Annotated in this window: 46 protein-coding genes, 18 tRNA genes and 3 rRNA genes (1 of these 67 running past the window's edge); 4 read left to right on the top strand and 63 right to left on the bottom strand. The window is 41.5% G+C overall.

The genetic code is table 11. The features are described from left to right. From ACWPVZ_RS00335 to ACWPVZ_RS00310, 6 genes are all read right to left on the bottom strand, one after another. Nucleotides 1–754: the 5' portion of a competence/damage-inducible protein A gene (locus ACWPVZ_RS00335; protein WP_414341416.1), read on the bottom strand. It extends 512 nt beyond the left edge of the window; only the first 754 of its 1266 coding nucleotides appear in the window; it begins with the start codon at nucleotides 752–754; its stop codon lies beyond the left edge, outside the window. Between the two features lie 96 nt (nucleotides 755–850). Then, entirely contained in the window at nucleotides 851–1405 is a 555-nt protein-coding gene (locus ACWPVZ_RS00330) for a DNA-3-methyladenine glycosylase I (protein WP_454380467.1), read from the bottom strand. 8 nt (nucleotides 1406–1413) lie between these two features. After that, nucleotides 1414–2004 carry a Holliday junction branch migration protein RuvA gene (ruvA, locus tag ACWPVZ_RS00325; RefSeq protein ID WP_037599413.1) on the bottom strand — a complete coding sequence of 197 codons (591 nt, stop codon included), beginning with the start codon at nucleotides 2002–2004 and terminating at the stop codon, nucleotides 1414–1416. A 157-nt stretch (nucleotides 2005–2161) separates the two neighbouring features. Then, nucleotides 2162–2383 (bottom strand): hypothetical protein, encoded by a 222-nt coding sequence (locus tag ACWPVZ_RS00320; RefSeq protein ID WP_037597288.1) that lies wholly within the window; start codon nucleotides 2381–2383, stop codon nucleotides 2162–2164. A 130-nt stretch (nucleotides 2384–2513) separates the two neighbouring features. Then, nucleotides 2514–4451, bottom strand: coding sequence for a DNA mismatch repair endonuclease MutL (gene mutL / locus ACWPVZ_RS00315; protein ID WP_454380464.1), 1938 nt, complete (start codon nucleotides 4449–4451; stop codon nucleotides 2514–2516). Nucleotides 4452–4502: 51 nt separating this feature from the next. Beyond that, on the bottom strand, nucleotides 4503–4808 hold the full coding sequence (locus ACWPVZ_RS00310; RefSeq protein ID WP_037603797.1) for a hypothetical protein: 306 nt from the start codon (nucleotides 4806–4808) through the stop codon (nucleotides 4503–4505). A 178-nt stretch (nucleotides 4809–4986) separates the two neighbouring features. Between ACWPVZ_RS00310 and ACWPVZ_RS00305 the strand changes: the two genes are divergently transcribed. Continuing rightward, entirely contained in the window at nucleotides 4987–5424 is a 438-nt protein-coding gene (locus tag ACWPVZ_RS00305) for a LytTR family DNA-binding domain-containing protein (protein ID WP_013989911.1), read from the top strand. Then, on the top strand, nucleotides 5421–5876 hold the full coding sequence (locus ACWPVZ_RS00300) for a DUF3021 domain-containing protein (RefSeq protein WP_060972120.1): 456 nt from the start codon (nucleotides 5421–5423) through the stop codon (nucleotides 5874–5876). Before ACWPVZ_RS00305 ends, ACWPVZ_RS00300 begins: the two co-directional genes overlap by 4 nt. Nucleotides 5877–5909: 33 nt before the next feature. Here the strand turns inward: ACWPVZ_RS00300 and mutS are convergent, their stop codons facing one another. From mutS to argR, 3 genes are read right to left on the bottom strand one after another with little or no spacing between them, the layout of a single operon-like run. Beyond that, nucleotides 5910–8441 carry a DNA mismatch repair protein MutS gene (mutS, locus tag ACWPVZ_RS00295; RefSeq protein WP_414341418.1) on the bottom strand — a complete coding sequence of 844 codons (2532 nt, stop codon included), beginning with the start codon at nucleotides 8439–8441 and terminating at the stop codon, nucleotides 5910–5912. A 19-nt stretch (nucleotides 8442–8460) separates the two neighbouring features. Continuing rightward, nucleotides 8461–8820 (bottom strand): YlbF family regulator, encoded by a 360-nt coding sequence (locus ACWPVZ_RS00290; RefSeq protein WP_195414023.1) that lies wholly within the window; start codon nucleotides 8818–8820, stop codon nucleotides 8461–8463. Next, nucleotides 8820–9248, bottom strand: coding sequence for an arginine repressor (argR, locus tag ACWPVZ_RS00285; protein WP_171963598.1), 429 nt, complete (start codon nucleotides 9246–9248; stop codon nucleotides 8820–8822). Before argR ends, ACWPVZ_RS00290 begins: the two co-directional genes overlap by 1 nt. 154 nt (nucleotides 9249–9402) lie before the next feature. Here argR and argS point away from each other — a divergent pair, with 154 nt between their 5' ends. Then, nucleotides 9403–11094 (top strand): arginine--tRNA ligase, encoded by a 1692-nt coding sequence (gene argS, locus ACWPVZ_RS00280; RefSeq protein WP_414341409.1) that lies wholly within the window; start codon nucleotides 9403–9405, stop codon nucleotides 11092–11094. A gap of 875 nt (nucleotides 11095–11969) precedes the next feature. On the opposite strand, the gene purB is transcribed toward argS, so the two are convergent. The 6 genes from purB to purD all read right to left on the bottom strand — a co-directional run bounded on the left by purB (nucleotide 11970) and on the right by purD (nucleotide 17641). Then, complete coding sequence (gene purB / locus ACWPVZ_RS00275) at nucleotides 11970–13268, bottom strand: adenylosuccinate lyase (protein ID WP_414341407.1); 1299 nt, start codon at nucleotides 13266–13268, stop codon at nucleotides 11970–11972. A gap of 276 nt (nucleotides 13269–13544) precedes the next feature. Next, nucleotides 13545–13772: a phosphoribosylaminoimidazole carboxylase gene (locus tag ACWPVZ_RS00270; protein WP_070840195.1), complete on the bottom strand. Its 228-nt coding sequence runs from the start codon at nucleotides 13770–13772 to the stop codon at nucleotides 13545–13547. An 8-nt stretch (nucleotides 13773–13780) separates the two neighbouring features. Further along, nucleotides 13781–14731, bottom strand: coding sequence for a ketopantoate reductase family protein (locus tag ACWPVZ_RS00265; RefSeq protein WP_414341406.1), 951 nt, complete (start codon nucleotides 14729–14731; stop codon nucleotides 13781–13783). Continuing rightward, nucleotides 14732–15823, bottom strand: a complete 1092-nt coding sequence (gene purK, locus ACWPVZ_RS00260; protein WP_347106079.1) for a 5-(carboxyamino)imidazole ribonucleotide synthase — start codon at nucleotides 15821–15823, stop codon at nucleotides 14732–14734. After that, on the bottom strand, nucleotides 15810–16301 hold the full coding sequence (purE, locus tag ACWPVZ_RS00255) for a 5-(carboxyamino)imidazole ribonucleotide mutase (protein ID WP_002888598.1): 492 nt from the start codon (nucleotides 16299–16301) through the stop codon (nucleotides 15810–15812). The genes purK and purE overlap by 14 nt, the downstream gene beginning before the upstream one ends. Nucleotides 16302–16378: 77 nt before the next feature. Then, nucleotides 16379–17641 (bottom strand): phosphoribosylamine--glycine ligase, encoded by a 1263-nt coding sequence (gene purD, locus ACWPVZ_RS00250; protein WP_414341404.1) that lies wholly within the window; start codon nucleotides 17639–17641, stop codon nucleotides 16379–16381. 307 nt (nucleotides 17642–17948) lie between these two features. On the opposite strand from purD, the gene ACWPVZ_RS00245 reads away from it, so the two are divergent. Next, nucleotides 17949–18788: a CHAP domain-containing protein gene (locus tag ACWPVZ_RS00245; RefSeq protein WP_414341402.1), complete on the top strand. Its 840-nt coding sequence runs from the start codon at nucleotides 17949–17951 to the stop codon at nucleotides 18786–18788. Between the two features lie 193 nt (nucleotides 18789–18981). On the opposite strand, the gene purH is transcribed toward ACWPVZ_RS00245, so the two are convergent. The 48 genes from purH to dnaA form a co-directional block, all read right to left on the bottom strand. Continuing rightward, nucleotides 18982–20529, bottom strand: a complete 1548-nt coding sequence (gene purH / locus ACWPVZ_RS00240) for a bifunctional phosphoribosylaminoimidazolecarboxamide formyltransferase/IMP cyclohydrolase (protein ID WP_454380458.1) — start codon at nucleotides 20527–20529, stop codon at nucleotides 18982–18984. Between the two features lie 75 nt (nucleotides 20530–20604). Continuing rightward, nucleotides 20605–21159 (bottom strand): phosphoribosylglycinamide formyltransferase, encoded by a 555-nt coding sequence (gene purN, locus ACWPVZ_RS00235; RefSeq protein WP_414341398.1) that lies wholly within the window; start codon nucleotides 21157–21159, stop codon nucleotides 20605–20607. After that, on the bottom strand, nucleotides 21159–22181 hold the full coding sequence (gene purM / locus ACWPVZ_RS00230; protein WP_008536319.1) for a phosphoribosylformylglycinamidine cyclo-ligase: 1023 nt from the start codon (nucleotides 22179–22181) through the stop codon (nucleotides 21159–21161). The genes purN and purM overlap by 1 nt, the downstream gene beginning before the upstream one ends. Before the next feature lie 210 nt (nucleotides 22182–22391). Continuing rightward, nucleotides 22392–23831 (bottom strand): amidophosphoribosyltransferase, encoded by a 1440-nt coding sequence (gene purF, locus ACWPVZ_RS00225; RefSeq protein WP_002889568.1) that lies wholly within the window; start codon nucleotides 23829–23831, stop codon nucleotides 22392–22394. Between the two features lie 155 nt (nucleotides 23832–23986). After that, a complete protein-coding gene (locus ACWPVZ_RS00220; protein WP_454380455.1) occupies nucleotides 23987–27712 on the bottom strand; it encodes a phosphoribosylformylglycinamidine synthase in 3726 nt (1241 codons plus the stop codon). Nucleotides 27713–27778: 66 nt separating this feature from the next. After that, nucleotides 27779–28486, bottom strand: coding sequence for a phosphoribosylaminoimidazolesuccinocarboxamide synthase (gene purC / locus ACWPVZ_RS00215; protein WP_037599463.1), 708 nt, complete (start codon nucleotides 28484–28486; stop codon nucleotides 27779–27781). 254 nt (nucleotides 28487–28740) lie between these two features. After that, a complete protein-coding gene (locus ACWPVZ_RS00210) occupies nucleotides 28741–28986 on the bottom strand; it encodes a phosphopantetheine-binding protein (protein ID WP_049545080.1) in 246 nt (81 codons plus the stop codon). Then, nucleotides 28986–29990, bottom strand: a complete 1005-nt coding sequence (plsX, locus tag ACWPVZ_RS00205) for a phosphate acyltransferase PlsX (protein WP_454380452.1) — start codon at nucleotides 29988–29990, stop codon at nucleotides 28986–28988. Before plsX ends, ACWPVZ_RS00210 begins: the two co-directional genes overlap by 1 nt. A gap of 211 nt (nucleotides 29991–30201) precedes the next feature. Then, nucleotides 30202–30975 (bottom strand): DNA repair protein RecO, encoded by a 774-nt coding sequence (gene recO / locus ACWPVZ_RS00200; RefSeq protein WP_454380450.1) that lies wholly within the window; start codon nucleotides 30973–30975, stop codon nucleotides 30202–30204. Then, nucleotides 30962–32137, bottom strand: coding sequence for a pyridoxal phosphate-dependent aminotransferase (locus tag ACWPVZ_RS00195; RefSeq protein ID WP_454380448.1), 1176 nt, complete (start codon nucleotides 32135–32137; stop codon nucleotides 30962–30964). Before ACWPVZ_RS00195 ends, recO begins: the two co-directional genes overlap by 14 nt. A 91-nt stretch (nucleotides 32138–32228) precedes the next feature. Further along, the gene (locus ACWPVZ_RS00190; RefSeq protein WP_414341391.1) at nucleotides 32229–33194 is read right to left on the bottom strand and encodes a ribose-phosphate diphosphokinase; all 966 of its coding nucleotides are present in this window, start codon (nucleotides 33192–33194) and stop codon (nucleotides 32229–32231) included. A gap of 211 nt (nucleotides 33195–33405) precedes the next feature. Beyond that, nucleotides 33406–34917 carry a PcsB-like coiled-coil domain-containing protein gene (locus tag ACWPVZ_RS00185; protein ID WP_454380445.1) on the bottom strand — a complete coding sequence of 504 codons (1512 nt, stop codon included), beginning with the start codon at nucleotides 34915–34917 and terminating at the stop codon, nucleotides 33406–33408. An 84-nt stretch (nucleotides 34918–35001) separates the two neighbouring features. Next, nucleotides 35002–35526, bottom strand: coding sequence for a rod shape-determining protein MreD (gene mreD, locus ACWPVZ_RS00180; RefSeq protein WP_198463563.1), 525 nt, complete (start codon nucleotides 35524–35526; stop codon nucleotides 35002–35004). A gap of 1 nt (nucleotide 35527) precedes the next feature. Further along, entirely contained in the window at nucleotides 35528–36358 is an 831-nt protein-coding gene (gene mreC, locus ACWPVZ_RS00175; RefSeq protein ID WP_049545166.1) for a rod shape-determining protein MreC, read from the bottom strand. Between the two features lie 57 nt (nucleotides 36359–36415). Next, a tRNA-Ser gene (locus ACWPVZ_RS00170) sits at nucleotides 36416–36503 on the bottom strand. A 4-nt stretch (nucleotides 36504–36507) separates the two neighbouring features. Next, nucleotides 36508–36581: transfer RNA gene (locus tag ACWPVZ_RS00165), tRNA-Ile, on the bottom strand. Nucleotides 36582–36612: 31 nt separating this feature from the next. Then, nucleotides 36613–36683 (bottom strand) — tRNA-Gly (locus ACWPVZ_RS00160). A 9-nt stretch (nucleotides 36684–36692) separates the two neighbouring features. Further along, nucleotides 36693–36765, bottom strand: a tRNA-Phe gene (locus ACWPVZ_RS00155). 3 nt (nucleotides 36766–36768) lie between these two features. Beyond that, nucleotides 36769–36842: transfer RNA gene (locus tag ACWPVZ_RS00150), tRNA-Met, on the bottom strand. A gap of 9 nt (nucleotides 36843–36851) precedes the next feature. Then, nucleotides 36852–36941, bottom strand: a tRNA-Ser gene (locus ACWPVZ_RS00145). A 19-nt stretch (nucleotides 36942–36960) separates the two neighbouring features. Continuing rightward, nucleotides 36961–37034: transfer RNA gene (locus tag ACWPVZ_RS00140), tRNA-Ile, on the bottom strand. 16 nt (nucleotides 37035–37050) lie between these two features. Beyond that, nucleotides 37051–37124: transfer RNA gene (locus ACWPVZ_RS00135), tRNA-Met, on the bottom strand. A gap of 5 nt (nucleotides 37125–37129) precedes the next feature. Further along, nucleotides 37130–37203, bottom strand: a tRNA-Pro gene (locus ACWPVZ_RS00130). A 6-nt stretch (nucleotides 37204–37209) separates the two neighbouring features. Next, a tRNA-Arg gene (locus tag ACWPVZ_RS00125) sits at nucleotides 37210–37283 on the bottom strand. Nucleotides 37284–37297: 14 nt separating this feature from the next. Then, nucleotides 37298–37383, bottom strand: a tRNA-Leu gene (locus tag ACWPVZ_RS00120). A gap of 6 nt (nucleotides 37384–37389) precedes the next feature. Further along, nucleotides 37390–37461, bottom strand: a tRNA-Gly gene (locus tag ACWPVZ_RS00115). 6 nt (nucleotides 37462–37467) lie between these two features. Next, nucleotides 37468–37540 (bottom strand) — tRNA-Thr (locus ACWPVZ_RS00110). Nucleotides 37541–37552: 12 nt separating this feature from the next. After that, a tRNA-Leu gene (locus ACWPVZ_RS00105) sits at nucleotides 37553–37634 on the bottom strand. A gap of 5 nt (nucleotides 37635–37639) precedes the next feature. Continuing rightward, nucleotides 37640–37712: transfer RNA gene (locus ACWPVZ_RS00100), tRNA-Lys, on the bottom strand. 19 nt (nucleotides 37713–37731) lie between these two features. Then, nucleotides 37732–37804: transfer RNA gene (locus ACWPVZ_RS00095), tRNA-Asp, on the bottom strand. 2 nt (nucleotides 37805–37806) lie between these two features. Then, a tRNA-Val gene (locus ACWPVZ_RS00090) sits at nucleotides 37807–37879 on the bottom strand. 5 nt (nucleotides 37880–37884) lie between these two features. After that, nucleotides 37885–38000 (bottom strand): 5S ribosomal RNA (rrf, locus tag ACWPVZ_RS00085). Between the two features lie 83 nt (nucleotides 38001–38083). Beyond that, nucleotides 38084–40983, bottom strand: a 23S ribosomal RNA gene (locus tag ACWPVZ_RS00080). A gap of 146 nt (nucleotides 40984–41129) precedes the next feature. Next, nucleotides 41130–41202 (bottom strand) — tRNA-Ala (locus ACWPVZ_RS00075). 54 nt (nucleotides 41203–41256) lie between these two features. Then, a 16S ribosomal RNA gene (locus tag ACWPVZ_RS00070) occupies nucleotides 41257–42804 on the bottom strand. The 16S, 23S and 5S rRNA genes sit together here with 18 tRNA genes alongside, the layout of an rRNA operon. A gap of 366 nt (nucleotides 42805–43170) precedes the next feature. After that, the gene (gene ftsH, locus ACWPVZ_RS00065; protein WP_060972111.1) at nucleotides 43171–45150 is read right to left on the bottom strand and encodes an ATP-dependent zinc metalloprotease FtsH; all 1980 of its coding nucleotides are present in this window, start codon (nucleotides 45148–45150) and stop codon (nucleotides 43171–43173) included. 19 nt (nucleotides 45151–45169) lie between these two features. Beyond that, complete coding sequence (gene hpt, locus ACWPVZ_RS00060) at nucleotides 45170–45712, bottom strand: hypoxanthine phosphoribosyltransferase (protein ID WP_002883962.1); 543 nt, start codon at nucleotides 45710–45712, stop codon at nucleotides 45170–45172. Between the two features lie 81 nt (nucleotides 45713–45793). Beyond that, a complete protein-coding gene (gene tilS / locus ACWPVZ_RS00055; RefSeq protein ID WP_060972110.1) occupies nucleotides 45794–47059 on the bottom strand; it encodes a tRNA lysidine(34) synthetase TilS in 1266 nt (421 codons plus the stop codon). After that, a complete protein-coding gene (locus tag ACWPVZ_RS00050) occupies nucleotides 47059–48351 on the bottom strand; it encodes a serine hydrolase (RefSeq protein ID WP_454380441.1) in 1293 nt (430 codons plus the stop codon). The genes tilS and ACWPVZ_RS00050 overlap by 1 nt, the downstream gene beginning before the upstream one ends. Further along, the gene (locus ACWPVZ_RS00045) at nucleotides 48348–48479 is read right to left on the bottom strand and encodes an SP_0009 family protein (RefSeq protein WP_060972108.1); all 132 of its coding nucleotides are present in this window, start codon (nucleotides 48477–48479) and stop codon (nucleotides 48348–48350) included. Before ACWPVZ_RS00045 ends, ACWPVZ_RS00050 begins: the two co-directional genes overlap by 4 nt. Further along, complete coding sequence (locus ACWPVZ_RS00040; protein WP_002886276.1) at nucleotides 48479–48850, bottom strand: FtsB family cell division protein; 372 nt, start codon at nucleotides 48848–48850, stop codon at nucleotides 48479–48481. The genes ACWPVZ_RS00045 and ACWPVZ_RS00040 overlap by 1 nt, the downstream gene beginning before the upstream one ends. Further along, nucleotides 48834–49109: an RNA-binding S4 domain-containing protein gene (locus tag ACWPVZ_RS00035; RefSeq protein ID WP_002883975.1), complete on the bottom strand. Its 276-nt coding sequence runs from the start codon at nucleotides 49107–49109 to the stop codon at nucleotides 48834–48836. The genes ACWPVZ_RS00040 and ACWPVZ_RS00035 overlap by 17 nt, the downstream gene beginning before the upstream one ends. Before the next feature lie 196 nt (nucleotides 49110–49305). Continuing rightward, a complete protein-coding gene (mfd, locus tag ACWPVZ_RS00030; protein WP_414341109.1) occupies nucleotides 49306–52812 on the bottom strand; it encodes a transcription-repair coupling factor in 3507 nt (1168 codons plus the stop codon). Continuing rightward, nucleotides 52805–53374: an aminoacyl-tRNA hydrolase gene (gene pth, locus ACWPVZ_RS00025; RefSeq protein ID WP_037597255.1), complete on the bottom strand. Its 570-nt coding sequence runs from the start codon at nucleotides 53372–53374 to the stop codon at nucleotides 52805–52807. The genes mfd and pth overlap by 8 nt, the downstream gene beginning before the upstream one ends. 72 nt (nucleotides 53375–53446) lie before the next feature. After that, complete coding sequence (ychF, locus tag ACWPVZ_RS00020; protein WP_002883967.1) at nucleotides 53447–54562, bottom strand: redox-regulated ATPase YchF; 1116 nt, start codon at nucleotides 54560–54562, stop codon at nucleotides 53447–53449. Between the two features lie 209 nt (nucleotides 54563–54771). Next, nucleotides 54772–54963: a DUF951 domain-containing protein gene (locus tag ACWPVZ_RS00015; protein ID WP_037599384.1), complete on the bottom strand. Its 192-nt coding sequence runs from the start codon at nucleotides 54961–54963 to the stop codon at nucleotides 54772–54774. A gap of 51 nt (nucleotides 54964–55014) precedes the next feature. Next, nucleotides 55015–56151: a DNA polymerase III subunit beta gene (gene dnaN, locus ACWPVZ_RS00010; protein WP_002883965.1), complete on the bottom strand. Its 1137-nt coding sequence runs from the start codon at nucleotides 56149–56151 to the stop codon at nucleotides 55015–55017. 155 nt (nucleotides 56152–56306) lie between these two features. Continuing rightward, entirely contained in the window at nucleotides 56307–57671 is a 1365-nt protein-coding gene (gene dnaA, locus ACWPVZ_RS00005) for a chromosomal replication initiator protein DnaA (RefSeq protein WP_414341110.1), read from the bottom strand.

Below are 57671 nucleotides of genomic sequence, written 5' to 3'. Positions count from 1 at the left end.
AGGATTTGCCATCTAGAGTTTTAGTAGAACGAATTTGTTTTTCTAAAACATCTAGTTTTTGATCTGCTTCTTCTCGTGAAGAAGCCTTTGTAGACAAGCGAAGTGTTACTTCCCCCACTTTAGCGTATGGAGCTATGGTTGGATCTGTTTGGTTAACAATAAAATCCTTCAGAATAGTCACCAATTGACTTTCTCCAACGCCAAAGAATCTTAGGACTCTCGAATAAAGACTTGCGTGATTCTCAGTAAGTGCTGGAACAAGTTCCTGATTCACCATAGGTTTGAGTTCACTTGGTGGACCAGGTAAGACTACATAGGTCACCCCTTGAGCAGTAATGACGCCTCCAACTGCAAGACCTGTAGGATTTTGCAAGGGGATAGCCCCCTCAACAATTTGCGCTTGACGTTCATTATTAGGCGTTCGTGTGTGTTTAGGGCGAGTAGCAAAGAAACTGTCCAGCTTTTTACTTGCCTCCTCATCAAAAACAAGTTTTTTTCCTAAGAACTTAGCTAGGGTTTGCTTGGTTAAGTCATCCTCAGTAGGGCCAAGTCCACCACAAAGAATAACTAAATCACTACGTTGACTAGCCTGATCAAGAACTGAGAGTAGGCGGTTTTCATTATCACCTACTGCGGTGTGAAAATATACATCGATTCCTAGTTCAGCTAGTTTCTCAGATAAAAATTGGGCATTGGTATTGGTGATTTGCCCGGTTAGGATTTCGGTTCCTACTGCAATCAATTCAGCTTTCATTGGTTCACCTATATTACTATTCGTAAAATAATCTCAAAAACATGTTTGTTTATAAACTAACATGTTTTCCTCGTCTTGTCAATCAAATCCACTCATTTATTTGAAGTCACAGTTATTTTCATAATCATTCACAAATCCTGCGGCTTGTAAAAATGAATATATAGTAGTCGGTCCTAAAAATTTGAACCCTCTCTTTTTTAGATTTTTGGCAATCTGTTGGGATAAATCAGTCGATGATGGGACGTCCTTATATGTGGGAACATTATTTACCAAGGGCTTTCCGTCAAAGAACTGCCAAAAATAATGGGACAAGGAGCCAAATTCATCTTGGAGTTTTAGTACTTGTTTGGCATTATTTACGGTTGCTTCTAGCTTAAGTTTGTGACGAATAATATCCGGATTTTGAAGCGCTTCTTCAAGTTCACTTAGGCTAAACTGGGCAACACGCTCAATATCATAGTTATGAAAAACACTATTAAAGGCCTGACGTTTATTTAAAACAGTTAACCAAGAAAGTCCTGACTGATAACTTTCTAAGCAAAGTAGCTCAAAAAGTTTTTGATCGTCACCAATAGGCTTTCCCCACTCCTTGTCATGATAATCACAATATAATTTATTGTTTGTTGGAACCCAACGACAACGATTGACCATTACTTACCTCATTTCATCAACATTTTAAGAGCTGATTTAATGTATTGCTCTGCCGTTTCATTAGTTCCTTCGAAGAAGGCTTTGATTTTCTTAAGTTCTGCAGCTTTATAACCAAGAGCAAGCAAAGCTTCCATAGCCTCATCCAACTGATGATTTCCTTCAGGTTGACTTGGTGTCGTCTTGGTCGTTTCTGTTGGTAACTCTGCAAATTTCCCTGCCAAGTCCAAAACCATTTGCTGGGCTGTCTTTTTACCAATCTTTGGAAACTTCATCAAGTACTTGATGTCACTATTATCAATGGCAGCCACCAAGCCTTGATTATCATCTACAGCAACAATGGCTAGAGCAGTCGTCGGACCTATTCCAGAAACTGAAATAAGCTTAAGGAAGACTTCTTTTTCATCTTCAGTATGGAAACCAAAAAGAAGGTGGGCGTCATCCCTAATAACCTGATGAAGGTAGACTTGGATAGTCTGATTCATCTGGTCAGAAAAACTATATGGGTTCGCTACAGTGACAATATAACCTAGGCCGTTTGCTTCTATAACAATATACTTGGCAGTAATTTTCACTAGAGTTCCCTTGATGTAATCATACATAGCGTGTGATTTCCTTTCTCGTTCGTATCTTCAATGGATTGCTTTGTTATTTTATACTTATAAGATAATTGTCTTGAGTGTTTATTTTGTCATCTCAAGCACTGCTGTACTATTGTAACAAAAAATCCACTCGAAAGTGGATTATGTTTGCTCTATTTTAAGGATGACTACTCGTCTTTAAAGTATCTGTAATCATCTTCAAGCCTAATAGAATATATGTTACAACGCCTAAAGTAAAGGCAATGCTAGAAACATTTACTAGGGCATTCTCCAAACTTGGTCGACCTAACCAAGCCAAAATATAGAAAATCAAGCTAGTCGCTAAAAATGTTAAGCCAACAAGTAAAAAGTGTTTATTAGTTTTTGTTAGGTGTCTCATCACTCTACCTCCTAACTTAAAAATCAGTCAATCATCCTACAATGATGTGCTAAAACATTAGAAAATCCCTTGTCTTCACCACTATTATAAATCTAACATTCCTATTCGTAAAGTAAGACGAAAAAAAGTTTTAATACTTCCCTAGGTCACGTAGACTGGTATGATTTTCTTGAATTCGACGGAACATTTTTTCCATATCAGATTTTGTAAAGTTGACAAGTACAGGACGTCCGTGGGGGCAATTATAGGGGTTTTTACACTGTGCAAGCTGTACTAGAAGGTCACGCGCAGAGTAATCATCAAGAGCATGATTGGCCTTGATTGAACGTTTACAACTCATCATGATGGCTAACTCTGCACGGTAGGTCTTGACAGACACTTCATTCGTCAAAAGAAGCATGTCGCACATCTCATAGACTGCAGATTCAATCTCTTCTTCCTTCATCCAGATAGGATGTTCACGAAGAATAAAGGTGTTATTCCCATAAGGCTCCAAATAGATACCAACCTGGTTAAGAAGAGGCATTTTTTCTTGTAAACTAATGTAATCTGCCCCTGAAAATTCAAAGAGATAGGGAACCAAAAGCTGCTGTAAACTACTGTCAACCTCACCAATCTTTTCGCGATAGTACTCATACTTGACACGTTCTTGGGCAGCATGCTGGTCAATGATGTAAAGTCCACCTTGTCCTTGAGCAAAGAGATAGGTTCCATGCATTTGACCAAAAAACTCCAACTCAGGGAAGGTTGATGTTTCCTCATTGTCCAGATTTTCAAGCATGCGCTTCATTTTCGACTTGTTTTTATAATCAAGTTTTTCGTGTTCACTATCACTTTCATCTGCTGAACGTTGTGCTTGTTTAACAGAAGGTTGCGGTTTGTTTTCTACCGATGAAAATGGAGACTCTGACACGAGTGGTTTGATATCCTCTTGGACTGTCTCTGGTTTGACAAAGAAATCATTACGACTGCTATCATAATAAAGATTGGTTTGTTTGAGTGGAAGACTGGTTTGAACCGGCTTAGTTGCACCTCTGGTACTTGACTTGGCTAGATTTTCAAGGGCATCTGGAATTAAATCCTGCTCTTTAAGACTTTGAGCAATGGCAGAGCTGATAAGAGCCATGAGCTCTTTTTCTTTAGAGATACGTACTTCCTGCTTTGTTGGGTGAACATTGACATCAGCCAAGTAGGGATCAATCTGAATATCAATAACCGCAATAGGGAAGCGCCCTACCATGAGTTTAGAACCATAACCATCAAAAATAGCACGGTTAAGTAGAAAGTTTTTTATATAACGTCCGTTAATGAGAATCGTGATGTAGTTACGATTCGCACGAGTTAATTCAGGAAGGCTGACATAGCCAGAAACTTCAAAATCAAGGTCAGAATTTGAAATTTCCACCATTTTTTTAGCCGTTGTCAAACCATAAATCCCGGCAATAGCTTGACGGAGGTCTCCAGTACCTGAGGTCTGTGTCAACTGACGACCGTCATTAAGCAAGGTGAAGGCAACCTCAGGATGAGCTAGACTCAGACGATTGACAACATCGACAATATGAGCCAACTCAGCCTGTAAACTCTTCATATACTTGAGACGAGCTGGGGTGTTATAAAATAAATTTTCAACGGTAATCTTTGTTCCAACTGGTGTTGAAATAGGATCCTGACTCTCAATTTCCCCACCTTTGGCAACCAGTTTAGTCCCATAGGCTTCTCCATCAGCCGCCGTCACAATGGTAAGATGACTGATAGAAGCTATTGATGGCAGGGCCTCACCTCGAAAACCAAGAGTTCGAATACGAAAGAGGTCTCCTTGATTTTTGATTTTACTTGTTGCATGACGGCGCAAACTCATGGCTACGTCAGCTTGAGCCATTCCTTCGCCATTGTCTGTAATTTGAATTTTTGAGAGGCCTGATTCTTCAACTTCAATAGTAATCTGGGTGCTGCCTGCATCAATAGCATTTTCCACCAGCTCTTTAACTACACTAGCTGGTCGCTCTACGACCTCTCCAGCAGCAATCTGATTGGCTAGAACTTCAGGCAATTCGATGATTTTTGGCATAATTATTTTTTCTCCCTTCTAAAAGGTTGATACATTCACTGGTGCTGACTGTTACTTATGCTTACTATAAAGCCACAACTCACACACAACTGTTAGCCAAGATAAGGCTGTGGCTATAACAATCATATCCCCATGACGAAGGTTGAACCAAATGAGCCCAGAAAAAATCAAGAGGTAGATGATTTGGAAAATCCATTGGTAGGTTTTAGGCGAGCTTGTAGAATCCATAAACTGCTTAACAAAGAAATAAAGCAAGAGCAGGTTCAGTGTTAGTGCCTTTTCAAAAGGTGTAAAAAAACTCAAAATCAGACTGCAGGCAAGAAAAATTCCTGCTAACCATTTCATTATAGATTTCATGTGATTACCTCGTCAGTACGTTTTCATTAAGTATAGGGGTTTTCTAAAATATTTTCAACCACTTAGACACCATATGGGACCACATAGACAAACGCTATTGCTGTGGACTAGTAAATAGTGTTTAATAAAGGTGTGAAAGGGAGGAGGCCTCCTCAATTACAAACAAGAAAGGATAGTTATGAAAATAAAAGTTCAGATTGACTCGGTATTTCAAGAAGAGACGTTGCAGATTCAGGCACCTAGTCGGACGCCAAAGATTCAGCAAGTCGTCGAGTTTGTCGAAAGTTTGGATGACAACCACCGACTCAAAGGAAAAAAAGATGGAGAAACTTATCTTATCGAACCCAAAGCTATTTCCAGAATTTACATCGAAAATCGACAAGTTCTAGCTGAAACTATTCAAGGAGAGTACCCCTTAGGCTTACGTCTCTATCAAGTTTTAGAAAAACTGCCATCTTACTTTATCAAAATTTCACAATCAGAGATTGTCAACCTCAAAGAAATTGAACGCTTCAACATCACCCCTAACGGCCTCGTAGAAATTCACCTTAAAAACAAGGAAACTACCTACTCATCACGCCGTTACCTCAAAGCAATAAAGGAGAAATTACAATGAAAAAACAATTTTTTAAATCAGGCACAAGTGGCATCCTTATTGGATTAGCTGTATCTATGATTATGTCCCTTATCTGGGCACCAAGCTACATGCCTCTAAATCCTCACTCAGCCATTGGACAATGGATGACGTCACATCAGGTTCACGGATCTATAGTATTGGCCTACTGCCTCATCACTTGGTTTGCTATCGGTATTCTTTTTGAAATCGCTAGTTATATTTTCCGTAAAGCTGAATGGAGTTTGCTTCGTGCAACCCTCACTCACTACGCCTTGACCTGTCTAGGTTTCATTCCACTAGCTACCCTCAGCGGATGGTTCCCTCTACGTTTAACTTTCTACTTGGAGCTAGTCATTGAATTCAGCCTTATCTATCTCCTCGTTTGGGTCTTCTCTTATTGGAAAATGAAAAAGGATATTGAACAACTCAACCAAGAATTGAAACACCTATAAAAGACAAGAAGCCTGTCAATTGACAAGCTTCTTTTATAGTTTCTGTTTTAAATCTGCTACAGCCATCATGACCTGCATAGGTGTCATGTTGTAAATATCTAAATCACGCAACTCTTGAAGAACTGGATTTTCAGTAAAATCATCAAAGAGAGAGATTTGCTCGTTGACATGCGTTTCTGTGGCAGATTTCTCTTGAGGCGATACCTTTTCCTGAGGTTGGATGGTAACTGTATCGCCCTCTAGTTGTGTCAAGATGGTGTCAGCACGTTCCAGTAAATCTGCTGGTAAACCTGCAATCTTAGCTACATGAATACCATAAGATTTGTCGGCTGGTCCATCGACAATCTTGTGAAGGAAAGTCACTTCACCGTCCTTTTCAAGTGTCGCCACATGAACGTTTACAAGGTGTGTCAAACTGTTTGACAGGGCTGTCAACTCATGATAATGGGTAGCAAACATGGTCTTAGCCCCCACCTTGTCATGAATAAACTCAATAATAGACTGAGCTAAGGCCATACCATCATAGGTAGCTGTCCCACGTCCCAACTCATCAAAAATAATCAAGGAATTAGGTGTCGCCCGCTTAATGGCCTGATTAGCCTCCATCATCTCAACCATGAAGGTCGACTGACCTGAAATCAGATCATCTGCAGCACCAATACGTGTATAGATAGCATCAAAAACTGGCAAGTCAATACTATCTGCTGGCACGTAAGACCCCATCTGAGCCATAACTACTGACAAGGCTAACTGACGCATATAGGTGGATTTACCACTCATATTTGGTCCTGTGATGAGCTGAATATTGGTCTGACTGTCAAAGGTAATGGTGTTTGGAATGTATTCTTGAACGCCCATAACCTTCTCAACCACTGCATGACGGCCTTGATCAATAACAATACGATGCTCATCATTGAACACAGGACGAACATAATGATTAGTCTCTGCTACAACAGCTAGACTCTGAAGCACATCGACTGTCGCAATAGCCTTAGCCAAAGATTGCAAACGGTCAATATAGCGTTCAACCTGCTCACGGACACGCATGAAAATATCATATTCCAGCGTTGATGATTTTTCACGCGCCTCAAGCATTTCACCTTCTATCTTAGCCAACTCAGCAGTTCCAAAGCGCTCTGAATTTTTCAGGGTTGCCTTGCGGAAGAAATGGTCAGGAACCAAGCTAAGGTTAGAGTTGGTCACATGGAAGTAATAACCATCTTTACGGTTATAATCAATCTTTAGTGTTGTAATACCAGACGCTTCACGTTCCTTGGCTTCGATATCTGCGATCCATGAGGTTCCCTCACTCATCACCTTGCGATACTTGTCCAAGGTCTCATCAAAACCAGCACGGATAATGCCACCTTCTGTAATGGTTGCAGGGGCATCAGGATCAATAGCCGACCGAATCAAACTCTCTAATTCTGGCAGAGCATCTAACTCTTGTAAAAGACGTGACAAGGCATCGTCATTAAAAGACTCCAAAATCGCCTTAATCACCGGTACTTGAGCCAAAGTATGACATAGCTGAATCAAATCTTTTGGATTAGCCTTGCCAAAGGAAACACGACTGGCCAGGCGCTCAATATCGTAAACACCTTTTAGACTCTCAGTCAAGTCACTACGCTCAAAGAAATTGTCCAAGAAAACTTGGATAATATTCTGACGCTCGGTGATAGTGGCTTGATTCACTAAAGGACGATCAATCCAAGTTCGCAAGAGACGCATTCCCATAGCTGTCTTGGTTTCATCCAAGAGCCAGAAAAGAGATCCGTGTTTCTTGCCCGTTCTAGCATTTTCAAGTAAATCCAAACTTGACTTGGTCGCATAGGACATCTGCAAGTAATCCTTAATCTCATAGTGCTGAGCCTTTTGTAAATGACTAAGCTCACGCATCTGAGTACGGTGCACATACTGGAGAAGTTTACCAGCCACACTGCTTTCCAAATCTGTCAAGCTAGTGTCAATCAAGTGGACATCATCGTAAACCTCTGTTTCCTTGGAGAGAAGCAGGTTGAGTTGCTTCACCAAAACTTGTTCATCAGCTTCAGGTAAATCATACCCAACGACTACTTCACGTGCCTTAAGATTCTGAATTTCACTGCAAACTGAACTAAAATCATCCAACTCTGTCGCAAAAAATTCACCCGTTGACACATCCATATAGGCCAGTCCGAATCGACTTCCAGCCTTGTCAATGGCTACTAAGAAATTGTTGGCATTATCAGGTTTAGAGCTGTCAACCACTGTCCCTGGCGTGATAACCTGAACTACCTCACGCTTAACCACGCCAACAGCCTGTTTAGGGTCCTCCATCTGCTCAGCAATGGCTACTTTGTAGCCCATCTCAACCAAGACATCAATATATGCTTGAGCCGAATGATAAGGAACACCTGCCATAGGAATGGGATTATCTGCGTTCTTATTACGACTGGTTAGGCTAATTTCCAAAATTTGAGCAGCCTTAACGGCATCATCGTAAAATAATTCGTAAAAATCCCCCATCCGAAACAGCAAAAAAGCATCTGGATAATTTTCCTTGATATCCAAATACTGCTGCATTCCTGGAGATATTTTTTCCTTAGCCATGTCTTAACTCCTCGTTAATCTTTTCTTCGATAGACTTGGTCACATATTGAATCAAGTCACTGGCATCCTGCATCTTTTGACGGTAATCCTGAACAATGGGCAAATTTTCCAACTCATTCTGAATCAAATCTGCCTGCTCACCTGCCTCCTCATAGGCACGTTGTTTCTCAATTTTTTGAAAAAGCACCGCTTCTTGTTGATAGGCCTTCATCTGTCCAGCCAGATAACTAATCTGAGGAATCTGTCCAATAGCTTTCTCAGCCTCTTGAAAAGCAAGAACCGCCTCATGGTTTTTGAGGAGGTCGATTAACTCTTCTTTGGCTTTTTGGAAATTCTGATGAGGAGTCTTCATCAGTGAAACTCACTTTCCAATCTTTCAGCAACCACTGCGTCCTTACAGATTACCAATAGGGTATCTGCGCCAGCAACGGTTCCTAAAATTTCAGGATTGCCGTCACTATCAATCAGGTTAGCCAAAACATCTGCTTCACCCAATTCTGTATGGAGAACCAGCATAAACTGGGCACGGGAAACTGATTTGACATAGTCCTTAACCGTAGGATCCAAACTTGAAAGCACATGCTCAGACAAACTATAGTAAAGTTTACCTTCCTCATCACGAAGCTTCAACAGGCCAATCTCACGCAAATCACGTGACAAGGTAGCCTGTGTAACCGTGATACCTTCCGCCTCTAGGCGTTGCTTAATTTCCTCTTGTGTCCCAATCTTATCTCTTGAAATCATCTGTTTGATAACAGCTTGACGATCTCTCTTCATTATCTTTCCTCTTTTTATGTATATTCCTTGCATATTATAACAGAATTTTTGTATTTTTTCATGAAATACTTCTTGAGAGATACTTTCTTGTCCCTACCCTATTAACTAAAATAATGGTAAAATAGGTATGAATGACAAGATTTGAAATGGAGTACCTATGAATACTAAAGAACTCATTGCAGCAGAAATTGGCAAAGTTGTTCCCGAATTGGAACAAGAAAACATTCAAAATCTGCTTGAAACCCCTAAAAATGCTGACATGGGAGACCTTGCCTTCCCTGCCTTCTCATTGGCAAAAGTCTTACGCAAGGCTCCTCAAATGATTGCAGCAGACATCGCTGAAAAAATTGATGCTTCAAACTTTGAAAAAGTTGAAGCTGTTGGTCCTTACATCAACTTCTTCCTTGATAAATCAAAAATCTCGGCGGACGTTCTTGGACAAGTCATCGCTCAAGGCAGCCACTACGCTGACCAAAACATCGGTCACGGACGTAACATTGCCTTTGATATGTCTAGTCCTAACATCGCTAAACCTTTCTCTATCGGTCACTTGCGTTCAACAGTTATCGCTGACGCTCTTGCCAACATCGTAGCTAAACAAGGCTACAAACCAGTCCGCATCAATCACTTGGGTGACTGGGGTAAACAGTTTGGTATGCTGATTGTTGCCTATAAGAAATGGGGTAGCGAGGAAGCTGTCAAAGCCAACCCTATCAATGAACTCCTTCAACTTTATGTGCGTATCAATGCCGAAGCTGAAAAAGACCCATCTGTAGATGAAGAAGCTCGTGAATGGTTCCGTAAATTGGAGGCTGGTGACGAGGAAGCAACTGCCCTCTGGCAATGGTTCCGTGACGAAAGCTTAGTAGAATTCAACCGTCTCTATGATGAACTTGGTGTTTCATTTGATAGCTACAACGGTGAAGCTTTCTACAATGATAAGATGGATGAAGTCGTTGACATCTTGACAGAAAAAGGACTTCTCCAAGAATCTCAAGGTGCCCAAGTGGTTAACCTTGAAAAATACGGTATCGAACACCCAGCCCTTATCAAAAAATCAGATGGTGCAACTCTTTACATCACACGTGACTTGGCTGCTGCCCTCTACCGTAAACGTACTTACGACTTTGCCAAAGCCATCTATGTAGTTGGTAATGAACAATCTGCCCACTTCAAACAGTTGAAAGCTGTTCTTAAAGAAATGGGTTACGACTGGTCTGACGACATGACTCACGTTGCCTTTGGTCTAGTAACTAAGAACGGTAAGAAATTGTCAACTCGTAAGGGTAACGTTATCTTACTTGAGCCAACTATCGCTGAAGCTGTTAACCGTGCTCAAGCTCAAATCGAAGCTAAGAATCCAAACTTGCCTAACAAGGAAGCTGTTGCCCACGCTGTTGGTGTCGGAGCTATCAAGTTCTACGACCTTAAAACAGACCGCATGAATGGTTATGACTTCGACCTTGATGCCATGGTATCCTTCGAGGGGGAAACTGGACCTTACGTACAGTATGCACACGCTCGTATCCAATCTATCTTGCGCAAGGCTGACTTCACACCATCTTCAGATGCCACATACAGCCTAAACGACGTTGAAAGCTGGGAAATCATCAAACTTATCCAAGACTTCCCACGTATCATCAACCGTGCATCAGACAACTTTGAACCATCTATCGTTGCTAAATTTGCTATCAGCTTGGCCCAAGCCTTTAACAAATACTATGCCCATACACGTATCTTGGACGAAAGCCCAGAACGTGACAGCCGTTTGGCTCTTTGCTACGCAACAGCAACAGTCCTCAAAGAAGTCCTTCGCCTTCTCGGTGTTGAAGCTCCAGACGAGATGTAATCTATACTTAAAACGCCTAAGGGCGTTTTTTAATTGCCAAAAAAAGAACCCAACACATGATGTTGAGCTCTTTTGGAGATTATGAAAAAGAAAAGTTCGTTGTTCTACAAAAAGTGTAAGCCAACGAGACTTACTGAACAAAGTTCAGTAAAAGTTATTTAGGAGACTTAAAGTATAACCTCCCTACCTTAAAGAAACCTTAAATCGCAGAAAAAAATCCCCAAAGGGATTTTCACAGCAGCCCAGAGACCACTGAAAAGATACGATTGTACAGGCTTTCCAACCTCTTCTTCCTAATCCTCCAAGGTGACCGCTTGTCCAATAGAATCTTTATATAACTATATTACCTTGTTTTGGAAGGGTTTTCAAGTATTTTCTTAAAATATCCTAATAAAACCTCAAAAATAAGAAAAAAGCCTAGATTTCTAGACTTTCTTCGGGGAGATTTGTTATGAAAAAATTATGTTTACCTCTAGCTCACAAAAGCTAGTTGCTTTATTAGGATGATTATAATGTATTTTAATAAGCTTAAAGGTAGCTTAAGAAATTATTATCTTACATCACTTTTTAAAATAATAAGCAAAATAAGTAACAGTAAGGAACCACTAGGAATATCCATATCTAAAAACCAAGAGGGGGCTTTGATACTTCCAAGATCATTCATGATGCGGATGATATTATAAGCAATACTTACTATTAAGAGACTAAGTTCCGGTAAACAGTTAAATCGTCCTTTTAAGATGGCTAACTTCTCCTTCCCGACAGTTTTCTAGCGATGACTCTATTATAAGGCTGAAAAGAGAACAAAACTAGTGACATAAATGTCACCATAAAAAAAAGCAGGTCTGCCCTGCTTTTTTACTGTATTGCTTCAATTAGTCACCCAAACCGATGCGTTCGAAGATCTCATCCACACGTTTAGTGTAGTACACTGGGTTGAAGATTTCGTCGATTTCTTCTTGAGTGAGGCGAGAAGTTACCTCTGAATCTGCTTCAAGAAGTGGTTTGAAGTCTACTTGGTTATCCCATGATTGAGCTGTCTTTGGTTGAACAAGGTCGTAAGCTTGCTCACGTGTCATGCCTTTTTCAATCAAAGTCAACATCGCACGTTGGCTGAAGATGAGACCAAAGGTTGAATTCATGTTACGGATCATGTTTTCTGGGAAGACTGTCAAGTTCTTGACAATATTTCCAAAACGGTTAAGCATGTAGTCAATCAAGATAGTTGTGTCTGGTGTGATGATGCGCTCAGCTGATGAGTGAGAGATGTCACGTTCGTGCCAAAGAGCAACATTTTCATAGGCTGTGACCATGTGACCACGGATAACACGCGCAAGACCTGTCATGTTTTCAGAACCGATTGGGTTACGTTTGTGAGGCATTGCTGAAGACCCTTTTTGACCTTTGGCAAAGAACTCTTCCACTTCACGTTGTTCAGATTTTTGCAGACCACGAATTTCAGTTGCCATACGCTCGATCGAAGTTGCGATGCTGGCAAGAACTGCAAAGTACTCAGCGTGAAGGTCACGAGGAAGGACCTGTGTAGAGATTTCTTGAGCACGAATACCCAATTTATCGCAGACGTATTTTTCAACGAATGGTGGGATGTTGGCAAAGTTACCAACCGCACCAGAAATCTTACCAGCTTCCACACCAGCAGCCGCATGCTCGAAACGCTCGATGTTACGTTTCATTTCGCTGTACCAAGTGGCCAATTTAAGACCAAAAGTTGTAGGCTCAGCGTGCACACCATGAGTACGACCCATCATGATCGTGAACTTGTGTTCTTTCGCTTTGTCAGCGATGATGTTAAGGAAGTTTTCAAGGTCCTTGCGGATGATATCGTTGGCTTGTTTGTAGAGATAACCATAGGCAGTATCTACCACGTCAGTAGAAGTCAAACCATAGTGAACCCACTTACGCTCTTCACCAAGCGTTTCAGAAACCGCACGTGTGAAGGCAACCACATCGTGACGAGTTTGCTGCTCGATTTCCAAAATACGGTCGATGTCAAAGTCCGCTTTTTCACGAATCAAAGCCACATCTTCCTTAGGGATTTCCCCCAACTCAGCCCATGCTTCATCAGCCAAGATTTCCACCTCAAGCCAAGCACGGTATTTATTTTCTTCAGTCCAAATGTTCGCCATTTCAGGGCGAGAGTAACGTTCGATCATAATTAAGATATTAAGGGCGTTAAGCGGACACAGTCAAAATAGGAGTTTAGACGAAGAAGCGTCAGCTTCTAGGAAAAACTGTCTTTTTGACCAAGTCCGTAGCCCGTATTCAGTTAAAGAATACGATGCCCTTGTTCCTTTCTTTTTTGTTTATTTAATTCTATCAAAGATTGGACGTTTGAGCTCAAATTAATGGGATCCTATGTCCACTTCTTTTTAGTTTTATATGCAATATTCTTTTGATATTTCACATCAGCTAAGCAACCGATGGAAATCTTATTCAAATTCTTCTTTCCCAATCCACACTGATGGATAGTGATCCAGTGTATTCAAATCAGTATCAATCGGCAAATCATAGATAGCTAAATAGTTTTCAGGATATTGAGCAATCAACTCTTCATACTTAGCTCTCACTTTTTCGTGATTGCTACTAGCATACAAGACTTCGACGACTGCTCCAGTCTTATCTTTTTCAACAAATGCATTAACGATGAGTTGAATCATAAAACCTCCTAAATCGAAATGCCCTTCATATTTACTTCCAGAATAGGCATCTTCACACCTAACTCCTGACCGGTCTGATAAACACTTTGACAACAGTAGAAGATGTCCTGTTTATCATTGTGCAAGGTCATAATTTTTCGTGTCAGCTCATTTTTCGCAAACATGACTTTCATGGCTTTTCCTGCAATCCAAGCGGGAATTTTGTATGGCAATAGTTCTGCTTTGTAAAGCTTCAAATTCACACCACGCGCTTCTACGACTTTCAAAGCTTCTCGAATGGCCTTGATAGCCAATGATAATTCCGACAAACTATTCATCAAGTTCAAAGCCAATTCTTCTGGGTTTTCCAGATTCCCTGAACGTGCAGCTGTCGAAGTAACACCTGCATTAATCGCCATATGAATCCAAATCCACTCGACCATATCATGAGGCACTTCCCACTTCAAATCTGCAGAAGTCAGTAAATCCGTCAAATCAGCATAGTTAGAAATGTGTGCTTTTTGCTCACCTTCTAGCATTAAATGGTCAAACAAGACGCCATCTAAATGGTTCTCCTGCATATGACCACCCGCTGTCGGAAAAGCCAGAATATAGTCGTAATCTCCTGCCCACTCTTGGACCTCTTTTCGAGTATTCCAGAAATTGCAGAAGAAAACGAGAGTGCCTTTGATATTATTTTTTCGCAAGGTTTCCACAGCTTCTTTGACAAACCCATGACGCACACTCAGAAAAATAAAATCATATTCCGAATCAGCTTCTGCCACACGAACCTCATAGGTGTCGTGTTTGTTCTCACCTTTGGAATGATAGCGGCCATCTAGCAGATCAACCGACAACTCCTTGGGAGCATTGTTTTTCTTACTATCTCTCAGTACGTGTTCCACTTGATGACCTGCTTTTTGAAAAGCATAGGCATAAGTAGTCCCGATCACTCCAAGTCCTAGAATCGCTATTTTCACTTAAAAATCAATCCCTTTCCCAAACTCAACCACACTGTCTGGTTCATCACTAAACAAAGTCACATGCCCCATTTTGCGGTTGTGCTTCGCTTCTAGTTTACCATACATGTGGAGGTGGGCGCTTGGATTTTCTGTGACATAACGCTCAGCTGCTTCGACGTGTTGGCCGAGGACGTTGAGCATGACAGCAGGTGCATGAAGGTGGATTGCTGGAAGTGGTGCTCCGAGAACACCCAAGATATGCGTGTCAAACTGTGAAAAGTCGCAAGCTTCGATTGAGTAGTGCCCTGAATTGTGTGGACGTGGGGCAATTTCGTTGACGATGATGTCATCAGCTGTCGCAAACATTTCCACACAGAGGGTACCAGAAAGGTTAAGTTGCTCAGCAATCTTCACTGCCATAGCTTTAGCTTTCTCAGCTAGACTATCAGAAATGCGGGCAGGCACGATAGTTTTAGAGAGGATGTTGTTGCGATGGATATTTTCCTGAACTGGGAAAACCGTCACATCCTTGCCGTTACCAGACACGATGACCGAAATCTCGAGGTCGAAGTTGACGAACTCTTCCAATACACACTCGGCTGAGTTAGCAAGGGCATTTGCCTCTTCCAAATCGTCGGCTGACGTGATGACTTTTTGACCGTGGCCATCGTAACCGCCTGTCGCAGTCTTGAGGACGTATTTTTTAGAAAGGTCAATATCTTCCAAATCAAGGCTAGATGTCACGACCTTATAAGGTGCAACGGTCACTTGAGCCTTGTTTGAGAGAAAGTCCTTTTCAAAGATACGGTTTTGTGAAATACGAAGCAGGTCTGTCCCTTGTGGAAGCTGACCGTCTTTGATAACAGCGTCAAGGCCGTCAGCGTCGACATTTTCAAATTCATAAGTGAGAACATCACAGCGGTCTGCCAATTGACGAAGGGCTTCTACTTCGTTATAAGGTGCCACGATGATTTCCGCCACACGAGAGGCCGGACAATCCGCTGCTGGATCTAGAGCGATAACCTTGTGCCCCATGTAGATAGCAGAAATGGCCATCATCTGCCCCAGCTGGCCACCACCGATGATTCCAATGGTTTTAGTTGAGCTCATTTGTAGACTCCTCTGCGATTTTTCCTTGTTCTTCAGCAAAGTTAGCAAGCGCATCTGCAATGGCCTTGTCTTCTACTGAGAGGAGACGGAGGGCAAAGAGGGCAGCATTGGTAGCTCCTGATTCACCGATAGCCATGGTTGCGACTGGCACACCACCTGGCATCTGAACGATAGAATAAAGCGAATCCACACCGCTAAGAGCACGTGATTTGACGGGCACACCAATGACTGGAAGGGTTGTTTTAGCAGCAACCATCCCTGGCAAGTGAGCAGCGCCACCAGCACCTGCGATGATGACCTTGATGCCACGGCTACGTGCTTCTTCCGCATGTTTGAACATGAGGTCCGGTGTACGGTGTGCGGAAACAACTTTCTTTTCGTAAGCGACGCCGAAGTTGTCGAGAACTTCAGCAGCTTTTTGCATGGTTGCCCAGTCGGATTTTGAGCCCATGATAATGGAAATTACTGGTTTAGTCATAATTTTTCCTTTTCTTTTTTGATAATGGTCTTAGTTTGGCTCGCTTTCGCTCGCCTTTTACGACCTACGGTCTCTGATTATTTGTTAGCCTTGCTACCGATATCCGTACGGTAGAAGAGGCCTTCTGTGTTTTGTTTGTTGAGTTCGTTGTAGATGATGTTTTGGCCGTCTTTGACGGTGTCTGCTGTTGTGACCAACATGTAAACACGTCCTCCGTTTGAGAGGAGGTCTTGGCCATTTTCAGCAAATTTAGCTCCAGCATAGTAAGTGATGATGTCACCCTCTGTCTTGGCCGGCAACTTAACACCTTTTTCATAATCCAATGGGTAGCCGTTTGAGGCTACAACCACACCAAGTGTCACACCCTTATCCGTCCAAGCGATAGTTGGCTCTTTGCCATCCAAAATATCAGTAATATTTTGCGCAAAGTCAGATGTCAAACGAGGCAAGATGATTTGCGTTTCAGGATCGCCAAAACGTGAGTTGAACTCGATGACTTTAGGGCCGTCAGCTGTCAAGATAAGACCGGCGTAAAGGACACCCGTGTAAGGACGACCTTCTTTGATCATACCTTCAAGGACTGGCTTGACAATGGTGTCAACCGCTGTGTCAACCACGCTCTGTGGCAAGTGAGGAACCGGCGCATAGGCACCCATCCCACCAGTGTTAGGGCCCTTGTCCCCATCATAAGCACGTTTGTGGTCCTGAGCCGTTGGCATAATGTAGAATTTATCTCCATTGACAAAGGCAAAGAGAGAAAACTCTTCCCCGTCAAGAAATTCCTCGATGACCACTCGCGCACCTGAATCACCGAATTTATTGTCCAAAAGCATCTCGTGAGTAGCTTCGACGGCTTGCTCAACCGTCTCCGCAACGACGACACCTTTACCTAGGGCCAAGCCGTCTGCCTTGACGACGATTGGAGCGCCTTTTTCCTCGATGTAGGCCTTGGCTTCCTCGAAATCTGAAAATGTGCCATAGGCTGCTGTCGGAACGTCGTATTTGACCATGATTTCCTTAGCAAAATCCTTAGACCATTCCAGCTCAGCCGCAGCCTTGGTCGGACCAAATGCTTTGAGTCCTACCGCATTGAAATCATCCACGATTCCAGCAGCAAGCGCATCATCCGGACCGATAAAGGTCCAAGCAATATCGTTCGCTTTTGCAAAGTCAATCAGCTTAGAATGTTCGGAAATTCCGATATTGATCAAATCAAGACCGTCCAATGTCATCCCGTCATTACCAGGAGCCACGAAAACTTGCTCAACGTCTTTAGACTCCAATAATTTCTTGGCAATCGCATGTTCACGACCACCAGAACCAACAACCAAAAGTTTCATTTGAAAGATACCTCAATATCAAATAAGACTAGGGGCAAATGCCCGTTAACGACAATCATTCGGAAAAATTAGCAATTTTCACGAATTATACATAACCATTATAACATATTTGTTCGGAGATATGGGTGTGTATCCAAATTTGGACATTAAAAAAGGCGGCCACTTGGACCACCTCTTGGGAGATTATGAAAATGAAAAAAGTTATTTAGGATTAATGATAGTATAGTCTAAACAGCTTAAGGGAGGCTTAAACGCAAAAATATCTTCATTTTCCTGAAAAACTGCGAATAGGTAGGTGGAGGTTAAAATGAAGAAAAAATTACTAAATTGTCTCTTACCGCTAGCTTGTCTAGCGACTGTATCGGTTTCGTGTGGCAGCTCTGCTCAGGCGGCTGTCCTCGGAGATGACTACCCATCCTCTTGGAAATTTGGGGGCTTCGGCGTTGATCCTTGGACTATGTACTGGCGTCAGTGTACGTCCTTTGCGGCCTATCGCCTCAGTAATACCAATGGTTTCACCTTACCAGTAGGTTATGGTAATGCCATCACTTGGGGCAGTATCGCACGTGCCAATGGTCACCGTGTGGACATGAATCCTGCTGTGGGGAGCATCGCCTGGTTCTCAGCTGGTGTCAATGGAGCTGGTCATATGGGGCATGTCGCTTGGGTTGCGGAAGTTCATGGTGATCAGGTGACCATTGAAGAGTACAACTACGATGCGGGACAAGGGCCTGAGAAATACCACAAACGTAGCTTCCATAAGAGTCAAGTGTCTGGCTATATCCATTTTAAAGACATCGATTCAGGAGCTCAAAATGGAAATCCTACTACCCCTTCTATCAAAGTTGGCGATACGGTTCGCTTCACAGGAACCTTCCGTGTCACGTCTGTGTCAGGAAATACCATCACCAGCCAAGACCTAGCAGGGGGCACACCAACCAAACACAATATCGTTGATCCTGGGCCCGTTCTTGAAGTTGATGGACAAGGCAATCCAACATCAGACCAGTACCTCAATCCTGGTGAGACCTTTACTATTCCAGGTAACTTCAAAGTTCTTGCAATTGACCCACCAAGCGATGGTGTCCTCGTCCAAATCGGAAATCGCAAGACTTGGGTAACCCAGTCTGTTCTTGAAAAGGTTTAAATCTATTGAACAATCGTGAGAACGGTTGTTTTTTTTTCATGCACCGAAATAAAAAAGCCCAGCCAGTGCTGAGCTCTTAGGAGATTTATGAAAAAGAAAAGTTTTTTAGGATGGTATTAGTATAGCTTGGGTAGCTTAAAGGAAACTTAAGGCATCAAAAAAACATCCAATTTCTTGGATGTTTTGCAAATTCTTAATGACGGAAGTGACGAACACCTGTAAAGATCATTGTCAAACCATGTTTATCAGCCGCTTCGATTGACTCTTGGTCACGGACTGAACCACCCGGTTGGATGATGGCTTTAATACCTGCTTTAGCGATTTCTTCCACATTATCTGCAAATGGGAAGAAGGCATCTGAAGCAAGAACAGCACCATCAAGACGGTCTTTAGCTTGCTCAATGGCGATACGGACTGAAGCCACACGGTTAGATTGACCAGGGCCAACACCAAGTGTCATGTGGTCGTTATTCACGATGATACCATTTGATTTGACGTACTTGATAGCTTTCCAAGCAAACTCAAGGGCTGTCGCCTCTGTTTCAGTTGGTTGACGTTTAGTAACCACTTGCCAGTCAGCTGGGCTTTCTTTAACAACGTCTTGGTTTTGAACGAGAAGTCCACCGACAACACCAGTGTATTCTGCTTCCACTTCGCTAGCATCTTGAGCGTCAAATGGCAACTCAAGGATACGCAAGTTTTTCTTCTTGGTAGTCAAGATTTCAAGCGCTTCATCTGTATAGCTTGGTGCAATGATGATTTCAAGGAAAACACCATGCATTTTCTTAGCTGTCGCAGCATCTACCTCACGGTTGAGGACTACAATACCACCAAAGATTGACACTGGGTCAGCTTCATAAGCGTAGTCCCAAGCTGTTTCAATGTCATCAGCTTGACCGATACCACATGGGTTCATGTGTTTGAGAGCCACAACTGTTGGACGGTCTTTGAAATCACGGATGATACGGATAGCAGCATCAGCATCACGGATATTATTGAATGACAATTCTTTACCGTTAAGTTGTTTAGCTGAAGCAATTGAGTAAGCCGTTGGCAAACCTTTTTGGTAGAAGTCTGCGTCTTGTTGCGGGTTTTCACCGTAACGCATTGGTTGCTTGAGGTCATAAGTCAAAGTGAGTTTTTCAGGTTTTGTTTCACCCACTTGAGCTGTGAAGTATTCCGCAATCAAAGCGTCGTATGAAGCTGTGTGACGGTATACTTTCGCTGCCAAACGTTGGCGAGTTTCGTAGCTTGTTTCGCCGTTTGCTGACAATTCATCAAGAACAACAGCATAGTCAGCAGGGTCTACAACAACTGTCACGCTAGCATGGTTTTTAGCTGCTGAACGAAGCATTGATGGACCACCGATATCGATGTTTTCAACTGCGTCAGCGTAAGTTACGTCTGGTTTGAGAATAGTTTCCTTGAATGGATAAAGGTTTACCACAACAAGGTCAATCAATTCGATATTATTGTCCTTAGCCGCTTGAAGGTGGCTATCGAGGTCACGACGAGCGAGGAGACCACCGTGGATATTTGGGTGAAGGGTCTTAACACGTCCGTCCATCATTTCTGGGAAACCAGTCACATCGTCGATGGCGATAGTGTCTACCCCAGCATTGTCAAGGGCAACTTTAGTACCACCTGTTGAGATGATGTCCCAACCTAGTTTTTTGAGTTCTTGGGCAAATTCAACGATGCCCGCTTTATCTGAGACTGAAATAAGTGCTCGTTTAGTCATTTTCTTTCTTTTCCTTTTTTAAAAAAGTTCTTTATCTGCTACAGTCGAAAATTTTCTTTCAGCTCTAGCACTTCCTTATTTTCGTGCAACGCCCAAACTATCCAACACTTCTGGATAGAGCTTGTACTCTGTTTCGTGGATGCGAGCTTCGAAAGTATCAAGGGTATCACCTTCAAGGCGTGGCACACGGACTTGTTTGATAACCTTACCAGTGTCCACACCAGAATCCACCCAGTGAATAGTTACGCCAGACTGGTCAACACCCGCATTCCAAGCATCCTCAATACCATGAGCCCCTGGAAATTCAGGGAGATAAGCCGGGTGAATATTGATAATACGGCCTTCATAAGCTGCTAGCAAGGTTGGGCCGACGATTTTCATATAACCGGCCAAACAAACCAAATCAATCTGGTGATCATCCAAGAGTTTGACGATAGCCTCTTCATAAGCCGCTTTATTGTCAAATTCCTTGAGTTCAAAGGCATGGCTAACCACATTAAGATTCTTGGCACGTTCCAAGACATAGGCATTACGGTGATCTGAAAAAACAAATTCTACTGGAAATTGTTCCGCAATCACCTGAAAGTTTGAGCCGTTGCCAGAGGCAAAAACAGCAATCTTTTTAGCCATTATTTAATCACCACACTTGCGCCATCTTTCTTCACAATACGACCGATTTCATAAACAGGTTCGTCAAGAAGTTCTTTGACACGTTCCACATTTTCCGGTTTAACCGCAAGCATGAGACCAATACCCATGTTGAAGATTTCAAACATTTCTTCGTGTTTGATTTGGCCATATTTTTCAAGAGCTTTGAAAATTGGAAGAACTGGGACTTTGCTTTCGTCAATTTCAGCAGCCAAGTCATCTGAGAACATACGTGGTACATTTTCGATGAACCCACCACCTGTGATGTGGGCAATACCGTTAACCAACTCTTCTTTGATCAATGGCAAAGCTGCTTTGACGTAGATACGAGTTGGTTCAAGAAGAACGTCTTTAAGTTTTTTGCCTTCAAGTTCTGGAAGAACTTCTTCACCTGTGTAATCAGCAAAGACACGACGCACGAGTGAGTAACCATTTGAATGGATACCACTTGAAGCAAGTCCAAGAAGCACGTCACCTTCAGCCACTTTTGATCCGTCGATGATTTGAGATTTTTCTGCGATACCTACCGCGAAACCTGCTAAATCATAGTCGTCTTCACCATACATACCAGGCATTTCAGCAGTTTCACCACCAATGAGGGCAGCACCAGCTTGCACACAACCTTCAGCAACACCAGCAACGACTTGTTCCAATTTAGCTGGTTCATTTTTACCAGTTGCTACGTAGTCAAGGAAGTAAAGGGGCTCAGCACCTGCAGCGATGATATCGTTAACACACATAGCTACACAGTCTTGACCGATAGTATCGTGTTTATCGTACTTGATAGCAAGCATGAGTTTAGTACCGACACCATCTGTACCTGAAATCAAAACGGGCTCTTTGACACCTGTTTTTGAAAGGTCAAACATACCACCGAAGCCACCGAGAGCTCCCATGACACCTGCACGCTCTGTACGGGCAACGTGTTTTTTGATACGTTCAACAACTTCATAACCTGCTTCAACGTCCACACCCGATTGGGCATACGCATTTTTATTTGTCATTTGTTTATTCCTTTTCTTTTTTCGAGAAAAATTGCGACGTATTTTTAGATAAACCATCTTTTTATCTAAAAATACTAGTCAGGTCTCCAGCTTTGGCCCCATAGGGCAAAGCGTCTACTGACAAATGCTTTAGCTTTTAGTCAGTAGTGAGACGTGGTGCGTAAGCATTCTTAGACATAATTTTTTCCTCTTTTTTCTTCTGCACTGCTCTTAATAGAAAGAAGTGTGTTCTTTCAAACTTTCCAAATAGCGTTCTTCGTAGTCATACAATGGTGTTGGATATTTACCATCAAAGTAAGCCACACAAAGGCCACCGTTTGGTGCATCTGTATCAATTCCAATAGAATCAATCAAGCCATCAATTGATAAGTAAGTCAAGCTATCCGCGCCAATGATTTCGCGTGTTTCCTCAACTGTATGATTGGCCGCAATCAATTCCTTACGTGTTTGAATATCGATACCGTAGAAACATGGATAGGCAAGGGCTGGACTACCGATTGCTACGTGAACCTCTGTTGCTCCTGCTTCTTTTAGCAAATTAACGATACGACGTGAGGTCGTCCCACGTACAATAGAATCGTCAATCATAACCACACGTTTGCCTTTAACAACACCTGATACGGCAGAGAGCTTCATACGAACCCCTTGCTCACGTAATTCTTGTGTTGGTTGGATAAAGGTACGTTGAGTGTATTGGTTTTTAATCAAGCCCATTTCATTTGGCAAGCCTGATTCTTCGGCAAATCCCATGGCTGCGCTAAGTGATGAATTAGGCACACCAACTACAATATCTGCTTCATGTTTGAATTCACGTGCCAATTGAGCACCCATACGTTTACGAGCTGTATGGACATTGACCCCTTGGATATTTGAATCAGGACGAGCAAAGTAAATATACTCCATTGAGCAAACAGCCAATTGGGTGTCCGTTGTATAGTTATCGTAAGTAATGCCATTATCATCGATGATAACAACCTCACCTGGATTCACATCGCGAATCCACTCTGCTCCAACCACTTCAAAGGCACAGGTTTCAGATGAAACCACAATAGCTCCATTGGCCATCTTACCAATAGAAAGGGGACGGAAACCATTTGGATCCAAGGCTGCAATGAGCTTGTCCTCAAGCATGAGGAGGTAAGCAAATCCACCTTTAACAGTGTTCAAGGCTTCTTTCACCTTACCCATGAAGGATGGGTTATGGCTACGACGAATCAAGTGGGCCAAAATTTCTGAGTCAGAAGTCGAGTTAAAGATTGCACCATTTTTTTCCAACTCACGTCTAAGTGACTCTGCATTAGTCAAGTTCCCGTTGTGGGCAAGTCCAAACTGATTGTCATAAAACTTAAACAAGAAAGGTTGAATATTGTCTACAGAAGCTTCACCAGCAGTCGCATAACGAACATGACCGATAGCAGCCGTTCCAGTTAGCTTGTCCAAGTTGGCTGGATCACGGAAAACTTCTGAGAGAAGCCCCATATCACGATGACGCTTCAATTGACCCGCATCATTTGAGAGAATTCCTGCTCCCTCTTGACCACGGTGTTGGAGACTGTGAAGTCCGAAATAAGTTAATTTGGCAGCATCTGGGTGACCCCAGATACCAAAAACACCACATTCTTCATTAAGAGATTTAACTTCGTATGTCATTTTTTATACCTTTTATTTTTGATATTTTCCTTATGCAAGGCGAACGAAAAACTGTTTCTAGCCTCTCATTTCACTAATTGGAACTCAAGTTTTCAAGCTCTTTAGAACTACTGCTACATTGAAAAATATCATTACTGAGTGCACTTGTCACTCTATTATTTTCCAGTAAAGTATTTAACCGCTGATGCAAAGAGATGTTGATCTTTATTTCCTGGAATATTTTGGAAGAGACCGTCTTCGAAACGTTCTGAGTGACCCATCTTCCCAATAATTTGACCATTTTTGCTTGTGATACCTTCGATAGCATTCACAGATCCGTTAGGATTGTATTTAGAATCCATGCTTGGTTTACCTTCGAAGTCAACATATTGGGTAAAGATTTGACCATTGTCACGAAGCTCTGCAAATTCCTCAGCTGTCACGACAAACTTACCTTCACCGTGTGATACTGGGATGGCATGGATGTCACCAACTTTCACGCCAGCAAGCCATGGTGAGTTGGTGTTGGCAATCCGTGTTTCAACCATCTTAGCCACGTGTTGGTTGGCATCATTGTAGAAGAGAGTTGGACTAGTACTGTTTGCATCTTCAAAGTTACCGTATGGAAGAAGACCTGATTTGACAAGAGCTTGGAATCCATTACAGATACCGATAATCAAACCACCACCTTCGATGAAGCTGTCAATGGCTGCACGTACTTTTTCATTAAGCAAGATGTTGACGATAAATTTAGCAGATCCATCGGGTTCGTCAGCGGCTGAGAAGCCTCCTGCAAAGAAGATAATGTTAGCTTTTTCGATATTGTCAACCATGGTGTCAACAGACTTGGCAATAGCTTCTTCGTTCAGTGTGACAAATGGTACTAAGTTGACTTTCGCACCTTCTTTTTCAAAGGCCTTAGCTGAATCATACTCAGAGTTAGTACCTGGGAACACTGGGATGTAAACCACTGGTGTCTCAACTGTTTCCTTAGCTTTGATAACAGCATCTGATGCCACCTCAGGTACTTCTTCCAACTCAGTTGCTTGTGCAAATTCCGTTGGGTAGACCTCTTCCAATTTACCTTGGAAGGCACTGTCAAGTTTGTGTCCATCAAGCGTTACACCATTGACAGTAAGTGTAAAGTCAGCTGCTGTTTGTCCAATCTTGGCAACCCCTGCAATATCTTCCGGAGATGTGAAGACGAATCCACCCAATTGAGCTGTCAAGGCAGTCTCAAGATTTTCAAGGGTTACAGTGGCACCAATATGGTTACCAAATGTTGCAAGGGCAAGAGCTTCAAGGACACCACCATATTTGACAGCTGATGCAGATGTGACTTTATAATCAGCTTGGATGCCTTCAAACTTAGCAAAGTTAGACTTGATAAGATCAAAGTCAATTTCTTGTGCCAAAGTTTGACCTGGGATGTAATAGATATTTTCACCAGCAGCTTTAAATTCTGGAGAAAGGACCTTACGGCTATCTGCAGTTGTGACACCAAAAGCAACCAAGGTTGGTGGTACTGTCAATTCTTCAAAGGTACCAGACATAGAGTCTTTACCACCGATAGATGGCAACCCAAGTTGAATCTGAGCTTCAATTGATCCAAGAAGAGCTGATACTGGTTGACCAAAACGCTCTGCTTGTTTATCCATACGCTCGAAGTATTCTTGATAAGAGAAACGAGCCTTAGACCAGTTTGCACCAGCAGCAACCAAGCGAGCGGTTGCTTCGATGACCGCATAAGCCGCACCATGATATGGAGACCATTCTGCTACATAAGGGTTGAACCCTTGCGCCATAACAGAAGCAGTTGTTGTCACACCATGTTGGACTGGCAATTTCTGTACAGAAGCTTCAGTTGGTGTAATTTGGTAGCGACCACCAAGTGGGTGATTGACTGTTGAACGACCAACTGAGCTATCAAAGATAGTTTGCAACCCTTTTTGACTGGCATGGTTAAGGTCAGCCAAGACTTCAAGAGTATCAGCTTCAAGGGTTTCGGCAGAGGTTTGGCGTTCTTCTGGAAGCTTGACATCCTTGTCAACTACCTTAGCATCCACAACTACACGTACACCGTTTGTATCAAGGAAACGACGTTCCAAATCAACGATGGTTTCGCCATTCCAGTGCATAACAAGATTTGGTTTTTCAGTCACTGTCGCAACGACAACAGCATCAATATTTTCTTTATTACATTCAGCAACGAAGGCATCTACATCTTCCGGACGAACCACCACGGCCATACGTTCTTGAGATTCAGAGATGGCAATTTCTGTACCGTTCAAGCCTTGATATTTCAATGGCACTTTGTCTAGATCAATTTCAAGACCATCTGCCAATTCACCGATAGCCACACAGACACCACCAGCACCAAAGTCATTTGATTTCTTGATAAGACGTGTCACTTCCCCATTACGGAAAAGACGTTGAATCTTACGTTCTTCGATGGCATTCCCTTTTTGAACCTCAGCACCAGCTGTTTCAACAGATTCAACCGTTTGAACTTTAGAAGAACCTGTCGCACCACCGACACCATCACGTCCAGTCTTACCACCGAGCAAGATAATCACATCACCTGCTTCAGGTTTTTCACGGACAACATTTTCCTTAGGAGCCGCACCGACCACGGCACCTAGCTCCATACGCTTAGCAACGAAACCTGGGTGGAAATATTCACGAACATAGGTTGTTGCAAGACCAATTTGGTTACCGTATGAAGAATAACCGTGAGCTGCTGTTTTAGAAATCACTTGTTGTGGTAATTTACCAGCACGAGTTTCAGCAATTGGTGTTGTAATATCACCAGCACCTGAGATACGCATGGCTTGGTAAACATATGAACGACCTGACAATGGGTCACGAATGGCCCCACCAATACAAGTAGCAGCCCCACCAAATGGTTCGATCTCCGTTGGGTGGTTGTGGGTTTCGTTCTTGAACATGAGAAGCCATGGCTCTTTCACACCATTGACATCCACTTCAATTTCAACAGAGCAAGCATTGATTTCATCAGACACTTCCATGTCGTCCAAACGACCATTGACACGTTCATAACGACCAAAAATAGTCGCCATATCCATCAAGGTTTGAGGTTTTTCGGTACGTCCCAACTCATCACGCATGGCAATATACTTGTCATAAGTCGCTTGCAATTGTTTTTGGAATTTAGAAGCTGAGAAGTCGATGTTTTTCAACTCAGTCTCGAAAGTTGTGTGACGACAGTGGTCAGACCAGTAAGTATCCAACACCTTAAGCTCAGTCTCAGTTGGCACACGACCAATAGACTTGAAGTAATCTTGAATGAATAGAAGGTCATCCACTTCCATTGCCAATCCTTGCTCTGCCTTATACTTAGCAAAATCTTCTGCCGTATAGGTTTCAAAGAAATCCAAACTTGGAATGGTCTTGTCAGACTCAGAGAAATCCTGTTTAGCAATGCCAACAGTGATGTCTTTAAAACGAGAATCCACTGGGTTCAAGAGGTAGTTTTTGACAGCCTCCAACTCATTCGCATCAATATCCTTGTTAACCAAGTAAAGTTGCGCTGTGTTCACCGTTACATCATTTGAACTACCAAGCAAAAGCAAAGCTTCCTGTGAAGATGCCGCACGTTGGTCAAATTGACCAGGCAAACTTTCGATAGCAAAGAAAGCATACTTCTCAAGATCAGCCTTAACCGCGGCTTCATCCAAAACAGTATCGGTCACTTGCTCAGAGAAGATGTGTTTTTCCGCACGCGCAAACAAGTCCTCTGCTAAATTAAAGACATCGTAAACTTGAACAATACGAAGATCATTCAAAGTTTTCAACTGAAGATTATGCTTTAATTCTTTTACTAAAGAGTGAGATTTCACACGAAAATCAGCTTTTTTCTCAACGAAAATACGTTTATCCATTTTATTTCCTTTATCTATTTCTACTTAAAGATTGTAGTGAAGACCAAGTATTCTATTTGTAAAAGGCTACTTCAATCCTTGTAATTTTTCCAATACAACTTCATAAACATCTGTCAAGCTACCAAGATCACGACGGAAGACATCCTTGTCCATATGGTGCCCTTCAGCATCCCAAAGGCGGCAGTTATCTGGTGAAAATTCATCTGCCAAGATAATTTTGCCATCCTTATCAAAACCGAATTCCAATTTGAAGTCAATCAAACGAAGACCAATTTGTGCAAACCAATCTTTCAGCAATTCATTGATACGACGCGTTTCTTCCTTGATATAAGCAATTTGTTCATCATTGGCAATATCCAAAAACTTCACATGCTCGTCATTGATGAATGGGTCATCCAAATCATCGTTCTTATAGTAAAATTCAACGATAGGAGTTTTCAAGTCCAAACCTTCTTCCACGCCAAAACGTTTAGAAAAAGAACCCGCAGTCACGTTACGAAGAACAACCTCCAAAGGAATGATTTTCACTTTCTTGTTGAGTTGTTCTGTGTCAGAAATACGTTCGATAAAGTGAGTAGCTACACCCGCAGCATTCAATTTTTCAAAAATAAGAGACGAAATCTGATTATTTAGCACACCTTTTCCTTTAATAGTCTCCTTACGAGCACCATTAAGCATAGTTGCTTGGTCCTTATAGACCGACTTAATCACATTTTCGTCTTCTGTACTATAAATATCTTTAGCTTTACCAGTATAAATTAGTTGGTTTGACATGGTATTGTTCGCCTTTCAAGTTTATTCTTCCTAATTATACCACACCAGAATCCAAAAACCAATATATAGCAAACTTTATTACTTTGGTAAAAAAATAACGTTCGTCTTTTTATTCTTTTTTAGAGTTTCCTAATAAAAAATGTATAGAAAAAAGGAGTGTGACAGAACTAAATCCATATAACATTTAGTTTCTTGCCTCACTCCCACAAAATAACAATCGTATAATACACAACTATTATCTATCTCTAGCTTTCTTATTCTTTATTCAATTTCTCAGACAAATAGTCCAACAAATCAGCTACCTTAACCATATGGTCAATAGTATCATCGGAAATCTCAAGAGCAAACTCATCCTCCAAATTAATAATGAATTCCATAAGCTCTATTGAATCTACACCCAAGTCATCTAATTTGGTGTCTTCGGTTAAAACAATGTCCTCTTTACCCATCTGCTCTTGAATAACGAGCTGCATTTTCTGAAGAATTTCTACTCTACTCATCAGTTAGCCTCCTCTTTCGGACTAAAGGCTTCAACTAGCTGCTCAACAACCTTCGTATCAAGCATCGTACGAACCTGCTTAATGGTGTAGTAAACAGCCTTAGCATCACTAGATCCATGACATTTTACTACGGGAGCTTTAAGACCAAAGAGAACCGCACCTCCGGCGCTAGAGTAATCCATAGTCTCTTTCATACCTTTTAGACTATCCTTCAATAGGAAGGCACCTAACTTAGCTTTAAGACCACCATTCATGATAGCTGACTTAAGAGTCTTCATGGCACCAAGTCCCGTTCCTTCAATTGCCTTAAGAACTGCATTTCCTGTGAAACCATCAGCAACTACTACATCAGCAGCTCCTGACATAATTTCACGCGCCTCAACATTACCAACAAAGTTAATACTTGGCTCCTTAGATAGGAGTTCAAAAGCCTCCTTACGAAGACTATCCCCCTTTGTTTCCTCAGTCCCATTATTAAGGAGACCTACACGAGGGTTGGCAATGCCACGCACATTTTTAGCATAGAAAGAGCCTAAAATAGCATATTGATGCAAATGACTAGCTGTATTTTCCGCATTTGCACCTAAATCAAGCATATCAAAGGGTTGACCAGTAAAACTTGGCATTGTTGACATAAGACCTGGACGCTCAACTCCCTTAATACGTCCGACCACGAAGAGACCTGCGGCAAGAAGGGCTCCTGTATTTCCCGCAGAAATCACGGCACCTGCTTTTTTCTCCTTAACAGCTTGTGCACCTAAGACCATTGAAGCTTTTTTCTTCTTGCGAATAGCTTTAGCTGGCTCATCATCCGAATTTATCTTTTCATCAGTATGCACAATGCTCACACGTTCATTCGCTGTCAAATAAGTCTTGATTTTAGCTTCATCACCATAAAGCTGGATTTCAATATCTTTGAAATCTGCTATAGCTTGGTTGACTCCCTCTACAATTGCTTGTGGCGCATTATCGCCACCCATAGCATCTACTGTAATTACATGCATAGCATTCTCCCTCTCGTCCTCTGCCATAAAAAACAAACTCAGATTTCTTTCAATAAAATATTAGGTAACTAAAATAGACTAGTTCACTGTTTCTAGCAGAGTCTTTCAGCTTATTATCTTATTATTATAGCACGAACTGACCTGCATTTTAACCCCTGAGACTGAAAACCATTACTTTCCTGTTTCACGTGAAACAAAAAGAAGATAATGTCTAGTCAGCACTATCTTCTTTATTCATAATATGGCCCCAAGAATTTAGATTATCAATAAATTTCTTACTTTTAAGATGTATTCCAACATAATTATCATAGAGGTCATCAATAAAATATCGTAGCTTTCGTTTCATGTCATCCTTAACAGATATGCTTCTCAATTCTTCAAAGGAAATCCCCTGAAAACGATCTAAAAGATAAGACACATTAGGGTCCAAGTGACTACGCCTTTCATCCTCTGCATAGTGATTTGGACAAAGTAGCCCCGAGAACTTAAACGAGAAATCAAAAGGAAGACCTACACGATGACAAAAGACACACTCGTGAAAATTCAAGCGTACGCCGAAACGGTCTAAAACCTGAATCTCAAAGATATTAGTCAATATTTCATAATCCAAGCCTTCTTCCATTAATTCAAGCGTCTTCTCCAAGAATACAAATAATTGCGCATCTGGCACACCATCAGCAATAGTAGCATCTGTCAATGCAGCCAAATATGTCGCATAAGACAGCTTGAAAATATCGCTTGTAATTTCCTTGAAGGATTGTGCCTGGCTATAATCTTCTATAAAAGATAGACCTTCATCATTTACAGTCATCATGAATTCAGCGATGGTCAAAGGTTGAATGACAGCACTTAATTTACCTGCCCCACCACCTCTAACAAAAAACATCCGTTTACCAGCTTGCTCGGTAAAAATTTTAACTAGTTTATCATTCTCACGATAATTACGATTGAAGAGGACAAGCCCTCTACTCTCAAGCTTCTGCATGTTCTTCCATAAACTCTTTCAAACGAGTCATAGCTGTTTCAATAGTATCCATGCTAGCCGCATACGACAAGCGAACAAAGCCTTCGCCATACTTTCCAAAAGCGACCCCTGGGATAATCGCAATAGCTTTTTCACGAGCAAAGTCTTGGCAGAACTTAAATGAGTCTTGAGTATACCCTTCTGGAATCTTAGCAAAGATGTAGAAAGCACCATCAGGTTTAATAATTCTGAAACCAAGCTCAGTCATTTTTTCAAGAATATAATCACGACGCTTCAAGTACTCAACTTTCATTGGTTGGGCATCATCCTTACCAGCAGATAAGGCTTCAATAGCTGCAAATTGTGCCATAGTAGCTGCAGCTGTTACCAAATACTGGTGACTCTTAATCAACTGAGCCGTTAAAACTGCAGGTGCAAAAATCAAACCAATACGCCACCCTGTCATCGCATGAGATTTAGACAAACCATTAATCAAAATTGTTTGTTCCGGCAAATACTCAGCAATAGATACATGTTGGTCCACATAAGTTAGCTCAGAGTAAACTTCATCACTAACAACAAAAATATCGTATTTTTTCAGAACTTCAGCCAAATCTTCAATCTGTTGACGTGAGTAAGTCACACCTGTTGGGTTAGTTGGGTAGTTAAGCAAAACGGCTTTAAGCTTATCTCCCTGCTCCAAAATTGCCTTTTCTAACATCTCCGGAGTTAAAACAAAATCATTAGCTGTTGTATCAATTTCGACAATTTCAGCACCAACTAGATTTGCAATCGGCTCATATCCTGGATAGGCTGGTGCAGGTAAAAGAATCGTATCTCCTGGCTCCAAAATAGCAGTCAATGTTGCAGAAAGGGCTTCTGTAGCTCCAATAGTCACCAAGATTTCATTATCTGGGTTATAAGTAAGATTATATTTTTCCTTAACAAACTCCGCAGCTGCTTGACGCAAAGCAGGAAGTCCTGCCATACCTGTATAGTGTGACTGGTTAGCATCGATAGCAGCTTTAGCAGCCTCTTTTACATGATCTGGAGTTGTAAAATCAGGTTCACCAAGTGTCAACTTTTTGATCCCTGGTACATCTGAAATTGATTGGTCAAACTGACGAATCATTGAAACTTCAATCTTATCTAAATTTTTATTAAAACGTTGTGTTAAATCCATCACGGTCACCTCTTTGCAATTATGCCTTACATTATATCAAAAACTCAAAGGCATTTAAACACCAAAAAAGCTAGCCTAGGCTAGCTTTAGTCTATTTATGGCCCATTTCAAACAAAGGTGACAATGGACGTTTTTCATGAATACGAATAATTGCCTCTGAAATCAAATCAGCAATTGAAATTTGTTCAATTTTATCAATCAAACGTTCTTCTGGAAGATAAATCGTGTCCAATACGACAAGCTTCTCAATAGCAGATTTTTTAATATTATCAAGTGCTGGACCTGACAATACAGGGTGAGTACATGAGGCATAAACATGAGTTGCACCAGCTTCAGCAAGCGCATCCGCCGCATGACAGATTGTACCCGCAGTATCAATCATATCATCAATCAAGATACATGTTTTACCTTCAACGTTACCAATAATATTCATAACCTCAGAAGTGTTCATTTTATCAACACTACGACGCTTATCAATGATTGCGATTGGTGTTTTCAAACATTGAGCAAGTTTTCGCGCACGAGTCACACCACCATGGTCTGGAGAAACAACAACAACATCATCTCCAGTAAGACCAGCACGATCAAAATAATCTGCGATAAGTGGCGCACCCATCAAATGGTCTACAGGAATATCAAAGAATCCTTGAATTTGAGAAGCATGGAGGTCAACTGTCAAAAGTCGATCAACACCTGCAACCTCAAGCATATTAGCAACCAACTTAGATGTGATTGGTTCACGTGAACGTGCCTTACGGTCTTGACGTGCATAACCATAATAAGGCATAACAACACTGATTGTTTCTGCACTTGCACGTTTTAGCGCATCAACCATAATCAAGATTTCCATCAAGTTATCATTTACAGGGGAGCTTGTAGATTGAAGAATAAAAACGTGATGACCACGGATAGATTCTTCAATATTAACTTGAATCTCACCATCTGAAAATTCACGAACACTTGATTTTCCGAGTTCAATACCCATTTTATCAGCAACTTTTGCTGCTAATTCCTGGTTAGACGATAAAGCAAACAACTTCAAATTCGTATAAGACATGATTTCCTCCAAAATATCTACTAAACCATTCTACCTTTTTTTAGATTGATTTTCAATGCAAAATAAATGGTGTCACAGTAACTTAACAAGACTAAAAAGATTTAACCTTAACCTCGACATTTTCCCGTCTAAAAGCTGTTCCAGAAAGTAAAGACATTTTGCCATAAAATAAAAACGACTCGAGAAAATTCGAATCGCCTTTTTGTATTCATTATGGGTAAATATAGTATACAGAACCACCATGAGCTGATGATGTTGGATCAAATGTACCACGGTAGTTACCGATTGACATGTTACCAGCATAGTTTGATTCCATAACTTGAATTGAATTTGCACCTGATGCTGATGTGACGTAAGCTACGTGACCATAACCACCACCATCATTTGGCCAAACCGCAATTGCACCGGCTACAGGAGTTGTACCAACTGAGTGACCAGCTGCTTGTGCGCTAGCAATCCAGTTTTTAGCATTACCCCAGTAATTACCAACCCATGAAGCTAATGATTTAGCACCCCAAGTACATTGACCAACAGGATATGTATTAGGAGTTGAGGCAGCTGATACTTTAGGAGTTTCAGCAGCAGGAGCTGGTGCTTCTGAAGCTACAGGTGCTTGACTTGCTGGTGCTTCAGATGTTGCTGCAGGTGCTTCGCTAGCAGGAGCTTCTGAAGCTGCTGGAGCAGCTGATTCTGGTTGTGCTTCAGATGTTACTGGGGCAGCAGGCTCTTGTTGTGCCTCTGACGCAGCTGATTCTGGCTGTGCTTCAGATGTTGCTGGAGCAGCAGGCTCTTGTGTTGCTTCTGAAGTTGCAACAGTTGGCTCTTGAGTAGTTTCTGAAGTTTCTGATGAAACCGGTTCTTGTGCTACTTCTGAGGCTGTCGCTGTTTCTGAAACAGTAGCTTCAGAAGGTTGAGCTACAGCTTCTGAAGTTGCTGCCGCCTCTGATTGAGCTACAAATGCTGCCGCTTCTGAAGATGCTACTGCTTGTGCTGCTGCCTCTGATTCTGCAATTGTTTGAGACTGAGCAACTGATGCTGCAGTTGAAGCTGCCACAGCTTCTGCAGTTGATTTAGCAGAAACAAGTGATGTTTTTTCATCTTGTGCTGTAGCCAATTCTGCAGCCAAAGTAACTTGTGCTGCTTCTAGTTCAGCTTGTTGAGTTGTCAAACCAGCTTCTGTTGTTTCAAGCTCAGCTTTATTAGTTGCAATTTCATTAATAGCAGCTTGGTTTTGTTCTTGCTTTGCAGCAAGCTCTTTTTGATCAGACTCTTGTTTTGTCAACATATCATTATTAGCCGTAACAACTTTTGAAATAGCTGTGATACGAGTAATAGCTTCAGAGATTGACTTAGAGTTCAAGATAGAGTTGATGTAGCTAGTCGCAGTATTATTTTGTTGAGCACTACGAGCTTGTTTCGCCAAAGAATCTTGACGAGCTACAATTTTACTTGATAATTCTTGAATTTCAGATTCCAAATCTGCTGATACTTTTTCAAGTTCAGCATTTTTAGTTTCCAACTCTGATTTTTGTGTTCTAAGTGTAGATACTTGAGATTGGATTGTAGCAACTTGCGCTTGTGCAGTCTCTTGTTGAGAAGCAAGGTTACTAATTGCGTTATCTGCAGCAGCGATTTGCGAATCATAATCCTCTGCATGTACTGATGCAGCTGCTGATAAGGTTACACCACTTACCAACACTGCTGAAAGAATACGTTTTTTCATAATATAAAATACTACTCCTTTTCGATAAGACCTTCTTATTGTATCAAAAAATGGCGCAAACTTTGTTACGCCAATATTACAGTTCTATTTAAATCTATCAACTGACAGATACAAAAATAATTTTTCAAGAATAGGTTTAATAAAGATAAAGATCAAAAGATTAAACACTATACTAGGACTTAGTTGATAAATAATAAAATCCGTCACAGACTCATTGGAGAAACCATAGAATAAGGCAAAGCCAAAATTTATGGTATCAAAGAGAAATAAGAATAAAAACATTAACAAAAAATCAACATAGGTATTTCTCTTAACAATTCGTCCTAGCAGAGTTAACAGATAGCATAACAGTGGCAGAGTTAGAATCACTATACCAACTGTTTTGAAATAATAGGTATCATAAAGAAATCCAAAACAAATAAGGTAAAGAAATGCATACTTATTTGGAAAATCAAGAGTTAAGATGAAAATATAAATAATAAAAAGATGAGATGATAGAAAAAATTCAGGGGATAAATAATGATTAAGTATCATAGAAATATGACCATCCCATAGAAAAGGGACAATACTCAGTAAGAAAGGAATAATAGAATACTTGGATAATTTCATATTATTTACCATCTCCAACTAAAGTAACATAAGAAATTTTATCAAAATCAGCATAAGGTTTTACCAAAATCGTACGATTTCCTTCATAATCAATAACAGAGTCTACAGTACCAATTGGAACATCCTTTACTGATACATCATCAAGACCACTTGTGACTACTTCAGTGCCGACCTTAACGTTAGAAGATGAATTGAGTTGTGTCATCTCTAATAGCTTCTTTTTATTATCATAACGTGATATAATTCCGAAAATCTGGTTATCGTCCTCTGATTTGACACTAGATGCAAGGTAGCTATCACTAGAACTACTAGAAAGTAAAGAAATAGTTGTTGTATCATCATAAACTTTAGTTACAAAGCCAATAACTCCACCATTAGAAGTTGCTAGCATAGATTTACTAACATTCTTAGACTTACCCACATTAATAGTTAACTCTTTTAACCAAGTCACAGAAGGTCTCATAGAAACTTCAGCAGTAAGAACATTATCACGACTTAGCTTGTCCGAAAGATTAAGCGATGCTCTTAAAGAATCATTCTCTTCTTGCAAGTTAGAAATAATAGCCGATTGATTCTCTAAATTTGATAAAGATTTTTTTAAATCACGATTCTCAGAATAAGTTGATAAAAGATCAGAAAGAACATTGTGAGATTTTGATAGTGCAGTAAATGGAACAGAAACCACAGAGTCTACTTTTGTAACTAAACCAGATACATTAAAAGAGATATCCTTCGTTAATTTTTTATTAGTAAAGACAAAAGAAAAAAGCATTACAAAAAATAGAATAATAATAAACCCATAAAGAAGAAATCGATAAAAACTATTTTTCATTTTGTCACCTCAAAAAAAGAAAACGAATTATCTAAAAGATAATTCGTCATAATACTACGGAGAATGGGGGATTCGAACCCCCGCGCCAGTTACCCGACCTAACGATTTAGCAAACCGTCCTCTTCAGCCTCTTGAGTAATTCTCCAATATGGGCACGAGTGGAATCGAACCACCGACCTCACGCTTATCAGGCGTGCGCTCTAACCATCTGAGCTACGCGCCCAAGCAAATGCTTGGCTATAATATCCAAATAAAGCGGGTGACGAGAATCGAACTCGCGACAACAGCTTGGAAGGCTGTAGTTTTACCACTAAACTACACCCGCTTAACAAAATGGCGCGAGACGGAATCGAACCGCCGACACATGGAGCTTCAATCCATTGCTCTACCAACTGAGCTACCGAGCCATATTGCGGGAGCAGGATTTGAACCTACGACCTTCGGGTTATGAGCCCGACGAGCTACCTAGCTGCTCCATCCCGCGTTAATTATAAGGAGGATGTGGGATTCGAACCCACGCACGCTTTTACACGCCTGACGGTTTTCAAGACCGTTCCCTTCAGCCGGACTTGGGTAATCCTCCAAATATTATAATTAATATATGGACCTTGTAGGACTCGAACCTACGACCGCTCGGTTATGAGCCGAGTGCTCTAACCAGTTGAGCTAAAGGTCCAAGAAATCCATATATATAGCGGCGAAGGGGATCGAACCCCCGACCTCCCGGGTATGAACCGGACGCTCTAGCCAGCTGAGCTACACCGCCATAAATCGGGAAGACAGGATTCGAACCTGCGACCCCTTGGTCCCAAACCAAGTGCTCTACCAAGCTGAGCTACTTCCCGATAAAATGCACCCTAGAGGAGTCGAACCTCTAACCGCCTGATTCGTAGTCAGGTACTCTATCCAGTTGAGCTAAGGGTGCTCATTATTTTATTATGCCGAGGACCGGGATCGAACCGGTACGAAAGTTTCCTTTCGCAGGATTTTAAGTCCTGTGCGTCTGCCAGTTCCGCCACCCCGGCTCCTCAAGCGAACGACGGGATTCGAACCCGCGACCCCCACCTTGGCAAGGTGATGTTCTACCACTGAACTACGTTCGCATTTTATGCCGGCTACATGACTTGAACACGCGACCCTCTGATTACAAATCAGATGCTCTACCAACTGAGCTAAGCCGGCTAACTTTTCTAATGCGGGTGAAGGGACTTGAACCCCCACGCCGTTAAGCGCCAGATCCTAAATCTGGTGCGTCTGCCAATTCCGCCACACCCGCATATATGACCCGTACTGGGCTCGAACCAGTGACCCATTGATTAAAAGTCAATTGCTCTACCAACTGAGCTAACGAGTCTCAAATATTTCTACTTGAACGGTCCCGACGGGAATCGAACCCGCGATCTTCGCCGTGACAGGGCGACGTGATAACCGCTACACCACGGGACCTATGGGAGTTAACGGGATCGAACCGCTGACCCTCTGCTTGTAAGGCAGATGCTCTCCCAGCTGAGCTAAACTCCCTTTGTGCTAAGCGACTACCGTATCTAACAGGGGGCAACCCCCAACTACATCAGGCGTACTAGGGCTTAACTTCTGTGTTCGGCATGGGAACAGGTGTATCTCCTAGGCTATCGTCACTTAACTCTGAGTATTCTCAACTCAAAATTGAACATCTATACTGTATCAAGAAACCAAATCGTTGTCAATATGTCTCAGTTACTTTCTTTGGATAAGTCCTCGAGCTATTAGTATTAGTCCGCTACATGTGTCACCACACTTCCACTTCTAACCTATCAACCTGATCATCTCTCAGGGCTCTTACTGATATAAAATCATGGGAAATCTCATCTTGAGGTGGGCTTCACACTTAGATGCTTTCAGCGTTTATCCCTTCCCTACATAGCTACCCAGCGATGCTCTTGGCAGAACAACTGGTACACCAGCGGTAAGTCCACTCTGGTCCTCTCGTACTAGGAGCAGATCCTCTCAAATTTCCTACGCCCGCGACGGATAGGGACCGAACTGTCTCACGACGTTCTGAACCCAGCTCGCGTGCCGCTTTAATGGGCGAACAGCCCAACCCTTGGGACCGACTACAGCCCCAGGATGCGACGAGCCGACATCGAGGTGCCAAACCTCCCCGTCGATGTGAACTCTTGGGGGAGATAAGCCTGTTATCCCCAGGGTAGCTTTTATCCGTTGAGCGATGGCCCTTCCATGCGGAACCACCGGATCACTAAGCCCGACTTTCGTCCCTGCTCGAGTTGTAGCTCTCGCAGTCAAGCTCCCTTATACCTTTACACTCTGCGAATGATTTCCAACCATTCTGAGGGAACCTTTGGGCGCCTCCGTTACCTTTTAGGAGGCGACCGCCCCAGTCAAACTGCCCGTCAGACACTGTCTCCGATAGGGATAACCTATCTGGGTTAGAGTAGCCATAACACAAGGGTAGTATCCCAACAACGCCTCACTCGAAACTGGCGTCCCGAGGTCATAGGCTCCTACCTATCCTGTACATGTGGTACAGATACTCAATATCAAACTGCAGTAAAGCTCCATGGGGTCTTTCCGTCCTGTCGCGGGTAACCTGCATCTTCACAGGTACTAAAATTTCACCGAGTCTCTCGTTGAGACAGTGCCCAAATCATTACGCCTTTCGTGCGGGTCGGAACTTACCCGACAAGGAATTTCGCTACCTTAGGACCGTTATAGTTACGGCCGCCGTTTACTGGGGCTTCAATTCATACCTTCGCTTACGCTAAGCACTCCTCTTAACCTTCCAGCACCGGGCAGGCGTCACCCCCTATACATCATCTTACGATTTAGCAGAGAGCTGTGTTTTTGATAAACAGTTGCTTGGGCCTATTCACTGCGGCTGACCATAAGTCAGCGCCCCTTCTCCCGAAGTTACGGGGCCATTTTGCCGAGTTCCTTAACGAGAGTTCTCTCGCTCACCTGAGGCTACTCGCCTCGACTACCTGTGTCGGTTTGCGGTACGGGTAGAGTATAATTAACGCTAGAAGCTTTTCTCGGCAGTGTGACATCACTAACTTCGCTACTAAACTTCGCTCCCCATCACAGCTCAATGTTATAGATATAAGCATTTGACTCATATCACACCTCACTGCTTGGCCAGACACTTCCAATCGTCTGGTTTAGTTAGCCTACTGCGTCCCTCCATCACTATATACTCTAGTACAGGAATATCAACCTGTTGTCCATCGGATACACCTTTCGGTCTCTCCTTAGGTCCCGACTAACCCAGGGCGGACGAGCCTTCCCCTGGAAACCTTAGTCTTACGGTGGACAGGATTCTCACCTGTCTTTCGCTACTCATACCGGCATTCTCACTTCTATGCGCTCCAGCACTCCTCACGGTACACCTTCTTCGCACATAGAACGCTCTCCTACCATACCTATAAAGGTATCCACAGCTTCGGTAATATGTTTTAGCCCCGGTACATTTTCGGCGCAGGGTCACTCGACTAGTGAGCTATTACGCACTCTTTGAATGAATAGCTGCTTCTAAGCTAACATCCTAGTTGTCTGTGCAACCCCACATCCTTTTCCACTTAACATATATTTTGGGACCTTAGCTGGTGGTCTGGGCTGTTTCCCTTTCGACTACGGATCTTAGCACTCGCAGTCTGACTGCCGATTATATCTCGTTGGCATTCGGAGTTTATCTGAGATTGGTAATCCGGGATGGACCCCTCACCCAAACAGTGCTCTACCTCCAAGAGACTTAACATCGACGCTAGCCCTAAAGCTATTTCGGAGAGAACCAGCTATCTCCAAGTTCGTTTGGAATTTCTCCGCTACCCACAAGTCATCCAAGCACTTTTCAACGTGCCCTGGTTCGGTCCTCCAGTGAGTTTTACCTCACCTTCAACCTGCTCATGGGTAGGTCACATGGTTTCGGGTCTACGACATGATACTAATGCGCCCTATTAAGACTCGGTTTCCCTACGGCTCCGTCTCTTCAACTTAACCTCGCATCATATCGTAACTCGCCGGTTCATTCTACAAAAGGCACGCTCTCACCCATTAACGGGCTCGAACTTGTTGTAGGCACACGGTTTCAGGTTCTATTTCACTCCCCTCCCGGGGTGCTTTTCACCTTTCCCTCACGGTACTGGTTCACTATCGGTCACTAGAGAGTATTTAGGGTTGGGAGATGGTCCTCCCAGATTCCGACGAGATTTCTCGTGTCTCGCCGTACTCAGGATACTGCTAGGCATAAAGACTATTTCGAATACGAGGCTATTACTCTCTTTGGCCTACCTTCCCAGGTAGTTCTTCTATAATCTTTAAGTCCACGTTGCAGTCCTACAACCCCGAAGAGTAAACTCTTCGGTTTGCCCTCTTGCCGTTTCGCTCGCCGCTACTAAGGCAATCGCTTTTGCTTTCTCTTCCTGCAGCTACTTAGATGTTTCAGTTCACTGCGTCTTCCTCTACATTACCTTAACAGTAATGAGTGACAGGCATTACCTGCCGGGTTCCCCCATTCGGACATCTCTGGATCATTGCTCACTTACAGCTCCCCAAAGCATTTCGTCGTTAGTCACGTCCTTCATCGGCTTCTAGTGCCAAGGCATCCACCGTGCGCCCTTATTAACTTAACCTTATTTTGGTCTTGCGACCTAACTCATTAAATATTCACAGCGTTTCGGTTTATTTTCTTGTTACTATCTATATGTAATTAATTACATATGGAATTTGATATAGATATTCAATTTTCAATGGACAATACTTGAATCTTTCGATTCAATGGAGCCTAGCGGGATCGAACCGCTGACCTCCTGCGTGCAAAGCAGGCGCTCTCCCAGCTGAGCTAAGGCCCCACAAGACCTCTCAAAACTAAATAAGAAACTCAAGTGCATTCCGTTTTTCCTTAGAAAGGAGGTGATCCAGCCGCACCTTCCGATACGGCTACCTTGTTACGACTTCACCCCAATCATCTATCCCACCTTAGGCGGCTGGCTCCAAAAGGTTACCTCACCGACTTCGGGTGTTACAAACTCTCGTGGTGTGACGGGCGGTGTGTACAAGGCCCGGGAACGTATTCACCGCGGCGTGCTGATCCGCGATTACTAGCGATTCCGACTTCATGTAGGCGAGTTGCAGCCTACAATCCGAACTGAGATTGGCTTTAAGAGATTAGCTTGCCGTCACCGACTCGCAACTCGTTGTACCAACCATTGTAGCACGTGTGTAGCCCAGGTCATAAGGGGCATGATGATTTGACGTCATCCCCACCTTCCTCCGGTTTATTACCGGCAGTCTCGCTAGAGTGCCCAACTGAATGATGGCAACTAACAATAGGGGTTGCGCTCGTTGCGGGACTTAACCCAACATCTCACGACACGAGCTGACGACAACCATGCACCACCTGTCACCGATGTACCGAAGTAACTTTCTATCTCTAGAAATAGCATCGGGATGTCAAGACCTGGTAAGGTTCTTCGCGTTGCTTCGAATTAAACCACATGCTCCACCGCTTGTGCGGGCCCCCGTCAATTCCTTTGAGTTTCAACCTTGCGGTCGTACTCCCCAGGCGGAGTGCTTAATGCGTTAGCTGCGGCACTGAATCCCGGAAAGGATCCAACACCTAGCACTCATCGTTTACGGCGTGGACTACCAGGGTATCTAATCCTGTTCGCTCCCCACGCTTTCGAGCCTCAGCGTCAGTTACAGACCAGAGAGCCGCTTTCGCCACCGGTGTTCCTCCATATATCTACGCATTTCACCGCTACACATGGAATTCCACTCTCCCCTTCTGCACTCAAGTTTGACAGTTTCCAAAGCGAACTATGGTTGAGCCACAGCCTTTAACTTCAGACTTATCAAACCGCCTGCGCTCGCTTTACGCCCAATAAATCCGGACAACGCTCGGGACCTACGTATTACCGCGGCTGCTGGCACGTAGTTAGCCGTCCCTTTCTGGTAAGCTACCGTCACAGTGTGAACTTTCCACTCTCACACTCGTTCTTGACTTACAACAGAGCTTTACGATCCGAAAACCTTCTTCACTCACGCGGCGTTGCTCGGTCAGGGTTGCCCCCATTGCCGAAGATTCCCTACTGCTGCCTCCCGTAGGAGTCTGGGCCGTGTCTCAGTCCCAGTGTGGCCGATCACCCTCTCAGGTCGGCTATGTATCGTCGCCTAGGTGAGCCGTTACCTCACCTACTAGCTAATACAACGCAGGTCCATCTTGTAGTGGAGCAATTGCCCCTTTCAAATAAATGACATGTGTCACCCATTGTTATGCGGTATTAGCTATCGTTTCCAATAGTTATCCCCCGCTACAAGGCAGGTTACCTACGCGTTACTCACCCGTTCGCAACTCATCCAAGAAGAGCAAGCTCCTCTCTTCAGCGTTCTACTTGCATGTATTAGGCACGCCGCCAGCGTTCGTCCTGAGCCAGGATCAAACTCTCATTAAAATCTTTAATAATTGTTCGAGCGTTAACTCATTTCCGTCATCTGACGATTTATTCTTGTAAATTGACAGGTTATAATTTCTTCTATCATAACCCTGCACTTGGTTTCTTATTCAGTTCTCAAAGGTCTTTGTCTCTCTTGAGACAACTCCTATATTCTAGCAAATCTAGAGTAGCTTGTCAACACTTTTTTTCGAAGTTTTTTTCACTTCTTGGTGTTCGCCGCCTCTTCCGAAACAGCTTATTTATAATATCATCTCTGACTTATCTTGTCAACAATTTGCAGTGATTTTAATTTTCTTTTTTTATAATGCTTTTTAATGGTATTTCTTCTCTCGATTTTACTTAAAAAAAGAAGAGTAGAACTCCTTACTCTTCTTCATCTTTATTTTTATTTTCAATTCTTTCTTTGACTTCATCGTAAGATAGGGCATGGTTATCTTCTTCTGAGTCTCCAAGAGAATACACCGGCATCTTACCAGTCTCATAAATTGACTTGATTTGTGCAGCATCAAGTGTTTCATACTTAAGCAAAGCTTCTGCAATGAGAGCATGTGTTTCTCGGTTTGCATTGATAATTTCAGCCGCTTTATCGTGTGCCTCAACTAAAAGTGACCGAATTTCTTCGTCAATAAGTTGAGCTGTATGAGCTGAGTAAGACTTATCTGTCGTAAATTGTCCTGGATTCATCGCATGATTACCCTCATATTGGACTGGTCCAAGTTTTTCGCTCATACCATATTCAGTAACCATTGCACGTGCCAGCTGTGTTGCTTGCTCAAAGTCATTTGAAGCACCTGAGGTTTGAACGTTGAAAATAATTTCTTCTGCAACGCGTCCACCCATAAGGCCTGCCAATTGTTCTTTTAGCTCATCTTTAGATGACAACATCTGATCCTCTTTTGGTAGAGAAATCATATAACCACCTGCTCGACCTCGTGGAACAATAGTAACCTTGTGAACATCACGAGCGCTAGAAAGTGTTAAACCAACAATTGTATGACCTGCTTCATGGTAAGCCACAACTTTACGTTCATGTTCTGAAACTTGGCGGTCTTTCTTAGATGGTCCGGCAATAACACGATCCTCTGCTTCATCGATATCACTAGCATCAATTCTAGTCTTACTACGTCGTGCTGCAACTAGAGCTGCCTCATTCAAGACATTCTCTAAGTCGGCTCCGACAAAACCTGGAGTTTGTTGAGCCACAACCTTAAGATCAACATCTTCAGCCAATGGTTTATTTTTGGCATGAACTTTCAAGATAGCTTCTCGGCCTTTTACATCTGGGCGACCGACAAGAACTTTACGGTCAAAACGTCCTGGACGTAGGAGGGCTGGGTCAAGAACATCACTACGGTTGGTTGCAGCAATGACAATGATATTCTCATTTCCATCAAAACCATCCATTTCAATCAACAGTTGGTTAAGGGTTTGTTCGCGTTCGTCGTTACCACCGCCCATTCCAGTACCACGACGACGCCCAACCGCATCGATTTCATCAATAAAGATAATAGCACGTTCAGCCTTTTTAGCGTCTTCAAAAAGACTACGAACACGACTTGCTCCGACACCGACAAACATCTCTACAAAGTCAGAACCTGAGATACTAAAGAAAGGAACATCTGCTTCACCAGCTACAGCTTTAGCAAGAAGAGTTTTACCTGTCCCTGGAGGACCTTCAAGGAGGACACCTTTAGGGATACGTGCACCAAGTGCTTTATATTTACGTGGATTTTTGAGGAAATCTACGACTTCTACAAGTTCTTCTTTTTCTTCTTCCGCACCAGCCACATCTGTGAAACGAACTTTAATATTCTCTTTTGATTGAGTCTTAGCACGGTTGCGGCCAAAATTCATTGCACCGCGGTTACCGCCTTGATTCATCATGAAGAGGAAGAAAATAGCAATCCCAATCAAAGGTAGGTAACTAAAAAGATATGAAATCCAAGCACCACTTGAACTTTCACGTATCATTTTAACATTAACATCAGCTGCTTCTGATGCTGATTGCAATTTCTGCATGGTTGTTTCATTCTGCAGCACAGTCGATGTAAAGCTACGTGTCTCTGATGATGCACTACCTAAAAATGGTAGACTAAGGTCAGTATCAACCTTCTCAGCCTTTTTGTAGCTACCTTTAACTTCAATGATACTACCGTCTGGCTGATAAGTGATAGATTTTACCTTACCATCTTCAATTTTCTTAACCAACTGTGTGTAAGACAATTGTTGACTTGGGCTTTGGCTTCCTCCTGCAAAGTATTGTACTCCAGTTACAACCGCAATAATAACTATGATGTAGAGAAAAGCATTCCGTAAGAAGCCATTATTATTTTTATTATTCATAAATTAATTAGACCTTTACTTATTTTGTATAAATTTCTTCTTTTAGGACACCGACATAAGGGAGGTTACGGTATTTTTCATCATAGTCTAGTCCGAAACCAACGATAAATTCATTAGGGACATCATAACATACGTAATCTGCCTCAATATCAACAACACGACCCTCTGGTTTATCAAAAAGAGTTGCGATTTTGACTGAATTGGCTTTACGGTACTTGAACATATCTCGAAGATAAAGGAGCGTACGACCTGTATCAATGATATCTTCAATAAAGATGATGTCTCGTCCTTCAACATTAGTGTCAACATCTTTAAGAATCTTTACTTCACCACTGCTGACAGTTCCGCCACCATAACTTGAAACGACCATAAAGTCCATCTCAATATGGGTATCAATATGTTTGATAAGTTCTGCCATAAATGGAACAGCACCTTTCAAAACACAGACTAGAAGAGGATTTTTCCCCGCATAATCCTCTGTCAGTTGTTGTCCTAGTTCTTTAGTTTTAGCTACGATATCCTCTTGGGAAAAGAGGACTTTTTTAATGTCTTTTTCTAACATTTGGGTTCCCTTTCTCGAAGTCAATATTCTGTTATTATACCACTTTTACTTCAATCATCGTTATTTGAACATGGTATTTGATTAGAAATTCTTATAAATGACTACAGTGCCATAAAGTATAGCATTTTCAGGTCTTTTTTTCAAATAGAGACGCCCAGCAACATAAAGAAAAATAATATGACCATCTTGTTCTCCTACAATGGCTTTTTGACGATCCTTCTCTAAAATCTTATTGTCTATAAACAGTCGTCTTAATTTTTTATGGTGACTACCAAGGTCAATCCTATCGCCTTCTTTTCTATGGCGAATCACTATTGGGGCATCTGACCAAATACTAATAGTATCTGTGTTAGAAACGTCATTGAATTCTGAAAAAGTCAAGGTATAATCCTCAAACTCAACAGATTTTCCAAATTCTAAGAGACAAGGAGGCGATAAAGAAATAGACGCTTCTTTCCTTATCAAGAAATATGTCTGTGTTTTTACTAGTTCATAACCGTTTTTTAGGGGCATCTTTCCTGAAGCGTTTTTCCTTAGATAACTTATCAATTGATTAAATTGGCCTTTAGAAAGCTGTAAATCAGGAAAGGAGTCTAAATAATTCTGAAGAAGAAAGAGCTGGACAGCATCTGACTGTTGCTGAAAAACAGATAGATCAGTGATACTAATATCCTTTGTTAACTCTCCTAGAGCTTGCTCCAGAAGACCAATCTCCTCGGCTAAAAGACAAAGGTGCTCCTTAAATTTAGGATTTTCCTGAGATAAAGTAGGAAGATAGGACAGTCTGATGCGATTCCGAAGGTAGGCTAGTGAAGTATTACTCCTATCCTCAAAATGGAAAGTTACGGGAAGCTGAGCTTTCGTAAGATGCAAAAAGGGACGAATAATCTGACCAGTGCCAAATGGTCTGATAGCTGAAATTCCTGTCAGGTGTCTTAAACGACTTCCTCTCAACAGTCTCATAAAAATTGTCTCTGCCTGATCATCTGCATGATGGGCTGTTACAAGAGCAGAGTAATCATAATCTTTCATGACCTGCTTAAAAAACTCATAGCGAAAGGTACGGGCAGCATTTTCTGAAAACTTTCCTGAGAATGCACTATAGTGAAAAGGGACCTTGTGTTCCTCTGCCCAATGACGTAAATACGCTTCTTCATGCTCCGACTCTTGTCGTTGTTTATGATTAACGTGAGCAATCCCCAACTGAATATCCAAATCTTTTTGATGGTTATACAAAAAGTGCAGCAAACTCATAGAGTCTGCTCCACCTGATACTGCTACTAAAATTTTCTTGTGCCGGTTAAAATAACCCTTGGCTTGCATCATTTGCAACAATTTTTGTGTCATTATTTCAAAATTCCATAAACATCATCTGCAATTGAGGTGATTTTGTCATAGCCTTCTTTATCCGTAAAAATCGATAAAATAAAGGGAGAATCTGCATAAACAATAGCGACATCATGTTTAAAGTCGTAGGCATCCCCTATTTTATGTGCAACAGGGACATCAATGTTTTTGGAAATACGTTCGCCATCATAGTCCGTGCTTGAAAGATAATTGATAATATCTCCATTTTGTCTATAAACAGCCTCCATCAAAGTACCTGCGGCTCTAGCAGTCAACTCCTTTTTATCCATATTCCACGAGGTCCCTGCGGCTTTATCTACTGATTTTTGGAAGGCTTTATCATACTGATTGGCTACATAATAACCTAATATATTTGTCGCTACATTATCTGAGTTTTGGGCTACAGCCTTCAACAGATTTTCTAAGCTATAATTTTTATCATCAGGTATCTTACTAATCTTTCCAGAACCATCTGGATCATAGGCACCTGGAAAACTATTTACAGCAGAGGTATATTGATACTCATCTGATAATGATAATTTCTTTTGAGACAGACGTTCCTGTGCATAATAGAGTACTCCTAGCTTGGCTACGCTAGCCGCATACATGCTTTTTTCGTCATTGATAGCAGCTACTCGGTTCGTATCAAGCTGTTTAACATAAACTGAGATGCGCTCTTGATTGTTATACTTCTCATTAAGGACTTTTTGAACAGACTCGATGCGATTATCAGTCGTTGATAAATCAGAAGCGTTAATCCACCCCTCTCCGTCTACTAAATAGTAGGTCCCTGCATGCGTCTGAGCTGCTTGGCTAACCTTAATAGGTTTGAAACTAGCGAGTTTAGAGTCAGCTTTTTCAGTTCCTAACACGTAAGGTTCTTTGTATACCGTTAAACCATCTTTAGTCCAGAAGGTCATATCTACTGGTTTTTGATTATAGATACTATCATCCACAATTGATTTCTGACTAGCGGCTACATAATCACCATCTTGAAGTTGGAAAACAGGTTCACCTTTTGCGTTCCAAAAAATAGCAGAAATCGATAGTTTGGTATCCGCTTGGATACTGGTTTTAAATTCGGTTAATTCCTTGTTCTTATAAGTTAGGATATTTGTTATCGTTCTTGGATTTTTAGGAATCTGTTTAAATTGAGTCAAACTAGCTGTAGTATTTTGAGTTAATTTTTGGACCTGTTTTGGGGTCAGAGTTAGCTCCTTCTCCATAGGAAGTAGGACTAGAGGGCTAGAAGATACAAGCACAACAGTTGCAGCTATTAAGAGCTTTTTCATGCTTGCTTCTTCACCTCCTCTTTCCTCGGTAATTCCGTTTTAAGTTGCTGATTTTTTGCTGATAGTTCCTCTAACTTGGCTTCTGAATAGGTTAAAAAAGTTTCTACAGTTTTTAGTAAATCTTTCATTAGGGTAATAAGCTTGGTACAGGATAGATTGACTCTCCTTCACGTGAATAATAGTACTTAGCACGCGCATATTTCTCAGCGAAAGCATCATCCTTAAGTTTCTTAGCCAAATCCTTTCGTTCCTTTGTCTGATCTGACAATTTATCATAGTCTTTCTGAAGCGACAAGACTTCCTTCTCTTGCTGCTTGATATTCATATAGGTCTCAACCAGATTGTAGGTTGGCAAGATGAAGAGTAAAACAACCACAAAGAGAATCCACCCCATAAAGCGATTCCTTTGCTCGTGTTCGGCACGCTCTAATCGTTGCTCTTGATTGGCATTATCAATGTAATCATTCGTAAGCTGTACAATATTAGGCTTCTTGCTCATCTGCTTCAATCCTTGTTTCACTTATAATCTCGTACATTTTTGCCGCATCTTCTTTTTTCGTACTATCTTTCATTTCTAGAACACGGACAGTCAAGAGTTTATTTCCAAAACGAACTTCCACTTGGTCACCAATTTTTAAATCTGTAGATGACTTAGCGAGTACACCATTTACTTTTATACGCCCTTTATCAGCCACTTCTTTAGCAACTGGACGGCGTTTGATAATTCGTGATACTTTTAAATATTTGTCTAATCTCAATGTTACTGTTTCCTTTTCGTTAGGATATCTCTTCTATGATAGCATTTTTTTGAGAAAATAGGGGACTAAAGCCTTTTCAAGTACAAAAATAAGAGGATCGACACTAGTCGACCCTCTCAGGAGATTTATGAAAAAGAAAAGTTTTAGGATGTTTTTAGGATGTTTTATAGTATAGAGAGACTTACTTAAACTTTCCTTAAGCTTCTTTTTTTTCTTTACGTTCTTTGATTTCCATAAATGTCTGTCCAAAAATCTTTAATTCTTCAAGAATTTCATAGTCTTTCTTGTTACGAACATCAAAAGTAATCTCTACTTTCCCCTGGTTATCACTGATTTTTGCTTTTAAATGCGTTTTAGAGATGGCTTCGAAATAATCTTGAGTCAAGAAGAATTTGAGAGAGGCTTTTTCGAAACGAACAATAATAGTATCGTTCTTACGCTCGACTAATTCTGCAAAGGCAGCATCCAAATAAGCCTTAACCAGACCAATCTCAATGAGATAGGCAACTTGGTCTGGATATTCTCCAAAGCGGTCAATAAGCTCATCTTGAAGGTCTTGATAGTCTTTCTGATTCTCAATTTCTCGAATACGCTTATAAATTTCAATTTTTTGGCGCTCGTCAGAAATATAGTCAGAAGGGAGGTAAGCATCAATCTGAAGATTGAACTCTGCATTTCCTTTACGTCGAACTTGAGTTTTACCTTGACGTTTATTGATAGCCTCCTCCAAGAGTTGCGAGTACATTTCAAATCCGACTGAGTCGATGAAACCACTTTGAGAAGCGCCAAGAATGTTCCCTGCACCACGAATTGATAAATCACGCATGGCTATTTTGAAACCTGATCCCAGTTCTGTAAAGCCCTTAATAGCATCCAATCGCTTCTCAGAGACTTCCGTCAACACTTTGTCAGGACGATACATGAGATAGGCGTAAGCAATTCGATTACTACGTCCCACACGACCTCTCAACTGATAAAGGGTAGATAAGCCCATATGATCTGCATTCTCAATGAAGAGAGTATTAACATTGGAGATATCAATCCCTGTCTCGATAATGGTCGTTGCTACCAATACATCGTAATCACCATTCAAGAAATCCAAGAGGGTATTCTCCAACATAACCTCACTCATCTGACCATGAACAAATCCGATACGTGCTTCAGGGACTAGCTCATGTAATTCAGAAACTTTTTGATCAATGGTTTCAACACGATTATAAACATAAAAAATCTGACCACCTCGGTCCATCTCTCTTAATATCGCTTCTCGAATAAGACCAGGATTGGTTTCCATAACATAAGTTTGAACTGGATAACGGTTGGTAGGGGCTGTCTCAATAATCGACAAATCACGAATACCTAACATAGACATATGAAGCGTACGAGGAATAGGTGTCGCAGTTAGAGTAAGGACATCAACCTTAGCTTTCAACTCCTTAAGTTTCTCTTTATGCTTCACGCCAAAACGTTGTTCTTCATCAATTACTAGCAAGCCTAAGTCAGAAAACTTAACATCTTTAGACAGTAGGCGGTGGGTACCAATAATAATATCAATACGCCCTTTAGCTAGATTTTCAATAGTCTCATTCTGCTCTTTTTTACTTCTAAAACGACTGAGTTCATCTACTTCAACGGCATGATTTTCAAAACGCTCTTTAAAATTCAAATAGTGCTGATGGGCAAGAACCGTTGTAGGAACTAGGATAGCAACTTGCTTTCCATCATTGACTGCCTTGAAGGCGGCACGCATAGCTACCTCTGTCTTACCAAAACCAACATCACCAACCAAGAGACGATCCATGGGTTTGTCTGACTCCATGTCTGCCTTAATTTCCTTGATAGAACGCAATTGATCTTCTGTCTCAGCATAGGCGAAATCATCCTCGAAATCCCTTTGGTTATCATCATCTGGTGAAAATGCAAAACCTTTAAGTTGACTGCGTTCGGCATAGAGTTTTAGGAGGTCATCAGCAATATCCTCTACTTGCTTACTTACTTTTTGTTTAGTCTTTTGGAAACGCCCATCATTGAGTTTATTAATTTTAGGCTCTTTCCCGTCCGCTGACACATACTTAGAGAGAATCTCAATCTGCTCAACAGGTAGAGAAATTGTTGCAGCATCCTGATATTGGATGGTCAAGTAGTCACGATGCACCCCTTTAATCTCAATAGTCTCGATACCTTTAAATTGTCCGATACCATGAGTCTGATGTACAACATAATCACCTTTTTCAAGCTCATTGTAATCTTTTAGACGCTCAGCATTGGAAACGTGACTGGCACGCGCACGACGTTTTACTTTTTTATGGAAAATCTCACGTTCAGTGACCAGAACAAGCTTTTCATCAGCAAAGTAAAAACCATTGGATAAGTTTCCTAGAACTAATTGAGGCTTATAAGGAATCAAATCTCCAAAACTACTAAGTGGTAAATCTAAATAATATTCTTCCAAGGTTTCCTTCAAAGATTTGAGTTGCTTTTCAGACCCCACTTGTAAAATAACTGTAGCCTTATTCTTGGTATAGCGATGTATTTCATCAACTAGAAGTGGAAACTGGTTAAAGAACTCCTGCATAGGGTATTGCGTGAATTGATACAACTTATCAAATTTAAGATTTCCCAAGCCCTTATGAAAATTCGAAAAGAAACTAGCTGGCTGATAGTTACGTAAAGTCTTAAATGAATCCACTAAGTAATTTAGATGACTCAGATACTTGCCTTGGTGAAGATCCTCAGTTAAAAGATTAGCCACCTCCAATTCAAGACGTCCATGGCGGTCCACTATCTTTTGAAAATCATCAATGAATACAGGAGTTCCCTTTGGAAGGTAGTCAAATAAGGTATAAGCCTTATCATAAAAGAGAGACAAAAACTTACGTAAATCTTTATGACGGTAGCCATCAATCGTAACCGACAGAACTTCCTCAAGGTAAGCCTTATGAGGACCTTCTGCCTTCGAGACCGCACTTTCTAGGGCCTTCTCAGCACGTTGGTAATCCTCTCTTGTTAAGATAATATCATCTGCTGGTGATACGATAACATGCTCTAAATTGTCTAAAGATTTCTGACTATCGCTATCAAACTGACGAATGCCATCAATCTCGTCTCCAAAAAATTCTAAACGGTAGGGGAGCTCTGAAGTCATTTCATAAATATCTAAAATGTCGCCCCTACGACTATACTCACCAGGTGAGAGAACTTGCTCCACTCTTTGGTATCCAATATGAGTCAGATGCTTACTTAGAGCCTCTAAATCATGTTCCTCCCCTAGTGTTAAGTCAATGCGAGAGTCTTTATAAACCTTAGGGTTAGGCAAATGTAACTTAGCACCAACTAAACTCGTGACCAAAACCCCACTGGCCTCTTTATCCATTAAAAAATTAAGACTTTCAAGACGAGAATGGGTCTTTTCAGGTGAAGCGAAGATAAACTCTGCAGCTACTACATCATCTGCAAAAAAAGAATAAACCTTATCCTCTCCTAAGATAGCTGACAAATCTCCTGTCAGTTGCTCAGCTTCATTTTGTGTTGAAGTAACTATTAAAATCTTAGGAACCTGCTCAGAAAGAGCAGATGCCATGACAACTGCCTTGCTGGAACCAGAAAATCCCATGACCAACTGCCTACTCAATAGGGTTACTTTATCACGCCACTCAAGCAAGTGATGATTCTTCTCAAAAAGATCTAATAGAGTATTAGCCATTATAACGCCTCATAGTGTCTTCGAAATCATTGGTTTTCAGGTAATGATTGAGGGCTGTCTCTACCTTGTCTAAAGTCAGTAAAATTGTGGCATAGTCGTCTTCACTAAATTTTCCAAGGACATGATTAACGACCGTCATTCCTTTCTGTGGGCGGCCAATACCAATTTTTATACGGTCAAACTCTTGAGTGCCAGTTTCAGCAATGATAGATTTAATACCATTATGACCACCCGCTGAACCTTTTTGACGAAAGCGCAATTTCCCAACTTCCATATCTAAGTCATCGTAAATGACGATAAAATCCTCCATGGGAATATTGTAATAAGCTAGTAATGCTCTAACAGCTAGGCCAGATAAATTCATAAAGGTTGTTGGTTTCACAAAATAAACCTTCTCACCATTTAAAAAGGTCGAAGCCACTTCAGCCTTAAAGGTCCTTTCTTCAGAAAAGGTTAATCCCAGTTCCTTAGCCATTAGGTCAATAGCCATAAAACCAACATTGTGACGTGTCTCATGGTATTTTGAACCAGGATTTCCCAAGCCAACTACTAATTTTGTCATTATTTCTCCTCTTTGATAAACAGCAAAAGGACTGAAAAATACTTTTCAGCCTTGTGCACTATTTTTTATTTTCTAAACGTTGAAACGGAATTCCATGATGTCGCCATCTTGGACAACGTATTCTTTTCCTTCTTCACGAAGGCGACCAGCTTCCTTAACAGCTTTCTCAGAACCATATTTAATGAGATCATCGTAAGACATGGTTACAGCACGGATAAAGCCTTTCTCGAAGTCAGAGTGGATAATTCCAGCTGCTTGTGGAGCCTTGATACCTCGTTTAAAGGTCCAAGCACGCACCTCTTTTTCACCAGCAGTGAAGTAAGTTCCAAGACCAAGCAAGTGATAGGCTGCGCGTGTCAGTTTATCAACTCCTGATTCTGTCAAACCAAGGTCTTCTAGGAACATCTCCTTATCTTCATCATCCAACTCAGAAATTTCTTCCTCAACACGTGCCGAGATAACAACTACTTCTGCATTTTCAGTCGCTGCAAACTCACGAATTTGCTTCACATAATCAATATCATCAGGATTTGCGACCTGATCTTCATCAACGTTAGCCACGTAAAGCACTGGTTTTGTTGTCAAGAGGAAGAGTCCCTTAACAATTTTTTGCTCTTCCTCAGTAAAATCAATCGTACGTGCAGACTTACCATCTTCTAGAACGGGTTTAATCTTTTGAAGAATGTTAAACTCTGCCACAGAATCTTTATCTTTTTGTGTACGCGCAATTTTTTCGACACGCGCATAACGTTTGTTAATTGATTCAAGGTCAGCCAAAATCAATTCTAGATTGATTGTATCAATATCAGCCATCGGATCTACAAAGGCATCCTCACGCCCTTGTTCACGCATAACGTTTTCATCATCGAAAGCACGAACCACATGGACAATCGCATCTACTTCACGAATGTTCGCCAAGAACTTATTTCCAAGACCTTCACCCTTTGATGCTCCTTTTACGATACCCGCAATATCTGTGAACTCAAATGTAGTTGGAACTGTCTTTTTAGGGGTAATAAGTTCAGTCAGTTTCGTCAAACGCTCATCTGGTACCTCAACCATACCTACGTTTGGATCAATTGTCGCGAAAGGATAGTTAGCAGCTTCCGCACCCGCTTTTGTAATTGCATTGAAAAGAGTTGATTTACCAACGTTTGGCAAACCGACGATACCTGCTGTTAAAGCCATTAATTTATTTCTCCATAAAAAAGTAATTCAGTTAATTATAACACAAAAATTGTTAAAAATAGGCAACTTCCCTTTGAGAATCATAAAAAGGAAAGCAAGGCAAAGAATGCTATAAAGAAGATGATTAGGGACTTTAGAAAGTCTTTATATTGCTAGTGAAGTAATTTTCTTAACATAAAACTCTCGTTATATAGTCTCTCCAACACCTGTTATAAAACCTTCTTAAGTTTCTTCTCGAAATCATGACGACTCATCATGACCACATGATCACAATTCGTACAACGAATCTTAATGTCAGCTCCAAGACGGATTACTTCCCATTCATTAGCTTTTTTTCCTGTTGCTTTGATAGTACAAGCATGTGGTTTTTTCATTTCAACTAAACTTCCAATTTGGTACATAAATTCCCTTTCTAGTAAAAAAGTTATCCACAGTGGATAACTTTTTCGATTTTAGTTTGTTCTTACAGGTGTAATCAATTGAATAAAATTCTCACTGTCATCTGCTGGCGTCAATGTAAATGGACGTACTGGTGAAATGAAACGTACACGGACAGTCTCACTCTTAAGAGCTTTCAAAGCATCTATTAGGTAGGTTGGATTGAAACTAATGACCAAATCACTACCTGAAACATCTTGCACGTCAATATCCTCATTCACCTTTCCGACTTCTGGCGAATTAACATGGGCACTGACACTACCATTAATGATTTCGAGTTTAACGGTACCACTTTGACTAGCATTAGAAATCAAATATGAACGTTCCATAGCAGAACGAAGGCTAGCAGTCTCAAAAACAACTTCTGTTTCAAATGAATCGGACAAGAGACGATTAGTGTCTGGATAATTTCCTTCAAGTAAACGTGTATAGAAAGAAATTGTTTCACTACGGAATAGAATTTGATTTGCTGAGAAGAAGACCTCTAAGTTTTCAATATCATCGCTAAAAACTGCCGACAATTCTTTAAGTGAGCGACTTGGGATTACGACATCAAAGTTATCTGCAGAATGCTCCAAAACAAGTTGACGTTGGCTCATTCGGTGAGAGTCAGTTGCTACAGCTTTGAGATCTTTATGATTTGAAAGAACAAAGTGAACTCCGGTTAAAATTGGACGACTTTCTTGAGTGCTTGCTGCAAATGAAGTTTCAGCAATGATAGATTTTAACACTTTTGTGTCCATGAGCAATGGTGTCAAGCTATCAACTTCCTGAATACGGGGATATTGTTCAACATCTTTCCCTTTTAAAGTAATTTCTGATTTACCACTCTTCAGTAAAACTTGGTATTGTTCGATTTCTTCAAAAGTAAGGGTAACATCAGGCAAGCTTGAGACAACATTAATGAAAAAGTTTGCTTCCAAAAGGATACTACCTGGCTGTGTAATTAATAGACCTGCATTTTCTTCCGAAACTGAGATACTATTTTCAATTGAGATTTGCCCATTTGATCCTGTCAAATAGATACCATCACTGGTAACTTCGATTTTAATCGTCGATAGAATTGGGATAGCATTTTTAGAAGAAATAGCACGGCGAGTCGTATGAAGTGCTTGTAAGAAATAAGCTTTATTAATCGCAAATTGAATCATGATGCTCCTTTATTTTTATTAGTATTATTTTAGTAGTAGTAGTAGGTCTTGTGGACATTGTGCATAAGTCTACAAAACATAGTTTTATCAAGGCTTTGAACTTGTGCACAGCCTGTGGGAAAGTTTGAATAATTTTTAATAGTTATCCACAAGTGTCATTTTATCTTGTTTTTGATGGTATCAATTTCAATGCGTAAACTGTCATCTTGGGCAATCATATTTTTGATTTTATTGTATGCATGTAAGACAGTTGAGTGGTCTCTTCCGCCAAATTCTTTTCCAATTTTTGGAAGGGAGTTATCAGTCATTTCACGCGCAAGATACATGGCTACCTGACGTGCCAAGACAATATTTTGTGTTCGTTTAGTTGCCTTAATTTCTTTTACAGTGACATTATAAAATTTCCCTACCTCAGTTTGGATATCCTCAATCGGAATAAGAGTTAACTTAGGACCATCCATTTTACGTGCGCGAATGGCTTCGGCAGCTACCTCAACTGTGATAGTATCTAACTGGCGAACATTGGCAACTAAGCTAATATCTTTTAAGGCTCCCTCCAAGTCACGGACATTTGAATCAAATTGGCCAGCTAAATACTCAATTGTTTCAGGAGGAAAATGATAATCATAGTCCATAATCTTATTAGTAAGAATGGCCACTCGCGTTTCAAAGTCAGGTGGTGTGATATTGACGGTTAACCCCCATTTAAAGCGCGTGACAAGACGCTCTTCCATCTCGTTCAGTTGATCTGGATTACGGTCGCTGGTCAGGACAATTTGTTTATTATTATTGTGAAGGACATTGAAAGTATTGAAGAATTCCTCTTGAGTGGCTTGCGTTGATTTTTTAGCCAATGATTGAATATCGTCAATTAAGAGAACGTCCAGATGACGATATTTAAGTTTTAGTTCGTCCATTTTATCTAAACGGATATGTACAACAAATTCATTAATGAAATTCTCTGCAGTAATGTATTTGATGCGTGCTTGAGGATTATCATGTAAGACCTTGTTTCCAATAGCATTGAGCAAGTGAGTTTTCCCGAGACCAGGTCCTCCGTAAATAAATAGAGGGTTATAAGTAGCTCCTGGTGAATCAGCTACAGCTAAAGATGCAGCAACTGACCAACGATTTTCATCCCCTTGGATAAAATTATCAAAGGTATACTTACTATTTAAGTCTGAGTCCAATGTAGGAAGAGCAGGGGTCTGCTGTTCCTTTTTATTACCAAAGTCATTATTTGCTACAGTTGAATTTGCCTCGTTTATGAGCGCTTCGTCAAAGACGTACTCAACTTTTATTTCACTATTATAGGCTTCAAAACCAGCCATCAAAATGAAAGATAGCATATTCTTTTCCCAGAATAGCTTTTTGACTTCTTCAAGCAGAATTGTAGCAACGTTATTTTGAACTTTGATGAGCTTGGTATCTAGGACATAATAATCAAAAGTGGCTTGTGTTAGTTCCTCTTTGGCCAGCTCTAAGAGCTTATTCCAAAAAAAATGCTCTTTTTCGGTCAT

It is taken from the genome of Streptococcus sp. Marseille-Q6379 (assembly GCF_965119505.1).
This window is presented reverse-complemented; position numbering and strand designations above follow the sequence as displayed.

Bases quoted from the DNA above. Each gene is read 5' to 3' on its own strand.
- ACWPVZ_RS00045 (WP_060972108.1), bottom strand. From the start codon at position 48,479: ATGAAAGATTTACTAAAAACTGTAGAAACTTTTTTAACCTATTCAGAA.
- ACWPVZ_RS00270 (WP_070840195.1), bottom strand. From the start codon at position 13,772: ATGATTCAACTCATCGTTAATGCATTTGTTGAAAAAGATAAGACTGGA.
- purB (WP_414341407.1), bottom strand. From the start codon at position 13,268: ATGATCGAACGTTACTCTCGCCCTGAAATGGCGAACATTTGGACTGAA.
- dnaA (WP_414341110.1), bottom strand. From the start codon at position 57,671: ATGACCGAAAAAGAGCATTTTTTTTGGAATAAGCTCTTAGAGCTGGCC.
- ACWPVZ_RS00185 (WP_454380445.1), bottom strand. From the start codon at position 34,917: ATGAAAAAACGTATTCTTTCAGCAGTGTTGGTAAGTGGTGTAACCTTA.
- ACWPVZ_RS00015 (WP_037599384.1), bottom strand. From the start codon at position 54,963: ATGTACCAAATTGGAAGTTTAGTTGAAATGAAAAAACCACATGCTTGT.
- ftsH (WP_060972111.1), bottom strand. From the start codon at position 45,150: ATGAATAATAAAAATAATAATGGCTTCTTACGGAATGCTTTTCTCTAC.
- ACWPVZ_RS00040 (WP_002886276.1), bottom strand. From the start codon at position 48,850: ATGAGCAAGAAGCCTAATATTGTACAGCTTACGAATGATTACATTGAT.
- purD (WP_414341404.1), bottom strand. From the start codon at position 17,641: ATGAAACTTTTGGTTGTTGGTTCTGGTGGTCGTGAACATGCGATTGCC.
- tilS (WP_060972110.1), bottom strand. From the start codon at position 47,059: ATGACACAAAAATTGTTGCAAATGATGCAAGCCAAGGGTTATTTTAAC.
- argS (WP_414341409.1), top strand. From the start codon at position 9,403: ATGAATACTAAAGAACTCATTGCAGCAGAAATTGGCAAAGTTGTTCCC.
- ACWPVZ_RS00210 (WP_049545080.1), bottom strand. From the start codon at position 28,986: ATGAGTAGAGTAGAAATTCTTCAGAAAATGCAGCTCGTTATTCAAGAG.
- purC (WP_037599463.1), bottom strand. From the start codon at position 28,486: ATGTCAAACCAACTAATTTATACTGGTAAAGCTAAAGATATTTATAGT.
- ACWPVZ_RS00220 (WP_454380455.1), bottom strand. From the start codon at position 27,712: ATGGATAAACGTATTTTCGTTGAGAAAAAAGCTGATTTTCGTGTGAAA.
- hpt (WP_002883962.1), bottom strand. From the start codon at position 45,712: ATGTTAGAAAAAGACATTAAAAAAGTCCTCTTTTCCCAAGAGGATATC.
- mutL (WP_454380464.1), bottom strand. From the start codon at position 4,451: ATGCCAAAAATCATCGAATTGCCTGAAGTTCTAGCCAATCAGATTGCT.
- purE (WP_002888598.1), bottom strand. From the start codon at position 16,301: ATGACTAAACCAGTAATTTCCATTATCATGGGCTCAAAATCCGACTGG.
- ACWPVZ_RS00050 (WP_454380441.1), bottom strand. From the start codon at position 48,351: ATGAAAAAGCTCTTAATAGCTGCAACTGTTGTGCTTGTATCTTCTAGC.
- purF (WP_002889568.1), bottom strand. From the start codon at position 23,831: ATGACATACGAAGTTAAATCTCTTAATGAAGAATGTGGTGTTTTTGGT.
- ACWPVZ_RS00330 (WP_454380467.1), bottom strand. From the start codon at position 1,405: ATGGTCAATCGTTGTCGTTGGGTTCCAACAAACAATAAATTATATTGT.
- purM (WP_008536319.1), bottom strand. From the start codon at position 22,181: ATGACAAATAAAAATGCGTATGCCCAATCGGGTGTGGACGTTGAAGCA.
- plsX (WP_454380452.1), bottom strand. From the start codon at position 29,990: ATGCATGTAATTACAGTAGATGCTATGGGTGGCGATAATGCGCCACAA.
- purH (WP_454380458.1), bottom strand. From the start codon at position 20,529: ATGACTAAACGAGCACTTATTTCAGTCTCAGATAAAGCGGGCATCGTT.
- pth (WP_037597255.1), bottom strand. From the start codon at position 53,374: ATGACAAAATTAGTAGTTGGCTTGGGAAATCCTGGTTCAAAATACCAT.
- dnaN (WP_002883965.1), bottom strand. From the start codon at position 56,151: ATGATTCAATTTGCGATTAATAAAGCTTATTTCTTACAAGCACTTCAT.
- mfd (WP_414341109.1), bottom strand. From the start codon at position 52,812: ATGGCTAATACTCTATTAGATCTTTTTGAGAAGAATCATCACTTGCTT.
- ACWPVZ_RS00305 (WP_013989911.1), top strand. From the start codon at position 4,987: ATGAAAATAAAAGTTCAGATTGACTCGGTATTTCAAGAAGAGACGTTG.
- ACWPVZ_RS00300 (WP_060972120.1), top strand. From the start codon at position 5,421: ATGAAAAAACAATTTTTTAAATCAGGCACAAGTGGCATCCTTATTGGA.
- ruvA (WP_037599413.1), bottom strand. From the start codon at position 2,004: ATGTATGATTACATCAAGGGAACTCTAGTGAAAATTACTGCCAAGTAT.
- ACWPVZ_RS00320 (WP_037597288.1), bottom strand. From the start codon at position 2,383: ATGAGACACCTAACAAAAACTAATAAACACTTTTTACTTGTTGGCTTA.
- ychF (WP_002883967.1), bottom strand. From the start codon at position 54,562: ATGGCTTTAACAGCAGGTATCGTCGGTTTGCCAAACGTTGGTAAATCA.
- mutS (WP_414341418.1), bottom strand. From the start codon at position 8,441: ATGCAGCAGTATTTGGATATCAAGGAAAATTATCCAGATGCTTTTTTG.
- ACWPVZ_RS00190 (WP_414341391.1), bottom strand. From the start codon at position 33,194: ATGTCTTATACGAATTTGAAGTTGTTTGCTTTATCGTCTAACCAGGAA.
- purN (WP_414341398.1), bottom strand. From the start codon at position 21,159: ATGGCTAAAAAGATTGCTGTTTTTGCCTCTGGCAACGGCTCAAACTTT.
- ACWPVZ_RS00195 (WP_454380448.1), bottom strand. From the start codon at position 32,137: ATGGATTTAACACAACGTTTTAATAAAAATTTAGATAAGATTGAAGTT.
- ACWPVZ_RS00290 (WP_195414023.1), bottom strand. From the start codon at position 8,820: ATGAAGACTCCTCATCAGAATTTCCAAAAAGCCAAAGAAGAGTTAATC.
- purK (WP_347106079.1), bottom strand. From the start codon at position 15,823: ATGAGCTCAACTAAAACCATTGGAATCATCGGTGGTGGCCAGCTGGGG.
- ACWPVZ_RS00310 (WP_037603797.1), bottom strand. From the start codon at position 4,808: ATGAAATCTATAATGAAATGGTTAGCAGGAATTTTTCTTGCCTGCAGT.
- mreD (WP_198463563.1), bottom strand. From the start codon at position 35,526: ATGAAATTATCCAAGTATTCTATTATTCCTTTCTTACTGAGTATTGTC.
- ACWPVZ_RS00245 (WP_414341402.1), top strand. From the start codon at position 17,949: ATGAAGAAAAAATTACTAAATTGTCTCTTACCGCTAGCTTGTCTAGCG.
- recO (WP_454380450.1), bottom strand. From the start codon at position 30,975: ATGCAGAAGCTTGAGAGTAGAGGGCTTGTCCTCTTCAATCGTAATTAT.
- mreC (WP_049545166.1), bottom strand. From the start codon at position 36,358: ATGAAAAATAGTTTTTATCGATTTCTTCTTTATGGGTTTATTATTATT.